Origin of the sequence: Clostridium thermopalmarium DSM 5974 (assembly GCF_002995795.1) — a bacterium.
Lineage (GTDB): Bacteria > Bacillota > Clostridia > Clostridiales > Clostridiaceae > Clostridium_H > Clostridium_H thermopalmarium.
The window spans coordinates 115,343-171,519 of the sequence record NZ_PVXN01000053.1; the positions used below are offsets into that span (position 1 = coordinate 115,343).

66 protein-coding genes, 5 tRNA genes and 2 riboswitches (2 of these 73 running past the window's edge) are annotated in these 56,177 nt (G+C 31.7%); of the genes, 61 read left to right on the top strand and 10 right to left on the bottom strand.

Annotated elements, in window-relative coordinates; all coding sequences use genetic code 11:
* The 18 genes from CPAL_RS09605 to mreB form a co-directional block, all read left to right on the top strand.
* Positions 1 to 584, top strand: partial view of an MraY family glycosyltransferase gene (locus tag CPAL_RS09605; protein ID WP_106024595.1) — the 3' portion only. It extends 445 nt beyond the left edge of the window; 584 of the gene's 1,029 nt are visible here — the last part of the coding sequence; the start codon falls outside the window, past its left edge; the stop codon is at positions 582 to 584.
* A 69-nt stretch (positions 585 to 653) separates the two neighbouring features.
* A complete protein-coding gene (gene wecB, locus CPAL_RS09610) occupies positions 654 to 1,775 on the top strand; it encodes a non-hydrolyzing UDP-N-acetylglucosamine 2-epimerase (protein ID WP_165815314.1) in 1,122 nt (373 codons plus the stop codon).
* Between the two features lie 483 nt (positions 1,776 to 2,258).
* Positions 2,259 to 3,434 carry an acetyl-CoA C-acetyltransferase gene (locus CPAL_RS09615; protein ID WP_061858001.1) on the top strand — a complete coding sequence of 392 codons (1,176 nt, stop codon included), beginning with the start codon at positions 2,259 to 2,261 and terminating at the stop codon, positions 3,432 to 3,434.
* 546 nt (positions 3,435 to 3,980) lie between these two features.
* Entirely contained in the window at positions 3,981 to 4,355 is a 375-nt protein-coding gene (locus tag CPAL_RS09620; protein WP_061858000.1) for an ATP synthase subunit I, read from the top strand.
* Positions 4,356 to 4,368: 13 nt separating this feature from the next.
* The gene (locus tag CPAL_RS09625; protein ID WP_061857999.1) at positions 4,369 to 5,052 is read left to right on the top strand and encodes a F0F1 ATP synthase subunit A; all 684 of its coding nucleotides are present in this window, start codon (positions 4,369 to 4,371) and stop codon (positions 5,050 to 5,052) included.
* Positions 5,053 to 5,150: 98 nt separating this feature from the next.
* Entirely contained in the window at positions 5,151 to 5,408 is a 258-nt protein-coding gene (gene atpE, locus CPAL_RS09630) for an ATP synthase F0 subunit C (RefSeq protein WP_061857998.1), read from the top strand.
* A 51-nt stretch (positions 5,409 to 5,459) separates the two neighbouring features.
* Positions 5,460 to 5,939, top strand: coding sequence for a F0F1 ATP synthase subunit B (locus CPAL_RS09635; protein ID WP_106024597.1), 480 nt, complete (start codon positions 5,460 to 5,462; stop codon positions 5,937 to 5,939).
* A 2-nt stretch (positions 5,940 to 5,941) separates the two neighbouring features.
* Positions 5,942 to 6,478 (top strand): F0F1 ATP synthase subunit delta, encoded by a 537-nt coding sequence (locus CPAL_RS09640; protein WP_106024498.1) that lies wholly within the window; start codon positions 5,942 to 5,944, stop codon positions 6,476 to 6,478.
* Positions 6,479 to 6,501: 23 nt separating this feature from the next.
* Positions 6,502 to 8,010: a F0F1 ATP synthase subunit alpha gene (gene atpA, locus CPAL_RS09645; protein ID WP_061857996.1), complete on the top strand. Its 1,509-nt coding sequence runs from the start codon at positions 6,502 to 6,504 to the stop codon at positions 8,008 to 8,010.
* Between the two features lie 28 nt (positions 8,011 to 8,038).
* A complete protein-coding gene (gene atpG / locus CPAL_RS09650; protein ID WP_061857995.1) occupies positions 8,039 to 8,920 on the top strand; it encodes an ATP synthase F1 subunit gamma in 882 nt (293 codons plus the stop codon).
* Positions 8,921 to 8,933: 13 nt separating this feature from the next.
* Complete coding sequence (atpD, locus tag CPAL_RS09655; RefSeq protein ID WP_106024499.1) at positions 8,934 to 10,331, top strand: F0F1 ATP synthase subunit beta; 1,398 nt, start codon at positions 8,934 to 8,936, stop codon at positions 10,329 to 10,331.
* Positions 10,332 to 10,346: 15 nt separating this feature from the next.
* Positions 10,347 to 10,748, top strand: coding sequence for a F0F1 ATP synthase subunit epsilon (locus CPAL_RS09660; protein ID WP_061857993.1), 402 nt, complete (start codon positions 10,347 to 10,349; stop codon positions 10,746 to 10,748).
* Between the two features lie 211 nt (positions 10,749 to 10,959).
* Entirely contained in the window at positions 10,960 to 11,655 is a 696-nt protein-coding gene (locus tag CPAL_RS09665; RefSeq protein WP_061857992.1) for a hypothetical protein, read from the top strand.
* A 30-nt stretch (positions 11,656 to 11,685) separates the two neighbouring features.
* Positions 11,686 to 12,945 carry a UDP-N-acetylglucosamine 1-carboxyvinyltransferase gene (gene murA / locus CPAL_RS09670; protein ID WP_061857991.1) on the top strand — a complete coding sequence of 420 codons (1,260 nt, stop codon included), beginning with the start codon at positions 11,686 to 11,688 and terminating at the stop codon, positions 12,943 to 12,945.
* Between the two features lie 180 nt (positions 12,946 to 13,125).
* The gene (gene spoIID, locus CPAL_RS09675; RefSeq protein ID WP_106024500.1) at positions 13,126 to 14,154 is read left to right on the top strand and encodes a stage II sporulation protein D; all 1,029 of its coding nucleotides are present in this window, start codon (positions 13,126 to 13,128) and stop codon (positions 14,152 to 14,154) included.
* Positions 14,155 to 14,410: 256 nt separating this feature from the next.
* A complete protein-coding gene (locus tag CPAL_RS09680) occupies positions 14,411 to 15,169 on the top strand; it encodes a M23 family metallopeptidase (protein ID WP_061857989.1) in 759 nt (252 codons plus the stop codon).
* A gap of 122 nt (positions 15,170 to 15,291) precedes the next feature.
* Entirely contained in the window at positions 15,292 to 15,546 is a 255-nt protein-coding gene (spoIIID, locus tag CPAL_RS09685; protein WP_061857988.1) for a sporulation transcriptional regulator SpoIIID, read from the top strand.
* Between the two features lie 129 nt (positions 15,547 to 15,675).
* Positions 15,676 to 16,707, top strand: coding sequence for a rod shape-determining protein (gene mreB, locus CPAL_RS09690; protein WP_061857987.1), 1,032 nt, complete (start codon positions 15,676 to 15,678; stop codon positions 16,705 to 16,707).
* Positions 16,708 to 16,770: 63 nt separating this feature from the next.
* Here the strand turns inward: mreB and yyaC are convergent, their stop codons facing one another.
* Positions 16,771 to 17,322: a spore protease YyaC gene (gene yyaC, locus CPAL_RS09695; protein ID WP_061857986.1), complete on the bottom strand. Its 552-nt coding sequence runs from the start codon at positions 17,320 to 17,322 to the stop codon at positions 16,771 to 16,773.
* 109 nt (positions 17,323 to 17,431) lie between these two features.
* Between yyaC and CPAL_RS09700 the strand changes: the two genes are divergently transcribed.
* The 12 genes from CPAL_RS09700 to prfB all read left to right on the top strand — a co-directional run bounded on the left by CPAL_RS09700 (position 17,432) and on the right by prfB (position 29,015).
* A complete protein-coding gene (locus CPAL_RS09700) occupies positions 17,432 to 18,025 on the top strand; it encodes a hypothetical protein (protein WP_061857985.1) in 594 nt (197 codons plus the stop codon).
* A 233-nt stretch (positions 18,026 to 18,258) separates the two neighbouring features.
* A tRNA-Thr gene (locus tag CPAL_RS09705) sits at positions 18,259 to 18,334 on the top strand.
* Positions 18,335 to 18,339: 5 nt separating this feature from the next.
* Positions 18,340 to 18,424 (top strand) — tRNA-Tyr (locus CPAL_RS09710).
* 5 nt (positions 18,425 to 18,429) lie between these two features.
* Positions 18,430 to 18,505, top strand: a tRNA-Val gene (locus CPAL_RS09715).
* A 59-nt stretch (positions 18,506 to 18,564) separates the two neighbouring features.
* Positions 18,565 to 18,649: transfer RNA gene (locus tag CPAL_RS09720), tRNA-Tyr, on the top strand.
* 166 nt (positions 18,650 to 18,815) lie between these two features.
* A riboswitch (SAM riboswitch) is annotated at positions 18,816 to 18,917 on the top strand.
* Between the two features lie 68 nt (positions 18,918 to 18,985).
* Positions 18,986 to 20,161 carry a methionine adenosyltransferase gene (gene metK / locus CPAL_RS09725; protein WP_106024501.1) on the top strand — a complete coding sequence of 392 codons (1,176 nt, stop codon included), beginning with the start codon at positions 18,986 to 18,988 and terminating at the stop codon, positions 20,159 to 20,161.
* 232 nt (positions 20,162 to 20,393) lie between these two features.
* A complete protein-coding gene (gene recD2, locus CPAL_RS09730; protein WP_061857983.1) occupies positions 20,394 to 22,643 on the top strand; it encodes an SF1B family DNA helicase RecD2 in 2,250 nt (749 codons plus the stop codon).
* A 2-nt stretch (positions 22,644 to 22,645) separates the two neighbouring features.
* Positions 22,646 to 23,671 (top strand): hypothetical protein, encoded by a 1,026-nt coding sequence (locus CPAL_RS09735; protein WP_061857982.1) that lies wholly within the window; start codon positions 22,646 to 22,648, stop codon positions 23,669 to 23,671.
* Between the two features lie 20 nt (positions 23,672 to 23,691).
* Positions 23,692 to 24,321 carry a ComF family protein gene (locus CPAL_RS09740; RefSeq protein ID WP_242862617.1) on the top strand — a complete coding sequence of 210 codons (630 nt, stop codon included), beginning with the start codon at positions 23,692 to 23,694 and terminating at the stop codon, positions 24,319 to 24,321.
* Between the two features lie 257 nt (positions 24,322 to 24,578).
* A complete protein-coding gene (hpf, locus tag CPAL_RS09745) occupies positions 24,579 to 25,112 on the top strand; it encodes a ribosome hibernation-promoting factor, HPF/YfiA family (protein WP_061857980.1) in 534 nt (177 codons plus the stop codon).
* A gap of 211 nt (positions 25,113 to 25,323) precedes the next feature.
* Entirely contained in the window at positions 25,324 to 27,828 is a 2,505-nt protein-coding gene (gene secA / locus CPAL_RS09750) for a preprotein translocase subunit SecA (protein WP_061857979.1), read from the top strand.
* Between the two features lie 82 nt (positions 27,829 to 27,910).
* Positions 27,911 to 29,015 (top strand): peptide chain release factor 2 gene (prfB, locus tag CPAL_RS09755; protein ID WP_106024502.1). Its coding sequence is split into 2 segments (ribosomal slippage): positions 27,911 to 27,988 and positions 27,990 to 29,015, totalling 1,104 coding nucleotides; the frame shifts between segments, so codons are not numbered across the junction.
* A 57-nt stretch (positions 29,016 to 29,072) separates the two neighbouring features.
* On the opposite strand, the gene CPAL_RS09760 is transcribed toward prfB, so the two are convergent.
* On the bottom strand, positions 29,073 to 29,453 hold the full coding sequence (locus CPAL_RS09760) for a hypothetical protein (protein WP_061857978.1): 381 nt from the start codon (positions 29,451 to 29,453) through the stop codon (positions 29,073 to 29,075).
* A gap of 240 nt (positions 29,454 to 29,693) precedes the next feature.
* Here CPAL_RS09760 and CPAL_RS09765 point away from each other — a divergent pair, with 240 nt between their 5' ends.
* From CPAL_RS09765 to CPAL_RS09795, 7 genes are all read left to right on the top strand, one after another.
* The gene (locus CPAL_RS09765) at positions 29,694 to 29,897 is read left to right on the top strand and encodes a DUF1657 domain-containing protein (RefSeq protein WP_061857977.1); all 204 of its coding nucleotides are present in this window, start codon (positions 29,694 to 29,696) and stop codon (positions 29,895 to 29,897) included.
* 140 nt (positions 29,898 to 30,037) lie between these two features.
* The gene (locus tag CPAL_RS09770; RefSeq protein WP_061857976.1) at positions 30,038 to 30,724 is read left to right on the top strand and encodes a Crp/Fnr family transcriptional regulator; all 687 of its coding nucleotides are present in this window, start codon (positions 30,038 to 30,040) and stop codon (positions 30,722 to 30,724) included.
* Between the two features lie 115 nt (positions 30,725 to 30,839).
* On the top strand, positions 30,840 to 31,607 hold the full coding sequence (locus CPAL_RS09775; RefSeq protein ID WP_106024503.1) for a formate/nitrite transporter family protein: 768 nt from the start codon (positions 30,840 to 30,842) through the stop codon (positions 31,605 to 31,607).
* Positions 31,608 to 31,622: 15 nt separating this feature from the next.
* A complete protein-coding gene (gene asrA / locus CPAL_RS09780; RefSeq protein ID WP_106024504.1) occupies positions 31,623 to 32,621 on the top strand; it encodes an anaerobic sulfite reductase subunit AsrA in 999 nt (332 codons plus the stop codon).
* On the top strand, positions 32,622 to 33,413 hold the full coding sequence (gene asrB / locus CPAL_RS09785) for an anaerobic sulfite reductase subunit AsrB (protein WP_061857973.1): 792 nt from the start codon (positions 32,622 to 32,624) through the stop codon (positions 33,411 to 33,413). It abuts the gene before it with no gap.
* A gap of 11 nt (positions 33,414 to 33,424) precedes the next feature.
* Complete coding sequence (gene asrC, locus CPAL_RS09790) at positions 33,425 to 34,387, top strand: sulfite reductase subunit C (RefSeq protein ID WP_106024505.1); 963 nt, start codon at positions 33,425 to 33,427, stop codon at positions 34,385 to 34,387.
* Between the two features lie 344 nt (positions 34,388 to 34,731).
* Complete coding sequence (locus CPAL_RS09795; RefSeq protein ID WP_061857971.1) at positions 34,732 to 35,931, top strand: anaerobic nitric oxide reductase flavorubredoxin; 1,200 nt, start codon at positions 34,732 to 34,734, stop codon at positions 35,929 to 35,931.
* Between the two features lie 106 nt (positions 35,932 to 36,037).
* Here CPAL_RS09795 and CPAL_RS09800 read toward each other — a convergent pair whose 3' ends face one another.
* Positions 36,038 to 36,736 carry a nitrite/sulfite reductase domain-containing protein gene (locus CPAL_RS09800; protein WP_106024506.1) on the bottom strand — a complete coding sequence of 233 codons (699 nt, stop codon included), beginning with the start codon at positions 36,734 to 36,736 and terminating at the stop codon, positions 36,038 to 36,040.
* 208 nt (positions 36,737 to 36,944) lie between these two features.
* Here CPAL_RS09800 and CPAL_RS09805 point away from each other — a divergent pair, with 208 nt between their 5' ends.
* The gene (locus CPAL_RS09805) at positions 36,945 to 37,634 is read left to right on the top strand and encodes a YjjG family noncanonical pyrimidine nucleotidase (protein ID WP_106024507.1); all 690 of its coding nucleotides are present in this window, start codon (positions 36,945 to 36,947) and stop codon (positions 37,632 to 37,634) included.
* 94 nt (positions 37,635 to 37,728) lie between these two features.
* Here the strand turns inward: CPAL_RS09805 and CPAL_RS09810 are convergent, their stop codons facing one another.
* On the bottom strand, positions 37,729 to 39,093 hold the full coding sequence (locus tag CPAL_RS09810) for a M28 family metallopeptidase (RefSeq protein WP_061857968.1): 1,365 nt from the start codon (positions 39,091 to 39,093) through the stop codon (positions 37,729 to 37,731).
* A gap of 179 nt (positions 39,094 to 39,272) precedes the next feature.
* Here CPAL_RS09810 and CPAL_RS09815 point away from each other — a divergent pair, with 179 nt between their 5' ends.
* Positions 39,273 to 41,429 carry a Tex family protein gene (locus CPAL_RS09815; RefSeq protein WP_106024508.1) on the top strand — a complete coding sequence of 719 codons (2,157 nt, stop codon included), beginning with the start codon at positions 39,273 to 39,275 and terminating at the stop codon, positions 41,427 to 41,429.
* A gap of 103 nt (positions 41,430 to 41,532) precedes the next feature.
* A riboswitch (FMN riboswitch) is annotated at positions 41,533 to 41,656 on the top strand.
* A 109-nt stretch (positions 41,657 to 41,765) separates the two neighbouring features.
* On the top strand, positions 41,766 to 42,386 hold the full coding sequence (locus CPAL_RS09820) for an ECF transporter S component (RefSeq protein ID WP_061857966.1): 621 nt from the start codon (positions 41,766 to 41,768) through the stop codon (positions 42,384 to 42,386).
* Positions 42,387 to 42,430: 44 nt separating this feature from the next.
* Here CPAL_RS09820 and rimI read toward each other — a convergent pair whose 3' ends face one another.
* The 4 genes from rimI to CPAL_RS09840 form a co-directional block, all read right to left on the bottom strand.
* On the bottom strand, positions 42,431 to 42,877 hold the full coding sequence (gene rimI / locus CPAL_RS09825; RefSeq protein WP_061857965.1) for a ribosomal protein S18-alanine N-acetyltransferase: 447 nt from the start codon (positions 42,875 to 42,877) through the stop codon (positions 42,431 to 42,433).
* Positions 42,870 to 43,586 (bottom strand): tRNA (adenosine(37)-N6)-threonylcarbamoyltransferase complex dimerization subunit type 1 TsaB, encoded by a 717-nt coding sequence (tsaB, locus tag CPAL_RS09830; RefSeq protein WP_061857964.1) that lies wholly within the window; start codon positions 43,584 to 43,586, stop codon positions 42,870 to 42,872. Before tsaB ends, rimI begins: the two co-directional genes overlap by 8 nt.
* Positions 43,583 to 44,041 carry a tRNA (adenosine(37)-N6)-threonylcarbamoyltransferase complex ATPase subunit type 1 TsaE gene (tsaE, locus tag CPAL_RS09835; RefSeq protein ID WP_061857963.1) on the bottom strand — a complete coding sequence of 153 codons (459 nt, stop codon included), beginning with the start codon at positions 44,039 to 44,041 and terminating at the stop codon, positions 43,583 to 43,585. Before tsaE ends, tsaB begins: the two co-directional genes overlap by 4 nt.
* A 121-nt stretch (positions 44,042 to 44,162) precedes the next feature.
* Positions 44,163 to 45,392 (bottom strand): HD-GYP domain-containing protein, encoded by a 1,230-nt coding sequence (locus CPAL_RS09840; protein WP_061857962.1) that lies wholly within the window; start codon positions 45,390 to 45,392, stop codon positions 44,163 to 44,165.
* A 210-nt stretch (positions 45,393 to 45,602) separates the two neighbouring features.
* Here CPAL_RS09840 and CPAL_RS09845 point away from each other — a divergent pair.
* Positions 45,603 to 45,678, top strand: a tRNA-Trp gene (locus CPAL_RS09845).
* A gap of 188 nt (positions 45,679 to 45,866) precedes the next feature.
* On the opposite strand, the gene CPAL_RS09850 is transcribed toward CPAL_RS09845, so the two are convergent.
* Both CPAL_RS09850 and CPAL_RS09855 read right to left on the bottom strand, forming a co-directional pair.
* Positions 45,867 to 46,985, bottom strand: coding sequence for a tyrosine-type recombinase/integrase (locus CPAL_RS09850; RefSeq protein ID WP_106024509.1), 1,119 nt, complete (start codon positions 46,983 to 46,985; stop codon positions 45,867 to 45,869).
* 59 nt (positions 46,986 to 47,044) lie between these two features.
* Complete coding sequence (locus tag CPAL_RS09855) at positions 47,045 to 47,395, bottom strand: helix-turn-helix domain-containing protein (RefSeq protein ID WP_106024510.1); 351 nt, start codon at positions 47,393 to 47,395, stop codon at positions 47,045 to 47,047.
* A gap of 231 nt (positions 47,396 to 47,626) precedes the next feature.
* On the opposite strand from CPAL_RS09855, the gene CPAL_RS09860 reads away from it, so the two are divergent.
* The 20 genes from CPAL_RS09860 to CPAL_RS09945 form a co-directional block, all read left to right on the top strand.
* Positions 47,627 to 47,848, top strand: a complete 222-nt coding sequence (locus tag CPAL_RS09860; RefSeq protein ID WP_106024511.1) for a helix-turn-helix domain-containing protein — start codon at positions 47,627 to 47,629, stop codon at positions 47,846 to 47,848.
* Positions 47,849 to 47,850: 2 nt separating this feature from the next.
* On the top strand, positions 47,851 to 48,108 hold the full coding sequence (locus CPAL_RS09865; RefSeq protein ID WP_106024512.1) for a DNA-binding protein: 258 nt from the start codon (positions 47,851 to 47,853) through the stop codon (positions 48,106 to 48,108).
* Between the two features lie 75 nt (positions 48,109 to 48,183).
* Positions 48,184 to 48,909, top strand: a complete 726-nt coding sequence (locus CPAL_RS09870; protein ID WP_106024513.1) for an ORF6C domain-containing protein — start codon at positions 48,184 to 48,186, stop codon at positions 48,907 to 48,909.
* Positions 48,910 to 48,923: 14 nt separating this feature from the next.
* Positions 48,924 to 49,220, top strand: a complete 297-nt coding sequence (locus CPAL_RS09875) for a hypothetical protein (protein ID WP_106024514.1) — start codon at positions 48,924 to 48,926, stop codon at positions 49,218 to 49,220.
* Positions 49,198 to 49,353: a DUF6906 family protein gene (locus CPAL_RS13905; RefSeq protein ID WP_165815315.1), complete on the top strand. Its 156-nt coding sequence runs from the start codon at positions 49,198 to 49,200 to the stop codon at positions 49,351 to 49,353. Before CPAL_RS09875 ends, CPAL_RS13905 begins: the two co-directional genes overlap by 23 nt.
* Positions 49,354 to 49,355: 2 nt before the next feature.
* Positions 49,356 to 49,538 (top strand): hypothetical protein, encoded by a 183-nt coding sequence (locus tag CPAL_RS09880; protein WP_106024515.1) that lies wholly within the window; start codon positions 49,356 to 49,358, stop codon positions 49,536 to 49,538.
* 12 nt (positions 49,539 to 49,550) lie between these two features.
* Positions 49,551 to 49,829: a hypothetical protein gene (locus CPAL_RS09885; RefSeq protein WP_106024516.1), complete on the top strand. Its 279-nt coding sequence runs from the start codon at positions 49,551 to 49,553 to the stop codon at positions 49,827 to 49,829.
* A gap of 57 nt (positions 49,830 to 49,886) precedes the next feature.
* Entirely contained in the window at positions 49,887 to 50,111 is a 225-nt protein-coding gene (locus tag CPAL_RS09890; protein WP_106024517.1) for a hypothetical protein, read from the top strand.
* Positions 50,104 to 51,045 carry a YqaJ viral recombinase family nuclease gene (locus CPAL_RS09895; protein WP_165815317.1) on the top strand — a complete coding sequence of 314 codons (942 nt, stop codon included), beginning with the start codon at positions 50,104 to 50,106 and terminating at the stop codon, positions 51,043 to 51,045. The genes CPAL_RS09890 and CPAL_RS09895 overlap by 8 nt, the downstream gene beginning before the upstream one ends.
* A 2-nt stretch (positions 51,046 to 51,047) precedes the next feature.
* Positions 51,048 to 51,866, top strand: coding sequence for a recombinase RecT (locus tag CPAL_RS09900; RefSeq protein WP_106024518.1), 819 nt, complete (start codon positions 51,048 to 51,050; stop codon positions 51,864 to 51,866).
* On the top strand, positions 51,859 to 52,041 hold the full coding sequence (locus CPAL_RS09905; protein ID WP_106024519.1) for a hypothetical protein: 183 nt from the start codon (positions 51,859 to 51,861) through the stop codon (positions 52,039 to 52,041). Before CPAL_RS09900 ends, CPAL_RS09905 begins: the two co-directional genes overlap by 8 nt.
* A 10-nt stretch (positions 52,042 to 52,051) precedes the next feature.
* Positions 52,052 to 52,846 carry a DNA replication protein DnaD gene (locus CPAL_RS09910; RefSeq protein ID WP_106024520.1) on the top strand — a complete coding sequence of 265 codons (795 nt, stop codon included), beginning with the start codon at positions 52,052 to 52,054 and terminating at the stop codon, positions 52,844 to 52,846.
* The gene (locus CPAL_RS09915; protein WP_106024521.1) at positions 52,785 to 53,654 is read left to right on the top strand and encodes an ATP-binding protein; all 870 of its coding nucleotides are present in this window, start codon (positions 52,785 to 52,787) and stop codon (positions 53,652 to 53,654) included. The genes CPAL_RS09910 and CPAL_RS09915 overlap by 62 nt, the downstream gene beginning before the upstream one ends.
* A gap of 2 nt (positions 53,655 to 53,656) precedes the next feature.
* Entirely contained in the window at positions 53,657 to 53,878 is a 222-nt protein-coding gene (locus tag CPAL_RS09920) for a hypothetical protein (protein WP_106024522.1), read from the top strand.
* Between the two features lie 219 nt (positions 53,879 to 54,097).
* A complete protein-coding gene (locus tag CPAL_RS09925) occupies positions 54,098 to 54,427 on the top strand; it encodes a hypothetical protein (protein ID WP_106024523.1) in 330 nt (109 codons plus the stop codon).
* A gap of 19 nt (positions 54,428 to 54,446) precedes the next feature.
* Positions 54,447 to 54,593, top strand: a complete 147-nt coding sequence (locus tag CPAL_RS13910) for a hypothetical protein (RefSeq protein WP_165815319.1) — start codon at positions 54,447 to 54,449, stop codon at positions 54,591 to 54,593.
* 100 nt (positions 54,594 to 54,693) lie between these two features.
* On the top strand, positions 54,694 to 55,152 hold the full coding sequence (locus CPAL_RS09930) for a single-stranded DNA-binding protein (RefSeq protein WP_106024524.1): 459 nt from the start codon (positions 54,694 to 54,696) through the stop codon (positions 55,150 to 55,152).
* A 12-nt stretch (positions 55,153 to 55,164) separates the two neighbouring features.
* Positions 55,165 to 55,620, top strand: coding sequence for a hypothetical protein (locus tag CPAL_RS14105; RefSeq protein ID WP_242976305.1), 456 nt, complete (start codon positions 55,165 to 55,167; stop codon positions 55,618 to 55,620).
* Positions 55,621 to 55,777: 157 nt separating this feature from the next.
* Positions 55,778 to 56,149: an HNH endonuclease gene (locus tag CPAL_RS09940; RefSeq protein WP_242976306.1), complete on the top strand. Its 372-nt coding sequence runs from the start codon at positions 55,778 to 55,780 to the stop codon at positions 56,147 to 56,149.
* Positions 56,139 to 56,177, top strand: the start of a protein-coding gene (locus CPAL_RS09945; protein WP_207654930.1) for a RusA family crossover junction endodeoxyribonuclease. The gene runs 357 nt beyond the window's last position; the window shows 39 of its 396 coding nt (coding positions 1–39); its start codon is at positions 56,139 to 56,141; its stop codon lies off the right edge, out of view. The genes CPAL_RS09940 and CPAL_RS09945 overlap by 11 nt, the downstream gene beginning before the upstream one ends.

Below are 56,177 nucleotides of genomic sequence, written 5' to 3' on the forward strand. Positions count from 1 at the left end.
TTACAAATGCTTTAAATTTAATAGATGGCGTAGATGGACTTGCAGCAGGAGTAGCGTTTATATGTTCCTTTACAATTTTTATTATAGCGGTTATAAATAGTAGAAGGGAAGCGGCACTTTTGACAGCAATCTTGAGTGGAGCTATATTTGGTTTTTTACCATATAACTTCAATCCAGCATCAATATTTATGGGAGATACAGGAGCACAGTTATTAGGGTTTTTATTAGCAGCTATATCCTTAGAAGGAACTATAAAGTCAGCTACTACCTTTGCAATAGCTGTACCAATTTTAGCTTTTGGCTTGCCTATATATGACACTTTATTTGCCATGATTAGAAGAAAGGTAAATGGGAAACCTATAATGCAGGCAGATAGAGGACATTTGCATCATAGGCTTTTAGACATGGGATTAAGTCAAAAGCAAGTAGTAATAATAATGTATCTAATTAGTGCAATATTAGGTGGGATTTCAATAATTGCAATGCAGATTAGTACACCAAGATCTTATTTTTTACTCACAGCAGTGGTGATAGTTATTGCATTAATTGCTTGGAAATTAGGATTTTTTAAACATAATGAATAGGATATGTTTAAAAATTCGAGAGCTGATATTTATTTTAAGCATAATCAAAAGTAAATAGGGAGTGAAAACGTGAGAAAAATAAAGGTAATGAGCGTTTTTGGAACTCGTCCAGAGGCAATAAAAATGGCTCCATTGGTTAAAGAATTAGAAAAGAGCAATCAAATTGAATCAGTAGTATGTGTTACAGCACAACACAGAGAGATGTTAGACCAGGTTCTAACTCTTTTTGATATAAAACCCAACTATGACTTAAATATAATGAAGGAAAAGCAGAGTTTAAGTGGCATTACAACAAATGTGCTTCGAAACTTAGAATGCATATTAAGTAAGGAACAGCCAGATATAGTTCTGGTTCATGGAGATACCACAACCACATTTGCAGCTTCACTTGCAGCCTTTTACAATAAAATAAAAGTTGGACATATAGAAGCTGGGCTTAGAACATATAATAAATATTTTCCTTTTCCAGAGGAAATGAATAGAAAACTTACAGGGGCTATAGCTGACTTTCATTTTGCGCCAACAGCTAGGAATAAGAATAATTTAATTAAAGAAGGAGTATCAGAAGATAAAATATTTATAACTGGAAACACAGTTATAGATGCTATGAACTATACCATAAAAGAAAATTACACTTTTGATAATCAACAATTAAATGAAATTGATTTTAACAAAAGAATTATAATGGTCACTGCTCATAGAAGGGAAAATTGGGGAAGCGGAATAGAAAATATATGTAAGGCTTTGCTAAAATTGAAAAAAAGCAATGAAGATATAGAAATCATATATTTAGTACATTTGAATCCTGTTGTAAAGGAAACAGTATATAAGTATTTAGAAGGAGTAGAAGGAATACATCTTTTATCACCCTTGGATACTAGAGATACTCATAATCTAATGAAAAAATGCTATTTCATAATGACGGATTCTGGAGGAATACAAGAAGAAGCTCCTCATCTTGGAAAACCTGTTTTAGTTTTAAGGGATGTAACTGAAAGAATAGAAGCCGTAGAGGCAGGTACTGTAAAAGTGGTAGGAACTAATGTTGAAAATATAGTAGACTGCGCTAATATTTTATTAAATAATGAAGAAGAATATTATAGGATGAGCAAAGCAGTAAATCCATATGGTGACGGAAAAGCTTCAAATCGAATAGTAGAAGCTATATTGAAGCATATGAATAATATGTAAAAAATAATCAAAAATGTTTGTATATGGCCGAATTAATTGAGAAGTTTTTAACAAGGTTAGATACGAATTTTTTATACGGCAAAGCTGAGAGGAAAGTTAGATATGGTTTTATGAGCAAAAATATTAGTTACTTTATTATATGAAACAAAAAAGAAAAATTGTAAAAGAGGATTAGCAACTCTATGTATAGGTGGAAGTATGGGAAACACGACTTATTGTTGAGATGATATAAAAATCCGTGTTATGCGGATTTTTTTGAGTTTAATAAATAAAAAAACTGGTCATACCACGTAAATCATAGAAAATGTACAAAAAACTTAAAATAACCATATATATTTTAAATATTGTCAAAATATTAACAAATACGAGGGAATTAAGAGTTGCTTATGAAAAAAAATATAAGTATAATAGAAAATGATGATAAAATAACAATCTTTAGAAAAATCTAAAAACATAAGGATTAAAAATTAGGAGGGTTTTAGCATGAGGGAAGTAGTTATTGCAAGTGCAGTAAGAACAGCTATAGGAAGCTATGGCGGAGCTTTTAAAGATGTACCAGCAGTTGAATTGGGTGGAGTAGTTATAAAAGAAGCCTTAAAAAGAGCTGGAGTTGACGGAAGTCAAGTTGATGAAATTATAATGGGAAATGTTTTACAAGCAGGACTAGGTCAAAACCCAGCTAGACAAGCTATGATAAATGCAGGAATACCAGTTGAAAAACCATGCTTTACAATAAATAAGGTTTGCGGTTCTGGTTTAAGAGCAGTATCATTAGCAGCACAATTAATAAAAGCAGGAGATGCAGATATTATTGTGGCTGGTGGAATGGAAAACATGTCACAAGCTCCTTATTTAGTTCCAAATGCAAGATGGGGACAAAGAATGGGAGATGGAAAATTCATTGATGAAATGATAAAAGACGGTTTATGGGATGCATTTAACCAATATCATATGGGAATAACTGCTGAAAACGTTGCAGAACAATGGAACATTACAAGAGAAGAACAAGATGCTATTGGTTTAAGATCTCAAAACTTAGCAGAACAAGCAGTTAAATCAGGAAGATTTAAAGATGAAATTGTTCCAGTAGTAGTTAAAACTAAAAAAGGTGAAGTAGTTGTTGATACTGATGAATTCCCAAGATTCGGAACAACTGAAGAAAAATTAGCTAAGTTAAAGCCAGCATTTAAGAAAGACGGAACTGTTACAGCAGGAAACGCTTCAGGAATAAATGACGGAGCAGCTGCATTAGTTGTTATGAGTGCTGAAAAAGCAGAAGAATTAGGAATTAAACCATTAGCTAAGATAGTATCTTATGGTTCAAAAGGTGTTGACCCATCAATAATGGGAGTTGGACCAGTAGGAGCAACTAAAGCAGCTCTTGCACAAGCTGGACTTACAATAGAAGATATTGATTTAATAGAAGCTAACGAAGCATTTGCAGCTCAATTCATAGCTGTTGGAAAAGAACTAGGATTTGATATGAATAAGGTAAATGTAAATGGAGGAGCTATAGCACTTGGACACCCAATTGGAGCATCTGGTGCTAGAATACTTGTAACATTACTTCACGAAATGCAAAAGAGAGATGCTAAGAAAGGTTTAGCTACACTTTGCATAGGTGGAGGAATGGGAACAACACTTATAGTTGAAAGATAATATTATAAAGACTATTATTTAATAACATAAAAAAGAGTGATTACATATTTAAAATGTAGTCACTCTTTTTTTATGTAGCAGAATAAAATAATTATTCAGCTTCTACTCTATTGCATATTTTAATTCATATTTATTTATGAATTTATTTACATAATATGAAATTATTATAAATTTAATACATGATTTTACTATTACAAATATTGCATTAAAACTGATAAGTTTATTCAAACTATATTAAAAGAAAATTATTAATATATAACAAAATAGTATGTTAAAAAGTCAATACTAATACAAAAAAAATAAAATAAATTAAAAAAATAATTGTTTGCAAATTGTGAAAATTATAAATACGGGATAAATAAATAAAAAATTATTAAAAAAGACTGGAAAAATTAAAATTCAATACAAAGCGAAGAAAATCAATGAATATAGCCGGTGAAAACGCTATTTTAAATGAATTACAACAAATTATTAGAAATTTTAATATTTGAATATACTGACAGCGATAATATAATAAAGTTTATTAATTAAATTTTAGGAGGAAAAATGAAAAAAAACAAGGAAGTTCAACAACTGTTAAGAAGTATAATCCGCTTAGATTTAATTGTTGGACTTGTTCTAGGAATAGTTGTTTACTTTGTAAAATCTGATTATGTGTTTGTATGCTTGTTAGGATTTTTTCTTGCTACTATAAACTTTTTTATAAACAGTTATATAACTGAGTATGCCATTATTGTAAATAGAAATAATGGTAAAGTTTTAATGGTTTTAGGGTATTTTTTTAGAATGTTTTTGGTAGGAATCATAGGAGCAGTACTATTTACACATAATAAATTTAATGTAATAGCTTATATGTTAGGTTATACTTTTCGTTTTTCTTCCTTAATTCTTTATGGCTTATCACTAAAAAATAAAAATTAAGAGGGGTGAGTTGATGGAGGAAGGAAACAAAATAATTCTTAGTTTGTTGGGATATAAATTCAGTATATCGGAGGCAGTTATTATTGAATGGGCTATATTATTAATCTGTTTAATCTTCTGTATTATAGTGAAAAATATATTAAAAAAAGGGATACCAGATAAAAAACAAAGCATAGTAGAAATGATCGTTGAAGGTATCAACAATTTGGTAACAAGCACTATGGGAGAAGGAGCAGCTGTGTTCGTACCGTATATAGGAACTCTAGTAATTTTTCTTTTATTGATGAATATTTCAGGTTTATTTGGCGTTGAACCTCCAACAAAGGATTTTAGTGTTACCTCAGGAGTAGCAGCTATAAGCTTTGTTGTTATTCAAGCGTATGCTATAAAAAAACATGGGCTAAAAAGTTATTTTATTGGGTATGCAAGACCTACATGGGTTTTACTTCCTATAAACATAATGGAAAGAATAATGCTTCCAGTGTCTTTAAGCCTGAGATTATTTGGAAATATCACAGCGGCATCAATAATTATAGAATTAGTATATAGTGGACTTGCTAAAACTCCATTAGGAATAGGGCAGTTAGCAATACCCACACCACTTCATTTTTATTTTGATATTTTTGATGGTGGACTTCAGATGCTTATTTTTGCAATGCTTACTATGATAAACATCAAAACAGTATCAGAACACTAAGAATGTTAAAATTTATAGGTTAAAAATTGAAGTAGCATAAAATAACATATTTGTTAATTATTATAAAAAATTAAGATGATGATTAGGAGGAATGAAATATGAATATTAGTTCAGAAGCATTTGTAGCAGGAATGTGTGCTATAGGAGCAGGTATAGCATCCCTTGCATGTATAGGTGGAGGAATTGGAACAGGAAATGCTACAGCTAAAGCTGTAGAAGGTGTAGCAAGACAGCCAGAAGCAAGTGGTAAAATAATGTCAACTATGATAGTTGGTAGTGCTTTATCAGAAGCTACAGCAATTTATGGTTTCTTAATAGGAATATTATTGGTATTAAGAATTGGAAATCTTATATAATAAATAGGTTTGGCAAAGATAAGCCTGAAGGGAGGCTTTAATCACAAAATGATGGAATTTACTATACCAACATTTGTATGGACAATTATAAATTTTTTATTGCTTTTAGGAATTCTCTCATTTTTTCTATTTAAGCCTGTTAATGAAATTATTAACAAAAGAAATGAGTCTATTACAAATAATATAAAAAAAGCTGAAGAAGATAGACAAGTAGCTGAAAAACTTAAAATAGAAAATGAGAAGGAATATAAATTAGCAAAGCAACAAGGCAAAAATATAGTAGAAGAATATAAACAAAAAGCAGAAAAAGTTTCTCAAGAGATAATCTCTGATGCTCACAAGGAAGCCGAACTCATTCTTGAAAGAGCAAAAAAAGAAATAGAAAGAGAAAGAGAAAAGGCAGAATACGAAATGAAGATAAAAACAGTAGACTTAGCTATAGAGTTATCTAAGAAAGCTTTAGAAGAATCTATAGATGAAGCTAAGCATAGAGAATTAATTAGAGATTTTATTGCTAAGGTAGGTAACTAATTATGTATGAATATCTAGATAGAAGATATGCTCTAGCTTTATATGAAATAGCTGAGAAAAATGGAAAAGTAGAGGAGTATATAAAAGAGTTAAAAGAGATACTTGAGCTAATTAAAACCAATGAGGAACTCTTAAGCGTAGTAAAGCATCCAGAGATAACTACTTCTCAAAAGAAAAGAGTATTTAAATCTATATTTAAAGGAAAAGTTGATGATTATATACTAGGCTTTCTTTTAATCCTTATAGAAAAAGATAGGATTCTTTATTTAGAGGAAAAAATTAATGAAATGGAAAAGATCCATTTAGAAAGACAAAACATTTTAGTTGCTAATGTTAAAAGTGTAATACCTTTAAATGAAGATGAAAAGAGTACCTTGATAGGAAAACTGAAAAAAATGTATGGTAAAAATATCATTTTAAAAGAGAAGATAGATAAAAGTATAATTGGTGGTCTTTATATAAGGGTAGGAGATGATGTTATAGATGGCACTATAAAGACTAAATTTGAAGAGATTAGAAGAAGAGTAATCCATAGCTAAGATAATAGAAAAGAGGTGGATGTATGAACGTAAAACCTGAAGAAATTACTTCAATCATAAGAAAAGAAATAGAGAGATATGAGCATAAAGTTCAAACCATAGATTCAGGTACTATAATACAAATAGGAGATGGTATTGCAAGGGTTTATGGACTTGATGACTGCATGGAAGGAGAACTCCTTGAGTTTCCTAAGGATGTATATGGAATGGCACTTAACCTAGAGCAAGATAATGTAGGATGTGTTTTACTAGGTAAGGAAGAGGGCATAAAAGAAGGAGACGTTGTAAAAAGAACAGGAAGAGTAGTTGAAGTTCCTGTTGGAGAAGCTTTAATAGGAAGAGTTGTAAATGCATTAGGTCAGCCTCTTGATGGAAAAGGACCTATAAGGACTTTGGAAACCCGACCAATAGAGGTTGAAGCTCCTGGAGTTATTGAAAGACAATCTGTTAAGGAACCTCTTCAAACAGGTATAAAGGCTATAGATTCCATGGTGCCAATTGGCAAGGGTCAAAGAGAGCTCATAATTGGTGATAGGCAAGTAGGAAAGACTGCTCTTGCAATAGATGCAATATTAAATCAAAAAGGAAAGAATGTTAAGTGCATTTATGTTGCTATAGGACAAAAACAATCTACTGTAGCTCATATAGTAAATACACTAACCGAAATGGGAGCTATGGATTATACTATAGTTGTTTCATCGACAGCTTCTGATTCAGCACCACTTCAATTTATAGCACCTTATGCTGGATGTAGTATGGGAGAATACTTTATGCATAAAGGAGAAGATGTGCTTATAGTTTATGATGATTTATCAAAACATGCGGTAGCATATAGAACTATGTCACTATTGCTTAGAAGACCACCAGGAAGAGAAGCCTATCCTGGAGATGTATTCTATATACATTCAAGATTGCTAGAAAGAGCTGCAAGGCTTTCAGATAAACTAGGTGGGGGGTCACTCACAGCTCTTCCTATAATAGAGACACTTGCAGGAGATGTTACAGCATATATACCTACAAATGTAATTTCTATTACTGATGGCCAAATATTTTTGGAAGCTGAACTTTTCTATGCAGGGCAAAAACCAGCAGTTAATGCAGGTATTTCAGTATCACGTGTTGGCGGAAATGCTCAAATTAAAGCAATGAAACAGGTTTCGGGAACTTTAAGACTTGAACTTGCACAATATAGAGAATTAGCAGCATTTGCTCAATTTGGTTCTGATTTAGATAAAGAAGCAAAGGCAAGACTTGAAAAAGGTAAAAGATTAGTTGAAATATTAAATCAAGACCAATATAATCCTATGCCGGTAGAAAAACAAATTATGATTTTATATGCTGCTGTTAACAATTATTTGTCAGATATCAAGGTATCAGATATCAAGAGTTTTGAAGAAGAATTCTTAGAATATATTGATACTCATCATAGAAATTTAGGCAAACAAATACTTGAAAAACAGGAGTTAACAGATGAGATAAAGTCAGAGCTAAACGCTTCTATAGAAGAGTTTAAAAAGATTTTTCTAGCATAGTGTATATATAGGCCTTAGGAGGTAGGATATGGCAGGTGCAGGGTTAATTGCTATAAAACGAAGAATAAAATCTATAAATAATACAAAAAAAATAACGAAAGCTATAGGACTTGTTGCCACCTCTAAACTAAGGAAAAATAGGGGGAGCTTAGCTCTAAATAATGATTATTACAATTCCTTTAGAGAAATTATGAATGAAGTTTTAGTAGATAATGAAATTGATACAAATAATATATATTTTAAATCCAATGGCAGCAAAAAAAAATTATATATAACTCTTACATCAGACACAGGTCTGTGTGGAGGATTTAATGCTAATGTGGTCAGTAAGACTTTAGAATACTTGTTAAAGGATAAGGAAAATTCTCTGTTGATAATTGTAGGACAAAAGGGAAGGACATATTTTAAAAAATTTAATATAGAATCTGTTGCGGAATATGTAGAAGTTCCAGATATGCCTACTATAAAAGAAGCAAAAACCATATTAGATAAAGCTTTAACATTATATTCTAAAGGAGAAGTTGGAGAAGTAAATGTAATATATACAGAGTTTATTTCTGCTGTTAAGCAGGAAGTTAAATTAAAAAAGTTACTTCCTATAGAGAGAGAGAGCATAGGAGTAAGTAATGAAAATAATAAAGATGATAAGAATTCCATAGTAGAATTTGAGCCAGAGAAAGAAAAGATTTTAGAAACTATTTCTGAGCTTTATCTAAAGCAAACCCTACTTAATTTAATGCTGAACTCCAAGACAAGTGAGCAGTCAGCCAGAATGAATGCTATGGATGGTGCCACAAAGAATGCAAATGATTTATTAGATAAACTTAATCTACAATATAATAGAATAAGGCAAAGTACCATAACACAAGAAATATCAGAAATAGTAGGAGGAGCAGAAGCTCAGAGATAAGGGAGGTATATTCATGGCGCATAATGTAGGTAAGGTTGTACAGGTAATAGGTCCTGTAATAGATATAAAGTTTGATTCTGATTTCCTTCCTAATATTTATAATGCTATAGAAGTAGATATGGGAGATGGTAAAGTACTCATAACTGAAGTTGAACAGCATATAGGAGACGATATAGTAAGAACTATAGCTATGGAAGCTACAGAGGGCTTGAAAAGAGGCATGAAGGCAGTTGACACTGGAAAGCCAATATCAGTTCCTGTAGGAAACGAAGTATTAGGAAGATTATTCAATATATTAGGAAAAACTATAGATACTGATGAAGATTTTCAGCCTAAAGAATTTTATCCTATTTATAGACCGGCTCCAAGCTTTGAGGAGCAATCAGTTGAGCCGGAGATGTTTGAAACTGGTATTAAGGTTATAGATTTAATAGCTCCTTATCAAAAAGGTGGAAAAATAGGATTATTTGGTGGAGCCGGAGTTGGAAAAACAGTCTTAATTCAAGAACTTATAAACAATATAGCAAAAGAACACGGCGGACTTTCTGTATTTACAGGAGTTGGAGAAAGAACCAGAGAAGGTAATGATCTTTATTATGAAATGAAAGAATCTGGGGTTATTAATAAAACGGCATTAGTATTTGGGCAAATGAATGAACCGCCTGGAGCAAGAATGAGAGTAGCTTTAACAGGACTTACTATGGCAGAATATTTTAGAGATCAAGGACAGGATGTGCTTTTGTTTATAGATAATATATTTAGATTTACTCAAGCAGGTTCTGAAGTATCAGCTTTGCTTGGAAGAATACCAAGTGCCGTAGGATATCAGCCAACTCTTGCTACGGAGATGGGAGCGTTGCAGGAAAGAATAACATCCACAAAACATGGCTCTATAACATCAGTTCAAGCTGTTTACGTTCCAGCAGATGACTTAACTGACCCAGCTCCAGCTACAACTTTTGCTCACCTTGATGCTACTACAGTTTTATCAAGAAGTATAGCTGAACTAGGCATATATCCAGCAGTGGATCCTCTAGAGTCTACATCTAGAATATTGGATCCAAGGGTTGTAGGACAGGAACACTATGAAACAGCAATAAAGGTTAAGCATATTCTTGAAAGATATAAAGAGTTACAAGATATAATAGCTATTTTAGGTTTAGATGAGCTTTCAGAGGAAGATAAACTATTAGTAGCAAGGGCTAGAAAAGTTCAGAGATTTTTATCTCAACCATTTACTGTAGCAGAACAATTTACAGGAATGCAAGGTAAATTTGTACCTGTTAAAGAAACAGTAAGAGGATTTAAAGAGATAATAGAAGGAAAGTACGATGATATACCTGAATCTGCTTTCTTGTTCGTTGGAACAATTGAAGAGGCTGTGGAAAAAGCAAAGGCTATGTCAGTATAGTGGGAGAGAAATAAAATGCTAAAGTTGTTTAAATTAAAGATAGTCACTCCGGTAAAGATTTTCTTTGAAGGGCAAGTAAAAGAACTAGATACAGAAACTCTGGGAGGGAAAAGAGGAATTTTACCTATGCATTCTCCACTGATAGCTATGTTAAAGCCTACTGTGTCAAAAGTTATACTAGAAAACGGAGAAGAGAAAAAATTCTTTTCTTCCACAGGAATCTTAAAAGTAAGTGATGGTGAAGTACTTATGCTTTGCGATGCTGCAGAATGGCCAGAGGATATAGATAGAAAAAGGGCAGAAGAAGCAAAAGCTAGAGCAGAAGGACGTTTAAAAGATAGGGATAATGTAGATATAGAGAGAGCAAGAATGGCATTACTTAGAGCCATAAAAAGACTTGAAGTATCAAATATATAAAAGTTATTAATACTTTATATTAAGAAGGTTATTGTGTTTAAAAAGGTACTCAGTATATGTTTTGGTAAAATGTGCGCGAGTACTTGTGAAAAAAACAATAGCCTTCTTTTTTTTGCACACTTTTATTAAAGAAATTATATATTAATAATATATTTGAAGTATATATTATTAATTCTTTGTCCATAATCTAAAGAGGAAGGCAGGGATATACATGGATAATAAGAAAAAAATACTAACTTTAATTTTAGTTACTATAGCTATAGTGTTGAATCAAAAAATATGTTATGCGTATAAAAATGTAAATTTATTTGAAAAAATGATTGAAGCATCTCAAGGTGAAATTATAGAAAATGGAGTAAGAACCAGTTTTAAATCAAATAGAAATGGACAAGAATTAGCTAAATACTTCATAAATAAAATCAATTCTAGCTATCGCACTGAAGCAAAATCCCATATAAATAAAGAAAATTACTATATTGATTTTGAAGAAGATAGCATAAAAGGAACAATAACTATAACAAGTTATAAAACAAAAAACATAGTAACCATAGATATTATCCAAAAATGTAATAATAATGAGCTAGACAGAATTAAAAACAATATAAAACTTATTACTGCTCCTGTATCTCGGGGTGATGAATCATATTATGAGTATTTAAAGGCAAAGCTGCCTAATAGGAATTTAAAAAGCTTAAATAAGCAATTAATCTCTATATTAAAGAAAAACGGAGCAGTCAACATTAGTTCAATAGAATTAAATAATGGATTTAGTAACTGCGCATATACCCGCAAATATACACCCAAAGTTAATAATGGTAAACTAATGGATTTAAATTTTGCATTGAGCAGTTATGCTTCGGGAAAATATTTAATTATTGGGACTCCTGAGATAATTATAGCTTACTAGTTAAGGAACGATGGAATGGAGAGGATATAAATGAAAAAGATAATAGTAGAAGGTGGAAAAAGACTGAGTGGTGAAGTGGATATAAGTTCAGCTAAAAATGCTGTACTTCCTATAATTGCAGCTAGCATATTGAGTGGAAAAAAAAGTAGAATAATAGATGCACCTTTGCTTCAGGATGTATATGTAATAACCGAGGTTTTAAAATCCATTAATGCTAATGTTAATATAGACAAAAGTAAGAAAGAAATAATTATAGATACTTCTTCAGTTAAAAGTGTAGAGCCAGATAGTGAGTTAGTGAGAAAGATGAGAGCCTCTTTTCTGATCATGGGACCTATGGTTGCAAGGTTTGGAAGATTTAAAATATCCTTGCCTGGTGGATGTAATATTGGCAGCAGACCTATAGATCTTCATTTAAAAGGTTTTACAGCATTAGGAGCTAAAGTTAGTTTTGGTCATGGACACGTAGAAGCTTATGCTCCGAGATTAATAGGAAATAAGATATATTTAGACTTTCCTTCTGTTGGAGCTACAGAAAATATAATGATGGCAGCAGTATTATCAGAAGGGGAGACTATTATAGAAAATGCTGCAAGTGAACCAGAAGTACAAGATCTAGCAGAGTTCTTAAATTCTATGGGAGCACGAATAAGCGGAGCAGGGACTGATACTATCAGAATTGTAGGGGTAAGAGAACTAGAAGAGTCCACATACAAACCTATACCAGATAGAATTGAAGCAGGAACCTTTATGGTTGCAGCAGCAATTACAAAAAGTAAGTTGAAAATAAACGGAGTGAGGGAGGAACACTTAAAACCAATTATAGCCAAATTAAGGGAAATAGGAGTTTGTATGGAAAAAGAAGGGGATAGCATTATAGTAGATGGAAATAATGAATTTAAACCCGTAGATATAAAAACAATGCCTTATCCAGGATTTCCAACGGATATGCAGGCTCAAATGATGAGCTTACTGTCAATTGTAAAAGGAACTAGTATTGTAACTGAAACCATTTTTGAAAATAGATTTATGCATGCTGCTGAACTTAAAAGAATGGGTGCAAACATAAAAATAGATGGAAGATCTGCAATAATAGAGGGAGTTGAAAGACTTACTGGAAGCGATGTTAAAGCTACAGATTTAAGAGCTGGAGCTGCACTTATACTTGCAGGATTGGCTGCTGATGGATATACGAAAATAGGAGATATATATCATATAGATAGGGGATATGTTGATATAGAGGAAAAGCTTGTTAAGTTAGGAGCAGAAATCAGAAGAATTGATGAATAAAGTTACACTATAATGGTGTAACTTTTTTTAATGGAGGAATATAGAGAGTTTAGAGCTACTCTATATTAATCTGGAAAGAATAGCTATTAAGGGTAGCTTGTATAAAATGAGGTAATATTTTCAGAAAGTAGATAATAGTATAGTATTGATTTTAAATTTAGAGAGTAGGGAGAAAAACATATGCAGAAAATTATTATTGGGATACTTTCTGGTATATTGTTCATTATATTGCTTTCTATTATAGTTGTGGGAGTAGATACAAAGTCATATAAAGAAGTACCAAATAACAATACAAGCCAGATAGTCGATAATATAAAAATAAAATCAATGTACAATAAGGAAGACTTAAATATAGATGTCTATATCACTAAGGAAAATAAAATAGATAGAATGAGTATAGAAGATTATGTTCTAGGTGTAGTTGCAGCAGAGATGCCAGCAGAGTTTGAAATTGAGGCTTTAAAGGCACAAGCTGTAGCGGCTAGAACCTATGGACTTGCTCATAAGGAGAATTTTGGAGCTCAAAAAAGTCCAAAAGCATGTGGAGCTGATGTAAATGATACTGTAGAGTTTCAGGTGTTTATGAATAAAGAAGAAAGGATGGAATTGTGGCCTAAAGATAAGAGAGAAGAGTATTGGGATAAGCTTAATAAAGCTGTAAAAGAGACAGAAAATGAGGTCTTATCTTATGATGGGAAACTTGTTATGGCTCCTTATTATTTTTCTACCAGTAGTGGAAGAACAGAGGATGCGAAAGATGTATTTAATAGGAGCATTCCATATCTAAAAAGTGTAGAAAGTCCTGGAGAAGAAAGATCACGTAAGTATGTAAGTGAAGTTAAGTATACTTATGGCCAACTTGCAGATATATTAAATAGATATAATTATAATTTTAATATGAAATCTTCTACATTAAAAAATCAGATAGCAATATTGGAAAGAACTCAGGGTGGAAGTGTATCTAAAATGAAAATCGGAAATCAATACATATCAGGACAAAATTTTAGAAATATACTAAATCTAAATTCTGCTAACTTTGATATAAAATTTAATTCTAATGATGTAGTTATTGTATGTAAAGGATATGGACATGGGGTTGGAATGAGTCAGTGGGGAGCAGATGCTATGGCAAAAGAAGGATATAATTATAAGGAGATACTATCCCATTATTATCAAGGAACAGATGTAATAAAGCTAAATGTTAAATAGATACAGGATAAAAAAGTGGAGAGTGGAGAAGTGAAGAGTTTAGAAATGTAGAAATTTAGAAAGTTTATATATGCAATTTAAAGATTAAAGATGAGAGGACAAATGTTGAATTGAGCAGAGCTTAATTCGGCATTTGTTTTTTTGTTTTATAAAGTAGGATAATGTCTAAAATCAAGGAAAAATGAGGAAAAGTTTTTTCATAAAATAGGTATTTTTTATTTCTAACAGGACAAACTACAAAACGGAGGTGTTTTTTATGGAAAACAAAGACAATAACAAAAGTGTTTTAAATTTCTTAAAAAAGGAGGGCTTCTATGTAATTTTATTTGTTTGTTTATGCATAATAGCAACAGTTACTGCAATAACAACAAAAAATAACAAAAAGGTAGATAATAGTCCTAAAACTACACAAAATCAAAAGGCTGATTCTAATAAGCCTGATGGCAGTGTTTCTCTATCTCAAAAAGATAAAGAAATCAATAATGCAGTTCAAGTAAAGCAGAACGAAGATGTAAAAAAAGCTGATACAGGAATGCAAGTGTCTACAGAAAAAGAAGTATCAGTATCAAACTCATCACAGCCAGAGTTTATAAAACCTGTAGAAGGCGAAATAGTGATGAAATATTCACAAACACCTGTATGGTGGGAAACTTCAAAATCATACAGACCTAACTTTGGTATAAACATAAAAGCAAATGTAGGTACACCTGTAAAAGCTGTTGCTAGTGGTGAAGTTAAATCAATAAATGAAAACGGATCTTTTGGAACAACTGTTACAATTTATCATCCTGAAAGTGGAAAGGCTACTGTTTATGGGAACTTAGATAAAGAAGTAAAAGTAAAGAAGGGTGATAAGGTAACTCAAGGACAGGAAATAGGAAAAATAGGAAAGACCTCCTTGAGAGGAATGTCAGAAGAAATAGGAAACAATTTCTTACACTTTGAGGTACTTAAAAATTTAAAGGAGGATGCACAATATTCAAGTGAAAATCCAGAAAAATATATAAAATACTAATTTAACAGTAAAAGCCATTTTCCGATTTTATTCGGAAAATGGCTAAATAATAAGGATGACATAGTAATTTAAAAGACTATAAGTGCATATTTATAAATATATAAGGTTAAGGAGGTAGCACTTTGAAAGATTACATTGAAGAAAGAGTTCTAGAAGTTGCAAGGTATATAATAGAATCAAAAGCTACTATAAGAAAAACAGCTAAGGTTTTCGGTGTAAGTAAAAGTACAATACACAAAGATATGACAGAGAGGTTACCTAAAATAAATCCACAAGTTGCTAAACAGGCAAAGGATGTTTTAGACTTAAATAAGTCTGAAAGGCATATAAGAGGCGGTAAAGCAACAAAAATGAAGTACAAGACTTTGGAAGGATAAAGTTTCTATTTCTGCTCAAAAAAAAAGGATTTTTTTGTAATCCTATAGAATAATTTGATATAAGCGTATATAATTAATATAGATAATTAATTAAGTAGAATCTACAAAAGAGCAGGAGTGAAAATAGAGATGTTTTTTAGAATGAGCACAGATATGGGAATAGATTTAGGAACAGCTACAGTACTGGTTTATATTAAAGGTAAAGGTATTGTTTTAAAAGAACCTTCAGTAGTTGCAATTGATAAGAACGCTAATAGAGTGCTGGCTGTAGGAGAAGAAGCTAGGCAAATGATAGGAAGGACTCCAGGCAATATAGTTGCTATTCGTCCGTTGAAGGATGGAGTAATATCAGATTATGATATTACTGAAAAAATGCTAAAACATTTTATAAGAAAAGCATGTGGAAAGAAAAAGGTAGGGGCACCAAGGGTAGTAATTTGCGTTCCATGTGAAGCTACGGAGGTAGAAAAGAGAGCTGTCAAAGATGCAGCAGTTAATGCTGGAGCTAAAAAAGTGTTCCTAATAGAAGAACCTTTAGCAGCAGCTATTGGCTCAGGATTAGATATAACAAAAGCAAGTGGAAATATGGTTATAGATATTGGTGGAGGTACCACTGATATTGCAGTTATCTCATTAGGAGGAATGGTTGTAAGAAGTTCTATTAAAGTAGCTGGAGATAATTTTGATGATGATATAATAAAGTACATAAGAAAAAAGCATAAACTTATGATAGGCGAGAGAACAGCAGAAGAGCTAAAAATAAATATAGGGACAGCCTATAAGAGAGAAGATAATATTACTATGGAAATAAGAGGAAGAGATTTAATAACAGGCCTTCCTAAGAATATAAGTGTGTCCTCAGAAGAAGTGAGGGAAGCGTTAAGCGAATCTGTTAATGCTATCGCAGAGTGCACTCATTCAGTGCTAGAAAGAACACCACCTGAGCTTGCAGCTGATATTGCTGATAAAGGTATTATGATGACAGGTGGAGGATCATTATTGCATGGATTGGATAAGCTAATAGCTGATGTTACAAAGGTCCCTGTATATGTTGCTCAAGATTCTGTTTCATCAGTTGCTCTTGGCACAGGAGAAGTCTTAAATTTTCTAGATAAAATAGATGCATCTTATAAGGGCCAAGATATCAATTTAATAGATTAAAGTTATACTTGCTATAAAAAGCTCTATGACTAATGTTTAGTTATAGAGCTTTTTATAAATTCGCTATATAAAATTATTATTCTTTTTCGAATGTAGTTGATAAAGATAATAGGAATGTATAAGAGAATGAGTAATAACTTTAGCCATGCCTATAATCAAATCTAAACGTATATTTCTATTTGTAAATAGTTCATTATTGTCACTAGAGTCCACAATACCTATTATAGAGCTTTCACCCACCTCAGGAAGGAACTTGCCTACGCCTTTTCCAGGGTGTATGGGATAATCTCTAGCCTGTATTTCGCCTATGTTTTTACTATCTCCTAAACAAGCATCTATACCTATTATATTAGATGATGGGTGTATTTTTTTTATTTCTTGTAGTTTCTTATCTATATTTAGAGCATGTATAGGTTCGGAAATGGTTCCATATACCTTGAGGGGAAATTTTTGTGTTTTTAAAAGGGTTCCCACCAAGGGGCCCAGACAATCACCTATACATCTATCTGTACCTATGCATACAATTATAGAGCTATCGTCTATATAATCCTTTAAAAAGTATGCAATTTCATAGTATGATAAGTTGTCTTTATAGTGGACTCTAACTTTATTCAAAATTGACACCTCCTTGTTAATTTATATGAAAAATAGTTATGTAATATGATGAAATAAAAGAATAAAAAAAGTAAATTATGAAATAATTAACATATGGAGGCGATTTGATATGAATAATAGATGGTTGTCTTTTATAGTGATTTTATGTACTTTAGTAAGCAGTTGTATTATGATAGGATTTAGTTTTGAAGAAAATGATATCAAAAATTCACTAACTATTACTGATTCTTATAAACAAGCAGAAAAAGAGATTGAAAAACCTAAAAAAATTCAAAATGAATCTATTAAAATAGAAGAAAAAAAAGAGAGTGTAGAAGAAAAGTATACTCATAATATGGATGAACATAACGATGAGAAAAAAGAAAACAAATATGAAATATCAGCAGATAAATATATAAGCAAACCTGAATATATGCACGAGTGTTATAAAGATGATTATTCATATGAGAAACAAGAAGAGGTACCTGTATTTAAAGTATCTACAGACGTTATAAGAAAAGAGGTAACCTTAAGAGATAAACAAAAGTTATTTATGATAGCAACAAAGTTATCGCCAAAGGATTTTATTAAGATAAAAGAATATCTTTATTGGAAAGATGAAGAAGAAGGAACAAGAAGGATTATAGAGTTAATAAAAAATAAATTGAACAAAGAAGACTATGAAAAAGTAAAAAGCATATTGGGTAAATATATTTATATGTAGTTAAGGAGCTAAAGATTTAGTGGAGCAGTGGAAAAGGTGAGGATTAAAACAAATTTAAAATCATAAAAGTTTTAAATGAATATATGTTTAAAATTAAGATATTTAAAGAAAAACTTAGAAAAATCAACTAGAATTGATATAATGTGTGTTTATTTGTGTTGAAATAAAATTAATATCAGGTTATACTAATATTCGTTGAGCGGCGATTCCGCAAAACAAAAACAAATAAATACGCTGGCATAGCTCAATTGGTAGAGCAACTGACTTGTAATCAGTAGGTTTCGGGTTCGATTCCTGATGCCAGCACCAATAACGGAGGAGTTCCCGAGTGGCCAAAGGGGGCAGACTGTAAATCTGTTGCGTTTCGCTTCAATGGTTCGAATCCATTCTCCTCCACCATAAATGGGCGCATAGCTCAGCTGGGAGAGCATCTGCCTTACAAGCAGAGGGTCACAGGTTCGAGCCCTGTTGTGCCCACCACTTATTGGATAAGTTATTGGTAGTAAATTTGATTTTTAGCTTATGTAAAAAATTAATATGGAGGAGTTCCCGAGTGGCCAAAGGGGGCAGACTGTAAATCTGTTGCGTTTCGCTTCAATGGTTCGAATCCATTCTCCTCCACCATATGAAGACATCTTGAATAAGGTGTCTTTTGCTTTACATAAAAATTTTGTATAAAATTTTAGTTTGCGATATAAAATATACAATAATTCTATCGAAATTATTGACACTGTAGTTTTGCTATGATAATATTATTTTACTTAAAATTAAATAAGAGATAAGAAAAAAGAACTTATCAAGAGAGGTGGAGGGAATGGCCCTGTGAAACCCGGCAACCGGTACAATTTGTACTAAGGTGCTAATTCCTGCAGTTGAATCTGCGAGATAAGGAATATTAATTATTAGTAAAGACCTCTTCGAATAAGAAGGGTTTTATTTTTTGTGAAAGGAGAAAATAAAATGAGAAGACTATTTACTTCAGAGTCAGTTACAGAAGGACATCCAGATAAGATGTGTGACCAAATTTCTGATGCTATATTAGATGCTATTTTAGAGCAAGATCCTAATGGAAGAGTAGCCTGTGAAACAGCAGTTACTACAGGAATGGTTATGGTTATGGGAGAAATATCCACAAATTGTTATATTGATATCCCTAAATTAGTAAGAGATGTAGTTACAGATATTGGATATACGAGAGCTAAATATGGATTTGACGCAGAAACTTGTTCTGTCCTAACATCAATAGACGAACAATCAGCAGATATAGCTATGGGCGTAGATGAGGCTTTAGAAGCTAGACTAGGACAAAAAGATGATGTTGAAGCTGTAGGAGCTGGGGATCAGGGAATTATGTTTGGATTTGCAACTAATGAAACTCCAGAGTATATGCCTCTTCCAATAAATATGGCACATAAACTTGCTAGAAGACTAGCTGAGGTTAGAAAAAATGGTACATTACCATATCTAAGACCAGATGGAAAAACTCAGGTTACAGTTGAGTATGAAGATGATAAGCCGGTTAGAATAGATGCGATAGTTTTATCTACTCAACATGATCCTGAAGTTACTCAAGAACAAATACGTAAAGATGTTATGGAGCATATAATAAAACCTATAATTCCACAAGAATGGTTAGATGAAAAAACAAAATATTACATAAACCCAACTGGAAGATTTGTAATCGGTGGACCTCATGGAGATACAGGGCTTACAGGAAGAAAGATTATAGTTGATACATACGGTGGCTATGGAAGACACGGTGGCGGAGCTTTCTCAGGAAAAGACCCAACAAAAGTGGATAGATCAGCAGCATATGCAGCTAGATGGGTTGCAAAAAATTTAGTTGCAGCAGGAGTTGCAGATAAGCTAGAAATAGGATTAGCTTATGCAATAGGAGTGGCTCATCCAGTATCACTTTTAGTTAATACTTTTGGAACTGGTAAAATTGAAGATGATAAAATAGTTGAAATAGTAAATAAAGTATTCGATTTACGACCAGGTGCTATAATTAGAGATTTAGGATTAAGAAGACCAATCTACAGACAAACAGCAGCTTATGGACATTTCGGAAGAACAGATGTAGAACTTCCATGGGAACAATTAAATAAGGTTGATGAAATCAAAAAATACATTTAAATTTTAAAAGTATACTTAATAAAAAGCTAATGCTAATTACGGCATTAGCTTTTAAGTTTTTTGGTAATATTAGATGTAGTAGCTAATTAGGGTTTATTGATATAAATTTGTGGAAAAAATAATAAATATGTTAGAATAATTGTAAATAATGCGATTTATATTCTATAATTGTATTAAGAAAATATACGGAAGTTGAGCTTTATTTGATAAGAGAAGTTTTAGGAGAGATTTTATGACTGAAATACAAGGAAAGGTAGAAGATATAGTATTTAAAAATGAAGATAATGGATATGTTGTAGCTCATATAAAAGATAAAAAACGAAAAATTACTATAACTGGATGTATGCCTTTTATACTAGAAGGGCAGAATTTAAAAGTACAGGGAGAATGGGTTAAACATCCTCATTTTGGACAACAGTTCAAGGTGACATCTTGTGAGGAAATAGTACCCAATTCTTTAGAAGGAATAGAAAAATATCTATCCTCTGGAATCATTTCTGGTATAGGACCTGTAACCGCAAAAAAAATTGTAGAGCATTTTGGAGAAAAGACCTTAGAAATATTAGATGAAGATATTGAAAGATTAAAAGAAATAGAAGGAATAGGAAATAAAAAAGTAGAAACTATTGCTAAGTCTTATTCTAAGCAAAGAGAAATAAGAAATATAATGGTATTTCTTCAGACATATGGAGTTACTGTAAAGCAATGTGTAAAGATTCATAAAAAATATGGAGTTAATTCAATTAAAGTAGTAAAAGAAAATCCCTATACTCTTACGGATGATATATCGGGAATTGGATTTAAAACAGCAGATAAAATAGCCAGAAGCTTAGGAATAGAAAGTAATTCGCCATTTAGAATTCAGTGTGGAATAAGATATATAGTAAATCAATTTTGTAGTATGGGAAATACTTATATGCCGCTAGAAAAGTTATTAAAGGAATGTAAGGATATGCTTATGGTATCAGAAGATGAAATATTAAGCAGTATACAAGAATCTGTGCTTAATGGAAAGTTAAAAGTAGAAAAAATAGAAAATGAAGAGGCTGTTTTTACAATGCCTTATTATTATTGTGAGTTATCTGTTACAAGTAAAATTTTAACCCTTAGCATTAGCAACTATGATAATATCAAAATAGATGTTGAAAGTGAGATTGAAAAGTTTGAAAAAGATAATAATATAAAATTTGCTCCAACTCAGATAGAAGCTATAAAAGGTGCTTTTACAAATGGAATAGAAATAATAACAGGGGGACCAGGTACAGGAAAGACCACTATAATAAAATGTATAACAGAAATATTTGAAAATGCCTCTATGACTGTATTTATGGCAGCACCTACGGGAAGGGCAGCAAAACGAATGAGTGAAGCCACAGGAAGAGAGGCTAAGACTATTCATAGACTACTAGAAATGGGTTTTAGCGATGATGAAGATACAGAATTTTTAAGAAGCGAGGAGTCTCCGCTCCAATGTGATGTACTTATCATAGATGAAGCATCTATGATAGATATTTTACTTATGAATAATCTACTAAAAGCAATATCTGTGGGAACAAGGCTTATAATAGTAGGGGATGCAGACCAACTTCCTTCTGTAGGACCAGGAAATGTATTAAGGGATTTAATTGAGAGTAAGTGTGTAAAGGTGGTAAGATTAAAGGATATATTTAGACAGGCAGAAGAAAGTATGATTGTAGTAAATGCTCATAAGATAAATAATGGAGAAATGCCAATTCTAAATAAAAAGAATAAGGATTTCTACTTCTTAAATTGTGAAGAACAGGAAAAGATATTAGATACTTTAGTAGAACTTATAAATGAGAGACTTCCAAAGTTTAATAAAAATTGGAACAGTTTTAAGGATATTCAGATATTATCTCCTATGAGAAAAGGAATTCTTGGTATAGAGAACTTAAATAAAAGACTTCAACATATATTAAATCCAAATGACAAAAATAAAAGTGAGAAAGAGTTTAAAGATACCATCTTTAGGCTTGGAGATAAAGTTATGCAGACTAAAAATAATTATAATCTAAAATGGACCAGAATAGATGGTGATGGAGAACCGGAAGGACTTGGAGTGTTTAATGGAGATATAGGATATATATGTGAAGTAGATGAAGATAAGGTATCCGTTATTTTTGATGAGGAAAGAAAGGTTGTTTATGATAACATATATTTAGATGAACTTGAACTTGCTTATGCCATGACAGTACATAAAAGCCAAGGTAGTGAATTTCCTGTAGTTATCATGCCTATGTTCATGGGACCACCTCTTTTGATGAATAGAAACTTATTTTACACTGGTATTACAAGAGCAAAACAAATGGTAGTTTTGGTTGGATTGCGTAAAGCCATTAGCTTTATGATTAGTAACAATAGAAGTTTTGAAAGATATTCGGCATTAAAGTGGAGAATATTGAATATATTAGAGGGTGATGTTGTTAATCATGAGGACTTATTTCAAGGGGATGAGGGATAGATATGTATTCGAAAAATATAAATCCTGCCTTGGTAGAAAAGAAAGTAAGAAGAGAAATTGCTCAATGGTGTTTAGGAAGAGAGAAAATCTTGAATATAGTATCTCCGCCCTATAATTTAATGAAGATTTTTTCTTACGCTATAATAAATAGTGTAAATCTAAATAAAAAGATCCTTTATATTACAAATGAAGATGCAAGTAATGTCCATATAATAAATGATATGAAAAAAGAATATGGGTTTAAAAAGTATACTTATTATAAAGAGAATAGTAAATATAATGACAGCCTTCTTGTTATTTCAAAACACGATATGCTTCAGAACATCAAAGATAAATTCGATTTAGTTATCTACGATGACATAAAAAGCTTTTCTTTTCATAGTAAGAAAGAAATTGCTGAAGCTTCGAAAAACATGTGTAAGAAAGATGGAAAGATAATAGGTTATTCCGTAGAAAGAATTTTTGATAGGAATAGTAGAGAAATAATTTTGCCTGTAAGAGGAAATGCTATCCCTTTAGTAGAGCCTAAATTTATATCAACTAGGATAGATATTAACAAAGATATACCTTATGTAGTCTATGAATATATAGAGTGGTCTATAAATTCAAATCGTAAAGTTATTGTGTATGTTCCAGATGAAGTCAAGGTAGAAAACGTTCATGAATACTTATCTAAGTATTGCAAAAAGTTCAGCAAAGGAACTTTCCCATTTATCAGGAACAAAAGTGAAAAAAGAGTATTATATAATTTTGTAAAAATGAAAAAAGGTATAGTAATTACAAATCATTTCAATGATGTGCATTTTGATTTGAGGAATATTAATGTTATGGTGTTTTTTGCAGATAACAAATATTTTGATTATAAAAAGTTAGTATATCTTTGTGGAAAGGTGGGCAGAAGCGAAAGCAGCCATAATGGCGAGGTTATATTTTTAGGAAATTATGAAACGGAAGATATGGATAAGGCTAAAAGTATAACCAGGCGTTTTAATAAAGAAGCATGGGACATGAACTTATTAAGGATATAAAATATTTCTTTGGGTGTTTTTTGGATTTGATATATAATCCTGAAGAATGTATGGTATGTGGGGAATATGTAAAAAATGGAGGTTTACTATGCGCAAAATGTAGTTCGGAAATAAGAATATGTAATAAATTTTTTAAAATTACAAGGCAGAATTATAGTATACCTTGTTACAGTTCTTTTTATTATTCTGGACTTGGAAAAGAATTAATAGCAAGGCTAAAGTATAGAAGTGATTTTAGGGCTGGAGATGTAATAACAGAATATATGTTAAATACAATTAAAATCCATAAGGTGAATTTTGATATAGTCACTTATGTTCCTTGTAGTAAATCTGCCTTGAAAAAAAGAGGATATAATCAAAGTCAATATTTAGCTAAAAAAATTGCCCATAAGACAAACAGTAGAGTAGTTGAATTCTTGAAGAAATTTAAAGATACTAAGGATCAAATAGGATTAAACGGAGAAGAAAGGTGGAAAAATTTAGAGGGGGCCTTTGAAGTTACAAATGAAAATAAAATAAATAATAAAAATATATTATTAGTAGATGATGTTATAACTACAGGTGCTACAGCCTTTTATTGTTCAACACTTATGATTGAGAAAGGGGCATCTAATGTATACATATTAACAGGTGCAAAGAGCAGTATATAAATATCTTTCAAGTGGGATAATAAATAATTTCCCTAAATTTTATTATATCACAAATAAAATAAATTATCCTCATTAAACTAAATGGCTAAATAAGAAGTATATAAAGAAAGGATGTATATAAATAGCGTAAATTGATTTAATTTTCTGTAAATTACTTAATATAATGCTTGTTATAACTAAGAATAAGTAATACAATATAATAAAAAAATAATACTAAACAAATTTTCATAAGCATATACAAGAAAGGGGCTGACTTTATGAACATAACAGTAAGCGGCAAAAATATTGTGGTAACAGATGGATTGAGGGAGGCAGTAGAACGAAAAATATCTAAATTAGAAAAATATTTTAGTCCCAATATAGAAGCACATGTAACTTTAAGTGTTCAAAAAAATAGACAAATAGTTGAAGTTACAATACCAGTTAATGGAGTTATATTAAGAGCAGAAGAGGCTAATGAAGATATGTATGCAGCTATAGATTTAGTGTTAGAAAAACTAGAAAGACAAATAAGAAAACAAAAAACTAAATTACAAAGAAGAAAGTATGGAGATAGCTTAAGATTCCAGTTTATACCTGAGTATGTTCCTGATGATGAGGATGATATAGAATCTAAAATAGTAAGAACAAAAAGATTTGCAATAAAGCCAATGAGTCATGAAGAGGCGGTTCTTCAAATGGAGCTTTTAGGACATAGCTTCTTTGTATATAAAAATGCAAATACAGATGAAGTTAATGTGTTATATAAAAGAAAAGATGGCCAATATGGACTTATAGAACCAGAATTTTAAGAAAAGGAGGATTTTCCTCCTTTTTCATTTGTTAATAAATATTAATATGTTTCTAAATAAAATTATCTATAGCATAGTATGAGTCATGAGAAGAATTTATATAGACATTATATGTGAAAAATTATTTACATAGCATAATGTTGAACCAGGTTAAATTAGGTGTTATAATCAATAAGTATAGTAAAAATACGATTAGTGAGGATGAAGATAAATGGGATTATTTGATAAAATATTCGGTACATATAGTGATAGGGAGCTAAAAAAGATTATTCCGATAGTTAATAAAGTTATGTCTTATGAAAAAGACTTTGAAAAGTTAAGTGATGAGGAATTAAGAAATAAAACTTTTGAGTTTAAGGAAATGCTAAAGAATGGCAAGACCTTAGATGATATACTTCCTGAAGCTTTTGCAGTTGTAAGAGAGGCTTCTTCTAGGGTGCTTGGAATGAAGCATTTTAGAGAACAGATTATGGGAGGAATAGTTCTTCACCAAGGAAGAATTGCAGAAATGAAAACTGGAGAAGGTAAAACTTTAGTTGCTACTCTTCCAGCTTATCTAAATGCTTTACCTGGCGAAGGAGTTCATGTAGTTACTGTAAATGATTATCTTGCAAAAAGAGACAGAGATCAAATGGGTCAATTATATGGATTTTTAGGCCTTACTACTGGAGTTATAATTCACGATTTAGATAATAATCAAAGACGTGAAGCATATAATGCAGATATAACATATGGAACAAATAATGAATTTGGATTCGATTATTTAAGAGACAATATGGTTATATATAAAGAAGAAAGAGTTCAGAGAAAGTTGAATTTCTGTATAGTCGACGAAGTTGACTCTATATTAATTGATGAGGCTAGAACTCCTCTTATAATCTCTGGTGAAGGAGAAAAATCTACAGACTTTTATAGAGTAGCAGATTTTTTTGCTAAGTCTTTAAAAGAAGAAGATTATACAGTAGATGAGAAGACTAATTCTGTTATTCTAACTCAATCTGGTATAGAAAAGGCAGAAAAGTTCTTTCATATAGAAAACTATGCTGATGCAGAAAATATGAATATTCAACACCATGTAGTTCAAGCGTTGAAGGCTAATTACAGTATGAAACGTGATAGAGATTATATGGTTAAAGATGACGAAGTCATAATTGTTGATGAGTTTACAGGAAGACTTATGGAGGGTAGAAGATATAGTGATGGTCTTCACCAGGCTATAGAAGCTAAAGAAGGAGTTAAGATTCAAAAAGAATCAAAAACTCTTGCAACTATAACATTCCAAAATTATTTTAGAATGTATTCTAAACTTTCAGGTATGACAGGTACGGCTCAAACAGAAGAAAATGAATTTAGAGAGATTTATGGATTAGATGTAATAGTTATACCTACACATAAACCTATAGCAAGAATAGATGCTCCAGATGTGGTATATAAATCTGAAAAAGCTAAATTTAAAGCTATAGTTAAGGAAATAGAGGAAACTTACAAGACAGGACAGCCAGTTCTTGTAGGTACAGTAAGTATAGAAAAGTCTGAGCTTCTTTCAGATATGTTAAAGAGAAGAGGAATTCCACATAGAGTTCTTAATGCTAAATATCATGAGCAGGAGGCTGAAATAGTATCTCATGCTGGTGAAAGAGGCATGGTAACTATAGCTACAAACATGGCAGGCCGTGGTACTGATATTAAGCTTGGAGAAGGAGTAGCAGAGTTAGGTGGACTTAAAGTAATAGGTACTGAAAGACATGAATCAAGACGTATAGACAATCAGCTAAGAGGACGTTCTGGTCGTCAAGGAGACCCTGGTTTTTCAAGATTCTATGTATCATTGGAAGATGATTTAATGAGAATATTTGGGTCAGAAAGACTTCAAGGGATTGTTGAAAAGTTAGGGCTAAGCGATGAAGATGCTATAGAAAGTAAGATGGTTTCCAGTGCAATAGAAAATGCTCAAAAGAAAGTTGAAGGAAATAACTTTGATATAAGAAAGAATGTACTACAATATGATGACGTTATGAATCAACAAAGAGAGGTTATTTACAAGCAAAGAGCACAAGTTCTAGAGGGAGAATCTCTAAAGGAAGATATTCAAGAAATGATAAAAAGTGTTATATTTAGTGCTGTAGATTCTCATATGACAGGACTTGATGAAAATCTTGAAGATGACATCGCAAAGCTTATTGCATATTTAGAAGATATATATCTACCAAAGGGAAAAGTAACTGTAGATGAACTTAAAGTAATGTCTGATGATGAGATAAAGGAAAAACTTTTATCTATAGCTCAACAAATGTATGACGAAAAAGAAGAAGCTATTGGTTCAGAGCAGATGAGAGAGATAGAAAGAGTTATTCTTTTAAGAGTTGTTGATACTAAGTGGATGGATCATATTGATAATATGGATCACTTAAGACAAGGTATGGGACTTAGAGCTTATAGACAACAAGACCCTGTTCAGGCATATCAATTTGAAGGTAGTGAAATGTTTGATGAGATGATTAACAGTATAAAGGTTGATACTGTTAAATACCTATTCCATGTCCAAGTTGAAAAAGCTCCGGAAAGAGAAAGAGTAGCTAAAGAAACTTCAACAAATATGAGCGGAGATGATTCACTTAAAAAGAAGCCAGTAAAGAGAGCAGAAGAAAAGATAGGAAGAAATGACCCTTGCCCATGTGGAAGTGGGAAAAAATATAAAAATTGCTGTGGAAGATAAATCAAACTAAAAAATCCAGCTTTGCTGGATTTTTTATAAATAGAGAACATAAACTATATTTAAGTTAAGAGAGGGTGATTTTATGATAATTCAGCTAGAAGAACTTAAGGCAAAAGTTGCTGAATTAAAGATAAGCTTAGATGAAGTGGGGGCTTCTCTTTGACATAGCTTTAATAGAAAAAAGAGTTTCAGAACTTGAAAATCAAATGCAAGAGCCTAATTTTTGGGGCGATATAAATAGAGCTCAAGAGGTAACTCAAGAGGCTAAAGGATTGAAAGATAAGTTAGATAAGTATGTTAATACTAAATCAAGGTTAGAGGATTTAGAACTTTTTATAGAAATGAGCATTGATGAAGAAGATGAATCATCCATAGATGAGATTAAAAAAGAAGTAAGAGAAATACAGGACATAATAGAAAACTTTAAGATTCAGGTCCTTCTTTCTGGAGAATATGATAGAAATAATGCTATACTAAGTTTACACTCAGGAGCAGGTGGAACTGATGCACAAGACTGGACTCAAATGCTGCTTAGGATGTATACAAGATGGGCTGAGAAAAAGGGATTTAAAGTTGAAACCCTAGACCTAATTCCTGGAGATGAAGCTGGAATTAAAAGTGTAAGTTTAAAAGTAACTGGAGAATTTGCATATGGATATTTAAAGTCAGAAAAAGGAATACATCGATTGGTTAGAATTTCTCCATTTAATGCTAATGGTAAAAGGCAGACATCTTTTGCTTCTGTAGAAGTTCTTCCGGAGCTCACAGAAAGCCAGGACATAGAAATAAGACCTGAAGATTTAAGGATAGATACTTATCGTTCAGGTGGAGCTGGAGGACAACATGTTAATAAAACTGATTCTGCTGTAAGAATAACTCACCTTCCAACAGGAATAGTTGTTCAAAGCCAAGGAGAAAGAAGCCAGTTTCAAAATAAGGATACCGCTATGAATATGCTAAAATCAAAGTTAGTAGAACTTAAAGAAAGAATGCATAAGGAAAAAATAGAAGATCTTGCAGGGGACTTAAAAGATATAGGATGGGGAAGTCAAATAAGATCCTATGTATTTCAACCTTATACCATGGTAAAAGATCATAGGACTAATGCAGAAATTGGAAATATAAATTCTGTAATGGATGGAGAGATTGATTTATTTATAATAGAATTTCTGAAGTGGGATAATTAATGAGGGAGTTTTAGATGAATGATAAATTTTACATTCATTTAAAACTCTCTTTTTAGTTTAGCAATTTCCAGAGCATGTGTTTGTTTCAGATTCTTCTTGTGAGCAATTGTCGTATTCAGGCTGTTGTGAATTACATTCATCTCTATTGTAAGAGTATCTAGCAAAAGTGTACACAATTTGTCCACAACAATCACTATCTAAAGTTACTGTATTAATTAATTTGTATCCAAGGTTAAGAAGTCTTTCTATGGCTTGTGTACAACTAGATCCTCTCTGTATTCTTCTATCAGAACAACATTCTACTATAACACAGTCATTATCGAAGTCAGAGTTATTATAATCACAGTTACAGTCATTCCAGCTGCTTAAAGGTTCATATCCCCAAGAGCCTGTATTAACTCTGCAAACTAAAGTTATAACATCCACGTTTTTTCTCATTTTTTAGTAACCCTCCTTCTAATCTGTAGATAAAATGAGAGATTAGTAAAAATAGCTTGTCTCAATACCATATTATGCTTTGGAAAATAAGACGTTACAAATATAATAAAATACTTATTATTTATAAAATAATTTTCCTTATAAGGGGGTTATTACATAAATGAGCTACTTATATTATGATTCAAATAGGACAAACTAGTTATTGTTGAATCAATTAAAATATTAAAGGAGGAATTTTAAATGCCTACAGGAAATAAGTTAGAGCAAGCATTAGCTAGTGCCAAGGGACTAGCAGCGCAATTAAAAACATTTGAATTAGATACCGATAACCAAGAGGCCAAGCAAATGTTTAAGCAATTAGCTACAGATGTTGATAATGTAGCACAAGCAATTCAAGGAAGATTAGATTTTGTAAAACAAGAAGAACCTCAATATAGGGGATAAGATTAAATAATTAAACTCCTCTGTTTATTAAACTTAATAAACAGAGGAGTTAATTTATTTAATATTGAAATGTGAAATATAGTTCAGTTATAATAATTACATAAAATTTATTATAAGGTACCAAAGAAAGGAATTAAGGGATGATTAAAGTAACGGGGAAAGATTTATTAGGTATCCCAATGTTTTCGAAGTTACAAAAGTCAACTCTACAAGAGTTAGAGAGGATTGGATATAAACTGAACTTAAAGAAAGGTGAAAAGCTTTTTTTAGAGAGAGATAATGTAGATAACATATATGTAGTTTTAAAAGGAAAAGTGACTATGTATAGAAGCAATCAAGAAGGTCAAAAAAAAGTAATATATATTTTGGACGAAGGTCAGTTTATAAATGAAGTAATTCTTGATAGAAAATCAGCTTCTATAAGTTGTGAGGCTTTTGAGCCTTCAGAAATAATATCTTTTCAAAGGGAAGAGCTTTTAAATGTAATGGAAAAGGATTTCGATTTAACAAAGCAAATGTTGGATATGATGGCTAAAAAAATAAGAAGATTATATAGGCAATTAAAAAATACAGTCCCTATAAAAATGGATAGAAAGGTAGCAGCTAAGTTGTGGAAACTTTCACGAGATTATGGGGTGGAAGTAGAAGATGGAACTTTAATAAACTTAAAGATAACTATAACCTATTTAGCAGATATGCTAGGCTCTCCAAGGGAAACTATATCAAGGGCGGTAAAGGTTTTAGAAGAAAAGGGCATGGTAAAATATAGAGATAGAAAAATGATAGTGAACACAGAAAAGTTAGCTAAATATTACAGAGAACTATAGTTTTACAAAAAAAGTATGTGATTTTTATAACAAGTATGTGATAAAAATCACATACCTTTTTTTTGTTATAATTTATCATTAAATTATAACAATTATCTGAAAGGAGAACCATGAAATGTTTAGTGAAACAATTAACAAAATTTCAGATGCTGCGCAGGGTAAAAGAAATTTATTAGAAAAGGGGAAAAGCAAATACCTGTTTTCATCAGCTTTAGCAGGTATGTACGTTGGATTTGGAATATTACTTATATTTACTATTGGAGGATTATTATCAAAAGCTCAATCCCCTTCAACAAAAATAGTAATGGGGCTTTCTTTTGCTATAGCTTTAAGTCTTGTGCTTATGGCTGGGGCTGAGCTGTTTACAGGAAATAATATGATAATGTCTATAGGAGCTCTTCAAAAAAGGACTTCATGGAAAGATGCATGGAAGATTTGGACTTACAGTTATATAGGAAACTTAATTGGTTCTGTGATATTAGCTGGAATATTCGTTCTAAGTGGACTTGCATCTGACTCTACAGCAGAGTTTATACTAAAAACCTCAGCTGCAAAAATGTCAGCACCATTTATTCAGCTTTTTATGAGAGGAATCTTATGTAATATACTTGTTTGTCTTGCAGTATGGTGTTCTTTTAAGTTAAAAGAAGAAACAGCAAAGATTATTATGATTTTCTTATGCTTATTTGCTTTTATAACTTCAGGTTTTGAACACAGCATAGCAAATATGACATTGCTATCAGTAGGCTTAATGATACCTCACACTGCGGCAGTAAGCTTAGGAGGATTTGTATATAATTTAGTTGCAGTAACTTTGGGAAATATGCTTGGAGGAATTTTTTTCGTTGGGTTTGCTTATTGGTTTATATCAAAGGATAAATAGAAAGGTGGTAGAGCTATGGGTATAAAATTAAGTGTTGAAAAATTTGATAAATGTATAAAAGAACTGCAAAAAAATTATAAAATATATGCTCCAGTTTTAATGGAAGGAAAGGGAACTTTCTCGGATACAGATACAGTTAGATACGCGGAAATAAACAGCATTACAGATATAGAATTTCAAAAAAAGGCTAACTTCTCAGCTAAAGAAGTCTTACTTCCAATAACTGAAACTTTATTTTATTTTACAGAAGATGAATATATTGAGCCTAAAAAAGAAGAAAAAGGTGTTTTAATATTCTTAAGAAGCTGTGACATTCATGCAGTAAAAAGAATAGATGAGATTTATTTAAGAAATGGTTTTGAGGACCCATATTACAAAGCTAGACGTGAAAAGGTTAAATTTGTTCTTATGGGATGTGAAAATAGCTTTGAAAACTGCTTTTGTGTAAGTATGGGAAGCAATACAACAGATGAGTATGATATGTATGTAAAACTTCAAGATGAAAATGTATTTATGGACATAAAAAGTGATGAATTTCAAGTTATATTTGAAGGAGAAACCTCAGATGTAACTCCAGACTTTGTAGAGTCAAATGAAGTGAAAGTAAATGTACCAGAAAATATAGATATAAGAATTTTTAAATCAAAAATGTGGAAAGAGTATTCCGAGAGGTGCATAGCTTGCGGAAGATGTAATTTCGTCTGTCCAACGTGTACATGCTTTACTATGCAGGATATATTCTATAAGGATAATCCAAAGAACGGTGAGAGAAGAAGAGTATGGGCCTCATGTCAAGTAGATGGATACACAACTATGGCTGGTGGACACGGTTTCCGTCAAGATAAAGGTGACAGAATGAGATTTAAAGTAATGCATAAGGTTTATGACTTTAAAAAGAGAAACGGATATCATATGTGTGTAGGATGTGGAAGATGTGATGATGCTTGTCCAGAATATATTTCTTTTTCAAATTGTGTGAACAAATTAAATGATGCTATGAAAGAGGTGGAATAAATGAATAATATATACATGCCTATAAAATCTAAAATATTGAGCATAACTCCTCATACAGATATTGAATATACTTTTAGAATGGAATACAAGGGGGAGGCAAAGCCAGGTCAATTCTTTGAGGTTTCTATACCAAAGTATGGTGAAGCTCCTATTTCAATATGCGGAATTGGTGATGGATATATTGATTTAACTATAAGAAGAGTAGGTAAGGTAACAGATGTTATTCATACATTCTTTGAAGGAGATACTTTATTCTTAAGAGGACCTTATGGAAACGGATTTGATGTTACTTCATATGAAGGTAAGGAAATAATAGTTGCAGCTGGTGGAACAGGACTTGCTCCCGTTAAGGGAATAGTAGATTATTTTGTAGAGAATCCAGAAAAAGCGAAAAGTTTTAAGCTGCTTACAGGATTTAAATCTCCAAAGGATGTATTATTTAAAGAAGATATAAAAAAATGGGAAAAGACTATTGATGTTACTTTAACAGTAGATAAGGCTGATGAAGGTTATGAAGGCAATGTAGGCTTAATAACTAAGTATGTTGATAGCTTGCCAATAGAAAATCCTGATGAAGCACAATTAGTGATAGTAGGACCTCCTATAATGATGAAGTTCACTATACCAGAGTTTATAAAAAGAGGAATCAAAGAAGAAAATATTACTGTTTCATATGAAAGAAAGATGTGCTGCGGAGTAGGCAAGTGTGGGCATTGTAAGGTAGATGACACATATATTTGTTTAGACGGACCTGTATTCAACTATACTAAGGCTAAGAATTTAATAGATTAGGGGGGAGCAGCATGAGTTTAGATATAAATACTAAAGCTTTAAAGAAAAATGCTTTTAGAGTCACAAAACACAGAGGAATAACTGCTCTAAGAGTTAGAGTTCCAGGTGGACACCTTCCAGTTAAGCATTTTGCGACAATACAAGAAATTGCTGATAAATACGGAAATGGAACTGTTCATATAACAACAAGACAGGGATTTGAGATTCCTGGAATAGATATGAAGTATATGAAGGAAGTTAATGAATTAATTCAACCCGTTATAGAAGGTTTAGAGATAAATCAGGAAGATCCTAATACAGGATATGCTGCATCAGGTACAAGAAATGTTGCAGCTTGTATAGGTAATAATGTATGTCCGTTTGCAAACTATAACACAACAGCCCTTGCAAGAAGAATAGAAAAAGCAATATTTCCTAATGATTATCATGTTAAGGTTGCAGTAACAGGTTGCCCTAATGACTGTATTAAAGCTAGAATGCACGATTTTGGAGTACTTGGAATGACACAACCTCAATATGATTCTTATAGATGTATAGGTTGTCAAGCTTGTGTAAATAACTGTAAAAAGAGAGCCACAGGAGCTTTAAGATTTGAAAACTACAAAGTAGTTAAAGATCATGAGAAGTGTATAGGCTGTGGTGAATGTGTAGGAAAATGCCCAACTGGAGCTTGGACAAGAAGTAAAGAAAAATACTATAAACTTGTTATAATGGGTAGAACAGGTAAGAAAAATCCGAGAATAGCTAAAGATTTTATAAAATGGATAGATGAAGATAGCATAATTAAAATAATATTAAACACTTATGACTATATCCATGAATATATAGACAAGGATGCTCCAGGCGGAAAAGAGCATATAGGATATATAGTTGATAGAACTGGTTTCCAGGAATTTAAGAAATGGGCTTTAAAGGATGTTAAGCTTCCAGAAATAGCAGAAGTTGCAGATAATATTTATTGGCATGAAAAATAGAAGGGACTAAGGGGGCAGGACACAACTTTTCTAAAAGTTGTGTCCTGCTCCCTTATTTTTTAAAACACCTCGATATATATTTTATAAAGATAGAATTCGTTTTATATGTTTGAGGTGGTAAAAAATTTGTATATAGATACACAGAAAAGGGAACAATAGACGAGGCAAGATTATTTCTTTAAAATAGAAAAATTTTTTCGCTTAGGATTATTTTATAGATATCACCATAATTTTATTTATAACCTAAGCTGCAGAAAATAAATTTTTAAATGCATAATAAAATATAAAAATTCAGCAAAAGTTAAAGAAAGGTGGAATATTTCATTTAAAAGGAGAGAATAGAGATGAGTTTCAAAATTAATGATAAAGTTACATGGGTAGGAAAAATAGATTGGGAACTTAGAAGATTCCATGGAGAGGAATATTCAACTCATAAAGGATCTTCCTATAATTCTTATTTAATACATGATGAAAAAACAGTGTTAATAGATACAGTATGGGCACCTTTTTCTAAGGAGTTTATTAAAAATTTAAAATCAGAAATTGATTTAAATAAAATCCATTATATAATTATGAATCATTCAGAGCCAGATCACAGCGGAGCCCTTCCAGAGTTAATGAAAGAGATACCAGATGTTCCAATCTACTGTACAAAGAATGGTGCTAAATTATTAAAAGGGCATTATCATGAAGATTGGAATTTTGTTGAAGTAAAAACTGGAGATACTCTAAACATTGGAAAAAATAAATTAGTATTTATAGAAGCTAAAATGCTTCATTGGCCAGATACAATGTTTACATACTTAACTGGAGAAAACATACTATTTAGTAATGATGCTTTCGGACAGCACTATGCTTCAGAGCTTATGTATAATGATCGTGTTGATAATTGTGAATTGTATTATGAAGCAATAAAGTATTATGCCAATATATTAACTCCATTTAGCCCTCTTGTTGAAAGAAAAATTAATGAAATACTTAAATTGAATTTACCAGTAGATATGATATGCCCTAGTCATGGAGTAATATGGAGGGATAATCCACTACAAATTGTTAATAAGTATTTAGAATGGGCAAAGGGCTATCAAGAAAATCAGATTACTATTATATACGATACTATGTGGAATGCTACAAGAAGAATGGCTGAAATGATTGGAGAAGGGATAAAGTCAGCTGATAATGATGTAAATATTAAAATATTTAACTCTTCAAAATCAGATAAAAATGATATCATAACTGAGGTGTTCAAGTCAAAAGCTATACTTGTTGGTTCATCTGTAATAAATAAAGGAATTCTATCATCTGTAGCAGGAATTTTAGAAATGATAAAAGGTCTTGGATTTAAGAATAAAAAGGCAGCTTCTTTTGGAAGTTATGGCTGGAGTGGAGAATGCACCAGAATAATCAATGAAGAGCTTCAAAAAGGTGGTTTTGAGATATTGAATGAAGGTATAAAAGAATTATGGTATCCCGGTGAAGAAGAAGAAAAGAGATGCAAAGCATTTGGAGAGGAATTTGCTAAAAGATTACAAGATATTAAGTAAAATTTAAAACAGATACAAATCGTTAATCACTAACCTCTAATCGCTAAAATATATTATAAATAGAATCACTGGCGACTAGAGATTAGAGATTAACGACTTCTAGAAGCTAGTCATTAGTTACTGGCTTTTGGTCAGTGATTGCTTTAAAACGGCTGAGAACGTCTTCTTTAAATTTTTTAAATCCTATTCTGTCAATAAACAATCCTAGCTTTTCTCCAAACTCCGCAGTTTCGTTGTAGTAATCCATTATAACTTTTACCATAGCAAAAGCTTCATCTTCATTTAACCCTTCAGCTACTATGTCAGGAAGTCTTGGATTAAAGCCAGCACTTCCACCAACAACTACAATGTATCCAGGTTTGTCTGCTATAATACCAATATCTTTGGCATTTATGCTTCCGCAGGCATTTTTACATCCAGCTACACCTATCTTAGTTCTATTGGGAGCTTTAGCACCATAATATTCTTTTTCAATCATCATACCTAATTTAAGAGAGTTTTGTTTAGCTCTTTTACAAAAGGCCGCAGGGCATATTTCTACATTTTTTACGGAATAAGTTGAAAGAACAGCAGGCTCCATTCCTAAGTCTTCCCAGGCTTTATTGACGTTTTCAGCTTTTAAACCAAGAATAGCAATTCTCTGACCTGATGTTATTTTTAGTGTACCCCCATATTTTTGTGCTACTTCTGCAATTTTTGTTAAGGTTTCCGGTGAAACAAATCCACCTGGTATTCTAGGGGTTATAGCATAGGTTCTTTCTTCACTTCTTACTTTTTGTAATGTTGCATATTTTGGTGAATCCATACATCAATTCTCCTTTGGAATATAAAATACTATTGCGTATCATAATTATACAATATGGTGAAGAAAAAATAAGTAACTTATGTTACAATCTGTGATAATAATCACAGAAAATTTTAAATAAGTTTTAACTAGTAGAAGAAATATAGTTATTGTCTTATAATTATATTTAATGTGAAAAATTGGAGTTTATATATTAAGGAGGTAATTGATGAAAAAGTATGAACTTATTATTTTTGATGCGGATGAAACTTTGTTAGACTTTGAAAGTGCAGAAAAATATGCTTTTGAAAAGGCGATGGAAGAGTTAGGCATAAATTATGATAAGGAATACCACCTAAAGGAGTATAGGAAGTTTAATAGACAAGTTTGGCATGAGCTTGAGGAAGGATTAATATCTCCTAATGAATTAAAATTAGAAAGGTTTAATAGATTGTTTAAGAAACTAGACCTTAAATTAGATCCAAAAGAGGCAAATGAGAAATATACAAATGCCTTATGTGAGGCATCTTTTTTATTGGATGGTGCTGAAGAGATATTACAAGCGCTTTCAGGAAAATACAAATTAGCTCTAATAACTAATGGATTATTAAAGGTTCAAAATGCTAGGATAAGGCAATCTAATATAGCAAAGTATTTTCACGTTATTGTTATATCAGAGGAAGCTGGGGTGGCTAAACCCAACCCTGGAATATTTAAGTATACCCTTGAAAAAATAGGACATAAAAATAAAGATACTGTTTTAATGGTAGGCGACAGTTTAAATTCTGATATTAAGGGTGGAGCTAATTTTGGTATAGATACCTGCTGGTTTAATCCAAAAGGTCTTAATGGAAAGTCTGGACTTCATCCAACCTATGAAATAAAAACTTTAGGAGAGCTTAAGAAGATATTACAATAAGCTCTTAACTTATAAAATAAATTGATAATTGACAATGAATTTAAAATTTTGGGAGAGATTAAATATATCATTGTCAATTATCAATTGTGCATTATCAATTAGAAAGATTATAATTCTTTTTTCTTTTTGAATAAATAAATGCTATAACAGTGGTTAGTATTACTAAGGATGATCCTATTAGAGTTTCTTTATAATATAGAATAAGAAGATTATTTCCAAAAGCATACTTTATTACTTCTCTTGATACCACATTAAAACACCTATCTATGGCAGTAGTGCTTATAAATTCTGGTTTATCCATAGGGGTGTGAATTCTGGATGTGTCATTGTCGCAAAAGGTTACAGCATCTATTTTATTTTCCCTAAAGGCTTTATGATCGCTATCACTTCCAAATTTATAATTAAAATAGATTTTTTCATCAGAGCAAGTATCTGATACTGACCTTAAAAATGCAGTTTTAGTAGTATCTTGAGGACCGCCTACTATACAAAGTGGAACTCCATTATCGCTTCCTATCATATCAAAATTAAAAACCTTGCTATTTTGAATATAATTTTTGTACTTCTTAACAAATTCTGTTGAACCGATACAACCAAATTCCTCGGCGTTGAATCCTACAAAAAGTATACTCCTTTTTGGCTGTCCTAAAGAACTTATATATTTTGCCATTTCAAGCATAAAAGAAGTACCTGAAGCATTATCTAGAGCACCCCTATATATGGTATTGTTAAGATCTGAGCCTAAATGATCAAAATGTGCTGAAAGTATAATAGGATCAGCAGCTTTATCTTTACCTTCTATATACCCCATAACATTATTAGCTAAAGCTTCTTTTGCAGTAAATGGAATAAAGCAATTAATGGTATATCCATCATCAATATACTTTTTTATATATTTAAGTGTAGGCTCTGTTACCATGATACACATGCTCCAGTGAGATGAATTTATAAAAGAACTTCTAAAATTTAATCCTTCTTTAGAAGGTATGTAGATTAAAAAATAGTCTAGGTTATCTTTAATTTGTATGACATTATCCTTGGAGTTTATTTGAGGATTATTTTTATTAAAACTAAATTTATTGCTTTTAAAATTTAACATATCCTCTTTATAGTCTTTACCATATTCAAATTTCCTTATAATATTTCCATCATCATCAGATACAGTTAAATATGGATTACCTTCTATCCTCTTTGGATACTGAACTTTAAAGGTTTGAGTATATTCTCCCATAAATGGCTTTAAGTTATTTTCTATGAACTTAAGCTTTATGTATTCCTCAACTTCCCTATTTTCCAGAGTACCAGTAAGTCTACCCTTGAAGTTATCAGAACATAAAAAATTTATTGTATTAAAAACCTCTTGAGAATTAAAGGGATGCACTGTGATATAAAATTTTAAGCTGATAAAAAAGACTATTAAAGAAATAGAGAAAAGAAAACTCACTATAATTTTTTTCATATTTAAACTCCTTATAAATTAATATATATATAGTTATGAATAGAAAAAATAATATATGATGAAAGATTGGACTTTTTAACATCATTAATGTAAAATTTGAAATGTGAAAATTACATATTTTTAAAGATATAAGTATTAACTTTTTAAAATACAGTTGGAAAATTTAGATGGAGGATACTATGAATAATATTAATGACAGATTAGCTAAAGAGTTTAACATAGGATTAAACCAAGTAAACAGTGTAGTACAACTTTTAGATGACGGTAATACTGTTCCTTTTATAGCAAGATATAGAAAGGAAAAAACAGGAGGCCTTGATGACATAGTTTTAAGAAGTCTTGCTGAAAGACTTGCCTATTTAAGAAATTTAGAAGAGAGAAAAGAAGATATAATAAGAATAATAACAGAACAGGGTAAAATTACAGAAGAATTAAAACTTCAGATAGAAAAAGCGGAAACTTTAACTGAAGTAGAGGATATATATAGACCTTTCAAGCCAAAGAAAAGAACAAGGGCTACTATTGCAGTAGATAAGGGCCTACAGCCTCTTGCAGATGCTATTTTAAGTGGAGAATTTAAAAGGGATATTGAGGAATATGCAAAAGAGTTTATAAATGAGGAAAAAGAAGTAATATCTGTGGAAGAAGTCTTAAGTGGAGCTAAGGATATAATTGCTGAAGTTATATCAGATGATGCTGAATACAGAAAGTGGATAAGAGAATTTGTTAGAAAGAATGGATTGATTGAATGCAGCGGAAGCAGCGAAGAGCCAACGCCTTATGAGATGTATTATAATTACTCAGAGGCTGTTTCAAAAATACCTTCACATAGAATACTTGCCATAAATAGAGGAGAAAAAGAAAAGATATTATCGGTTAAAGTTACAAGCGATATGGATAAAATAATAGAATATATAAATAAAAAAGTTGTTAAAGGTAATGAAATTACAGATAAATACATATTAGAAGCAGCAGAGGATTCTCTAAAGAGATTAATTTATCCTTCAATAGAAAGAGAGATAAGGTCAGAACTTACAGAAAAAGGAGAAGAAGGAGCAATAGAAGTATTTAAAGCTAATTTAAAAGCGCTTTTACTTCAAGCTCCTATAAAAGGAAAGGTCGTTCTTGGATATGACCCAGGATTTAGAACCGGATGTAAAATAGCCGTTTTAGATGATACAGGAAAGCTTTTAGATACAGCAACAGTTTATGCTACAGCACCACAGAATGATATAGAAGGTTCAATAAAAATATTAAAAGAATTAGTATATAAATATAATGTGGATGTAATATCCTTAGGAAATGGTACAGCAAGTAGGGAGTCAGAAGAAGTTTTAGCAAGACTCATTGATGAAGTAAAGAAGGAAAGTGGAAAGGAATTATTCTATGTGGTTGTATCTGAAGCAGGAGCATCAGTTTATTCAGCTTCAGAGCTTGCATCTAAGGAATATCCTGATATAAATGTATCTTTAAGGGGAGCAATATCTATAGGGCGCAGACTGCAAGATCCTATGGCAGAGCTTGTAAAGATTGATCCTAAATCTATAGGAGTAGGACAATATCAGCATGATGTAACTCCAAAAAGATTGGATGAATCTCTAAGAGGAGTAGTAGAAGATGCAGTAAATAGCGTTGGAGTTGATCTTAATATAGCAACCCCATCTTTGCTATCATATATATCTGGTATAAATTCAACTATTGCAAAAAACATTGTAGAATATAGAGAAGAAAATGGAAAGTTCAAAAATAGAAAGGAGCTCTTAAAGGTAAAGAGACTTGGACCCAAGGCTTATGAGCAATGTGCAGGATTTTTGAGAGTTCCTGAAAGTGAAGAAGTTTTAGACAATACTGCTGTTCATCCGGAATCTTATAAGGCGGCAAAGGAACTTTTAAAACTATTGAACTATTCAGAGGAAGATGTAAGAAAAGGTAGACTTTTAGATATAGATGATAAGGTTAAGGAAGTAGGAATAGAAACTTTAGCTGGAAAGTTAGAAATAGGAGTTCCTACTCTTCAAGATATAATAAAAGAGATTAAAAAGCCTGGACGTGACCCAAGAGAAGAGCTTCCAAAGCCAATATTTAAAAAAGGAATAGTTGATATAAATCAATTAGAACCGGGAATGCTATTAACAGGTACCGTAAGAAATGTGGCTGATTTTGGAGCATTTGTAGATATAGGAGTTCATCAAGATGGTCTTGTTCATATAAGCCAATTATCAGATAAATTTGTAAAGCATCCTCTTGATGTGGTTAAAGTAGGAGACATTGTAGAAGTACGAGTGCTAGAAGTTGATGAGAAGAGAGGGAGAATTTCTCTTACCATGAAGAAGTAAGGAATATACGAATCTTTTTTAGAAGTTTAAACGCTAAGTTAAAAACTTAACTTGATTTTTATAAGCGATATAGGTATAATGTAATCGTAACAATAAAATAATAAAATATCTTCAGGGCAGGGTGAAATTCCCGACCGGCGGTATAGTCCGCGACCCGTATAGTTTTATACGGCTGACTTGGTGGAATTCCAAGACCGACAGTAAAGTCTGGATGGAAGAAGGTAAAGGTAGAGTATGAATAAGTTTTTTTGCCCTGACGATTTTTAAAATTGTCAGGGATTTTTAATTTAACTTCTGCCAATACCCTTGAAGATACAAAAATAGGGGGGTATTTACATGAGACAAAAAGGATTAAACACAATCATTAAAATTTCATTATTATCAGTAATGGCATTTATACTTATGTTCTTTGAAATACCACTACCAATCTTTCCTAGTTTTTTAAAGATTGATTTGAGTGACTTGCCAGCTCTATTTGGTGCTTTTGCTTTAGGACCAGCAGCAGGAATTGGTATTGAATTACTAAAAAATATATTACACATAGTTTTTAAAGGTACTCAAACAGGATTTGTTGGTGAACTTGCTAACTTTGCTGTAGGCGCAACTTTAGCAGTAACAGCAGGAACTATATATAGAGCTAACAAATCAAAGAAAACTGCGATTCTAGGATTGGTGGTTGGTTCAATTGTAATGTCAGTAGTAGCAGCAGTATTAAACTATACAGTATTATTGCCTTTATATGCTAAGGTTTATAAGGCTCCAATAGATGCTTTTGTAGCTATGGGTGCAACTGTTAATCCTAATATAAAAACTGTAAAGGACTTAGTTATGTGGTCTATATTCCCATTTAACTTGTTAAAAGGAGTAGTAGTATCTGCAGTAACTGTGCCTTTATATAAGAGAGTATCGCCTATACTTCATAGTGAGGTTATAGAAGATAAAAGAAGAACAGCATAATATAAAAAGGAAGTTGTCATGACAACTTCCTTTTTATATATAATTTATAGTATGTTTCTCTTCCACATGATTATTGCATGAAGTCCTTCTCCGTAGTAATTTTTACGAAGTCCTTCTTCTGTGAAACCGTATTTTTTATAGAGATTTTGAGCAACTATATTATTTGATCTAACCTCAAGAGTAATAGAAGGAATTTTATGTTCTTTACAAATATCTATTATGGCATCCATTAATAGATTACTTGCACCTATTCCTCTATAATTAGGGTGAATAGCTATGTTTATTATATTAATCTCATCTAATATAATCCATAGGGCAGCAAAACCTATAACTTTGTTTTCTTTTTTTACCACAATATATTTCGAAAATTTATTTTTTATCTCATTTTTTAAGGAGTCCAAGCTCCAGAATGGAGTGAAACTTAAATTATATATATCTAAAACATCCTCTAAATCACATTCTTCTATTTCATGAACTACTAAATTATCCATCTACGCTAACCCCTGTTTTTTCTTCATATTCTCTTTCTGCTTGAGATTTTCTTATATAAATTGGAGAAAAGGTTAATAAATCATCTTCATGACCTTCTCTCAATTTAATAAGGCCTAATTCTCCTAAAGATGAGGCTCTAGCTAAATTAAGATGAGCGGGAGCGAAGATAACATTGTGGAAGTTTTCTTCTAATTTATCTTTAAATTTAGGTACAGCGTCTCCTATAAATGTTATGCTGCTAGGAGAGTTTTCTTTTATAATAGATATAAGCTCATCTATGTGAATAGCCATATAATCGGATACTCTCTTTAAATTGCCATCACTAAATGAGTACAGTGCAGTATATACGTTATCTCTTAGAGCATCTAAAATAGGACATATTAATCCAGAGGTATAAGCCAAATTAAAAGCAAGGGCATCTAATGAAGAAACTCCTATAAAAGGTTTATTATTGGCCTGAGCAAGACCTTTTGCTGTTGCCATACCTATTCTAAGGCCTGTAAAAGAACCAGGACCGCTGGACACTACAAAACCGTCTATATCATTAATATTTAGTTTTAGATTGTTTAATAAAGAATCGATTATGGGCATTAAAATAACAGAATGCTGTTTTTTATCATTTAATACAATCTCTCCAAGTAATTTTCCATCTTCAACAACAGCGCAGGTAGCACTGGCTGTAGAAGAATCTATACTGAGTACTTTCATATTTTAATCTCCTTTGCATATTCATATCTATTTCCGTAACATTTAATAGTTATTTTTCTATAGTTATCACCCATTTCAGGCATTTTTTCGATTATTATTGTTAAATGTTCTTGAGGAATCAACTCTTCAATATAATTTGCCCACTCAATGATGCTTACAGCATCGGAAAATATGTATTCATCAAAACCTATAGCTTCTATTTCATCAGGATCATTAACTCTATATACATCAAAATGATATAATTTATGCCTACCCTCATATTCATTTACTATACCAAAGGTAGGACTTGTTATATGGTCGTCTATTCCGAGACCCTTAGCAATCCCTTTTGTGATGTGGGTTTTCCCTGTTCCTAAATCTCCAATAAGACAAATGATATCTCCACTATTTGCTAACTTTCCTATTTGCATACCTATATCAATAGTTTTATCTACATTATCAACTATAAATTCCACAGTTATTCACTCCTAAATCGAAACTTTTTATATCATTAGTTATTGTATACTAAAACCTAGAAAAATAAAAGCATACAGAAACTCTATCTAATTGATTAAGATAGAGTTTTATAAATAACTGTTATAAAGCTTCTTTTAAATAAGATAAGGATTTATTACATATAAGATTAGATGAAGCCATATCATCCATTATAGCAAAGGCTTTATCTTTGCTTAGTCCTTTTCTATAAGGCCTGTCTTCAGTTAAAGCTTGATATATATCACAGACTGCCATAATTCTAGATTCTTCACTCAAATCTTTTGAGGATAATTTTCTAGGGTATCCTGTTCCATTTAATTTTTCGTGATGACTTGAAGCCCATTCGGTTATATCGTTTATTCCATCTATTTTACTCAATATCATTGAAGTGTAGTATACATGAGATTTTATTATAGAGAATTCTTCTTTAGTAAGGGGGCCATTTTTGTCTAGTATTTTAGATGGAATAGCTACCTTGCCTATATCATGGAGAAGACCTGCAATTCTCATTTTTTTGCACTTTTCATCAGAATATCCTAAGTGTTTTGATACATTAAAAGCTAAATCTGCAATTTCCTTAGAGTGAAGAGCTGTGAATTTGCTCTTTGAGTCAATTATATTTGAAAAAATAGATGCTATAGTTTCAAAGTGATCTAATCTCAAAGTTATATCTAAGCTAGGAGAAATTTCATCTAATATGGAATTCATAAAGCCTATGTTTTCAAGGTCAAACCAAAAAGTATCTGTAGAGGAAACTTTTAAAAAACAATCTACTATTTCTTTGGAAAATATAGTATCAGAATGAGAAATCACCCAATTAGTTATATGATTTTGCTGCTTATATGGTGGTATTTTCTCGTCGTATAATAATTCTACTAAGTCAGCAATTCGTATTATCTGACTTTCTACTGGAATTTCATCTTCCTTTATATTCATGGGGCCAGTCCCATTATAATTTTCATGATGATACAAAATTATTTCGGAAATTCCGTTTAAAATTGGAAAAGGCTTAATTATTTCACAACCTTTAATACAATGGTTTTTTATAAAATCACTGTGAGAATGGCTTGACTTTAAGCTATTAGCAGCTCCTATATCATGTAAAAGAGCACATAAGTATAAACGCATCATATTTTCTTTACTTAAATTGAGAGAACTTCCTATCTTTAAAGATATATAAGCAGTTCTATTAGAATGGTGAGTAAATTCATGGTTGGAGTAATTTACATTTGATACACTTTCTATTATATTTTTATCCTCTAAGGAACTTATCTCTATTAAATCAAGTGCTATAGACATAGCTCTTACAGTTTTGTCCAAACTTATTTCCATTATCATACCTCTTTCCTGTGCAATATAATATATCAGAATAATTTTAGCATGATATACCATAATTTTAAACGGATAATAAGCTTATGTTATAATGAATTATTGATTTTTTGTAGTTTTTAAATAATATAAGATAGATTTAAAGAACAATAAAAAATTGATAAAAAGGTATTGCATATTTAAAAAATACATGATACAATAGACTTCGTACGAAGGGGTATAGCTCAATTGGTAGAGTAGTGGTCTCCAAAACCATTGGTTGTGGGTTCGAGTCCTACTGCCCCTGCCAGATGTAAAGCCTGTGAATTAGTGGTTCACAGGCTTTTATTAAACAAATTTTTTATTTAGTGATTTTAGTGTTTTGGTTGTCTTTTGGTTGTCTAATCAAAACCATAATAAAATCACTATTTTTTATTCTTTTCTAAAATATCTAATTTTTTATTCGTATCTTTGTCTCCTAATAGAGCTCAGTTTTTTCTATAAAAAGTTTTCAGCTTTTGATACTTCATCTCTTTGCATATCTACATTAACATGACTATAAATGTCTAAAGTAAAACTAACAGTGCTATGCCCTAATCTTTCAGATATTATTTTGGGGCTAGTTCCTAACTTCAATAATAAGGTTGCATGAGTATGTCTTAAATCATGAAATCGTATTTTAGGTAAATTATACTTTTCTAATAGCTTAGGAAACTTTTGACTCACATAATGAGGATCCATAGGGCGACCATCTTCCCAACATAATACATAACCTAATTCCACTCCATATTTCAATCTACGTTCCATTGCCTCTTTTTTTAATTCTTTTAGAAATTTTATAGTGCTACTTAAAAGTGTTACTATGCGGCTTGAATTTTTAGTTTTTGGTTGTTTTAATATTAATTTACCGTTTACTCTTTGCAATGTTTTATTCACTTTAATAGTTCCATTTATTAAATCAACATCTTCCCATTGTAAAGCACATAATTCTCCTACTCTTAACCCAGTATGAACAGCTAAATAAGTAGGTTTATAAAGTATTTCGTCCTTATTTATGGTGTCTAGATAGAAGTTTATTTCATCGGGCTGCCAATATTTCATTTCAGTTTTTATAGCCTTAGGTGGACTAACTAAATCACAAGGGTTTACATTTATCAACTGCCATTGCTGTGCGTGTTTTAATGCTAAATGGAACATTCTATGAGTTTTTAAGACTGTATTACTTGAAATTTTCTTGTCATTCATCAAATCTTCATAAAATTTCTGGATTAACATAGGGTTTAACTTAGACAACTTGTATTGACCTAAATAACTATTTATGTCATTTACAAAAAATTCATATCTTTTATAGGTGCTTGGTTGGCAATGGTTTTTAGGATAGGTCTCCATCCAATAATTTAAATACTCATTAACTGTCATTTTATCATTTGATACTAATGTACCTTTTTCTAGTTGTGTAATCAATTCGGCTAGTGCAGCTTCGCAGTCCTTTTTCTTTTTAAAACCTCTCTTCCTTTTATACTTCTTCTTTCCATTTTCATCTACACCAACATATACTAAATAACTATATGTTGCCTTCCCATCTTTACCAACGTGTTTTTGTATGGTTCCTTTCATAAAAATCCCTTCTTTATAATTTATTTAAAACAGTATATTTCTTATACTGTTTTTATCATTTACAGCCCAGCTTTTTTTATTATGTCTAATATTTTTTGCAGTTCTTCTTTAGGTAATTTTTTTATCTTTGGATATAATTCTTTTAATTCTTTGTCTAATTCTTCAAGCTCTCCCGGGTGTTTTTCTACTGTACCACTTAATAAATATTCTGGTGATACCTCCATAGCTTTAGCTATCTTCTTTATAGTTTCTTCGTTCGGTATGGTACGACCGCTCTCTATATCTCCCAAAAATGAGCGAGATATTCCGATTTTATCAGCTAAGTTCTTTTGGGTGAACTTTTTGCCTATCTTTAAACTATATTCACTTCTTAGCTGTTTGATTTTTAAACCTAATAATGAATTATCCATTTCTAAACCTCTTTCAAATTACTATTATTGATAACATACGTCTATTATACGTATTTTACGTCTTTTTGTCAATAAACTGAGTAATTGATAAATAAAACTAGGATAGAAGAGTTGTTTTAATTATTTACGTCAATATGACGCAAAATACGACAAAATGACGTTTGTGTATTACGTCATACTGACGTAATATATATTCATAAACAGCAACAAAGTAAAAAGGAGGTCGGGGAAATGAATAGTTTATTGGATAACATTTCTTGGAATAAAAAAATCCAAGTTCTAAGGACCATTAAAGGATGGACTCAAAACGAAGCTGCTAAACAATGCAATACTACTCAAAAGGTTTATTGGAATTGGGAGAGTGGGAGTGTGTATCCAAGGAAAAACAGCAGAGTGGCAATAGCTAATGCTTTTGATGTTAATGAAGATATTATATTTAAAAAGGAGGGGTAGAATTGTTAACACCAAGAGAATTTGCGAAAAGAACAGGATTATCATACAACCAAGTTCTTAACATGTGTAAAGCAAATGAATTAAAAATAGTTAAGACATGCAAAGGACATTTTAAGATAGCTGATATTGAGCTTAACCAATTTATACAATCAGATGAAAGTGTTACTAAAGAGCAGTATTTAGAAGTTATTAAAGAAAATGAGAGGTTAAAGAATACTATAACACAATTAAAAAATTTTATCGCTAGCTTAAAATTATAGAAAAATAGAAAGTCTAGAAAGATAATAATCAAATTGTTTGAGGGGGCAAAATGAAATGGACGAGGAGGGATGTTAATGAGCCAACTAGTTAAAATTAATGACCATGATTTGCAAATCAAAGTATTTAATAACCAAAGAGTAGTAACTTTTAAAGACATTGATAAAGTACATGAAAGATCAGAAGGAACTGCTGGGAGAAACTTTAGAGAAAATAAGGAACATTTTATTGAAGGTACTGATTATTTTTTTGTAAAGCCTGCGGATATTCAGACCGACGAAATTCGTCGCTCCGAAATTAATAACTCGGGAACATATTTAATTACCGAGTCAGGTTACCTAATGTTAGTAAAATCCTTCACTGATGATTTAGCTTGGAAAGTTCAGAGACAGTTAGTCAATACATACTTCAGAGCTAAGGACCTGAATCCATACAAGGGATTATCTAAGGAGCTACAGGCTATCTTCTTAATTGATAAGAAAACACAAGAGATTGAAGAGAGAGTGGACAAGTTAGAGAACAAAATGACTATTGATTATTCGCAGCAGGAAGAAATAAGAACTAAAGCTACACAAAGAGTTATACAAGTTTTAGGTGGAAAGGATGTACCAGCTTACAAGGAATTAAATAAGAAAGCATTTGCAGCATTATGGAGAGATTATAAGAGAGCTTTAGATGTTAACTCTTATAGAAATACAGCAGTAAAGGACTTTGATAAGGCTCTTAATTATGTAGCAACTTGGAAGCCTGCTCGGGAATTAGAGTTAATGATTAAAGGTGCAAACAGTCAAATGAGGATATAGAGGAGGACAAGCGTATGAATAAAAATGAAGTAAAAAAGTTATTTTGGAATCTGGTAAATGGGATTGAGTTTTGTTGTGACACAATAACGGAAAATAGTGCTGGAGTGGTGGTTGAAAGAGGAATGGCTTTAGAAAATGATTATAGCGCAATGTATGTACTAGATGAAGGTTCTATAAGGATATATGACAATCATCATAATGTTATTGCAGAATTCACAGAAGATAGTGAATTGCTCTATATTCTAAAAGACTTATTTGAGAACTTGGAGATTTTAGGAGTGAGAAACAATGCAAAAACCAAGAAGGCTTAAGCCAGAAGAAAGAGCATTTCTACGGTCACAAGGCTACACACCGAGATACTTTCTATTATTAAAAAAAACAGCAGAAGGGTATGAGTTTCTAGAGAAACACACTGGAAAAATACTTGCGATATGGAGGGATTAGAAATGTTAAGACAATCATTAGAAAAGAGAGGGATATATCTAACTGATGAAGAGTTTGCAATAGTAATGGAAATCACTACGGATGATATTAAATTTAACAGGGTTAGTTTCGGGAAGAGGACAAGTCTAGATTATGTATTGGACATTGCAGAAAGAAGTGCAAATGTATTTAAAAAATGTGCATAGGAGGGAGGAAAAGTGGAATTACCAATAGTTGAGTATGACAGATTTGGAAGGATTAAGTATAACCCGGCATTTCATACTAAACACAAAACACCATGGAGCATGGAAGATTTGCAGTATTTGGTTAACTGGTATGACATTATAGGGCCAGAAGAAATGAGTTTCGCATTGGAACGACCTGTAACGGCCATACAACAAAAAGTTACAGTTCTGAGGAGACAAGGATATATGAAAAAGCCAGATAAGTTTGGGTATCACAGAAGAATAAAAAAAGAGCTGCGCCAACAGCCCTAATAAAATTAAAAAATATTTCAATACTTAAATTTTAAATGAAAGAGAGTGATTTGTAAAGTGAAAGCAGCAATAACAGGCTACATTACAGCAGTAATAAATAACTATACTAGGATAATAGAGAATTTGGAAGAACGAAGAGTAGACAAGCCATGTATAAGAAAGTATGAGGCTATAAGAGAGGAATTTTATGATTTATTAGAGTTCGTAGAGGACCTTCCAGAAGAGACTAAGAGGCCTATAACAGTTATTTTTAATAGCAGCAAGGAGGAAACATATGACTAAGGCATTAGCAGATACAAAAGTTATGTCTGAACTTGAATGGTTAAAGAGTAGACAAGCTGGAATTGGCGGAAGTGATGCTGGAGCTATTTTAGGGGTTAATAAATGGAAGACACCATTCCAGGTATACCTTGATAAAACAGAGCCTATAACTGAGGTTAATGAGCAGAGCGAAGCAGCGTATTGGGGAAATACTTTAGAAGATATGGTTGCAAAAGAATTTGCAAAGAGGGCAGGGAAGAAAGTTAGAAGAAGAAATCAGCTACTACAGCATGAACAGTATCCATTTATGACAGCAAATTTAGACAGAGAAATAGTTGGGGAGAAAGCGTTTCTTGAATGCAAGACAGTTAATGCATTTGGCGCAAAGGAATGGGAAGGCGACGATATTCCAGCAAGCTACTTAGTACAAGTTATGCATTATATGGCGGTGACAGGTGATAGTCATTGCTACATAGCATGCTTGATAGGAGGTCAGAGATTTATTTGGAAGGAAGTACAGAGGGATGAAGAACTGATTTCAATGATTATACAAGCTGAGAAGGACTTTTGGGAAAATCATGTACTTAAAAAAATCCCTCCTGTTTTAGATGGATCTAGTGCAGCTGAAAAATATCTTAATGAAAGATATTCTAATCCAACACCATATTCGGAGATAAATCTTAAATCAGAATATAAAGATATGATAAATGAATACTTACAGCTTAAAGAAAATATGAAAGCTCTTGAAACTAGATTGAAAGAGATTGAGAACAACATTAAGAATGAGCTTGCAGATAATGAGAAGGGGTATGCAGGGAATTATGAAGTAAACTGGATGCCTGTGACATCATCAAGAGTGGATAGCAAGCTCTTAAAAAGTAAATATCCAGACATATATAAAGATGTTTGTAAGGAATCGACCTATAGAAAATTTAGAATAAAGGAGTGTAATTAACAATGGCAACAGTAAATGAATTAAAAAATGAAATAGCAACTAAAAAGGAAACAGGAGTAGGTAGTGCAGGAAATACGATAAAAGGATTAATAAACAGCCCTGCTATTAAGAAAAGATTCGAGGATGTATTAAATAAAAAGGCACCGCAATATATGAGTTCAATAGTTAATCTAGTGAACGGTGATACAAACCTTAAAAAATGCGACCAAATGAGTGTAATTGCAAGTTGTATGGTTGCAGCAACGTTGGACTTACCGATTGATAAAAATCTTGGATATGCATGGATAGTGCCATATGGAAATAGGGCTCAATTTCAATTAGGCTATAAAGGCTATGTTCAGTTAGCACTTAGAACAGGGCAGTACAAAGCAATAAATGTTATAGAGGTACATGAGGGAGAACTTATAGAGTGGAACCCACTAACTGAAGAATTAAAGATAGATTTTAGCCAAAAGAAATCTGACGCAATAATTGGATATGCAGGGTACTTTGAATTATTAAATGGTTTCAAGAAGTCAACATATTGGACTAAGGAGCAAATAATTAGACATAAGAATAAATTCAGCAAGTCTGATTTTGGATGGAAAAAAGACTTTGACGCTATGGCTAAAAAAACGGTACTTAGAAATATGCTATCAAAGTGGGGTATTTTAAGCATAGAAATGCAAAATGCTTATACAGCGGACCAAGCTACAATAAGACCTGAAGCAGTTGAAACCGGAGATATAAAGGGCAATGTTGATTATGTAGAGGCAGATTTTGAAGAAAATTACGAAGGTACACCTTTTGAAGAAGTTGAGGAAGGTGGAGTAAATGAATAATATTCCTGATTGCTGCTATGAGTATAGGTATGAAAGTGAGATGGCAAAGGTTGTTGATACATGTTCAGAATGTGGTTGTAATATTTACGAGGGTGACGAGTACTACGATATAAACGGCTTGATATTATGCCAGAATTGTTTGAGTGACTATAAAAGAGAAGCACAAGCAGAATAGGAGGCTATAAATGACAGGAGAAGGGAAAGGGTGGATAAGTCTATATAGGAGCATACAAGACCACTGGTTATGGCAAGAGAAGCCTTTTAGTAAAGGACAAGCTTGGCTGGATCTTCTCTTGTCAGCTAATCACCAGGATAAAAAAATAGTATTTGACAGTAACTTAATAGAAGTAAAAAGAGGAGAGTTTATAACATCTATAAGGAAGTTATGTGAGCGTTGGGGTTGGAGTAACAGCAAGGTAAAAAAGTTTTTAGATTTATTACAAGATGATGGAATGATTTACTATAAAAGCGACACTAAAAAAACTGCGATAAACATAGTAAAATACAAGACTTATCAAATATTGAGCGACACTAAAAACGTCACAGAAACTGCACAGACCAATCACAGAAACATCACAGAAACGCCACAGAAACATACAAACAATAATGATAATAATGTTAATAACTATAATAATGATAATAACTATAGTAGTTGTAGTACTGGGTCAATAGAAGAAATAACTCAATATTATTGCGGTAAAGCTGGCATAGTAGAATTTAATATTAATCCTACTGAAACGCAAACCATAATTCAGCTTATTAATGAGGTGCCTTTAGAAATAATTAAACAGGGTATAGACGAAGCATTTAATAATTACAAACCTAAATTCCAAGGAGATAAAATAAAGTCATTTAAGTACTGTGAGCCAGTAATAAAATCCCTATACGCAAAATTAAATTCAAAGGAGGGAGCTAAGAATGGAAACTGTAAACAATATATTGAATCAGCAGATAGAGAAGGAATTGGACTTGAACTCTAAACTAGAAGAAAAGTGCCAGATATGCGGCAAACACATGTATAAACAATATGAACTCTTCGGCAAAAATAAAATTGTTAGAGTAATGTGTGACTGTGAAGCCAAAAAACTAGAAGAAGAGAAGTCTAGACAAGAGGCACAAGAAAAACAGTTAAGGTTAGAAAGGCTTATTACAAATAGTCTTATGGATAAAAGTTTTAGAAAGAAGACATTTGAGAATTGGGACTTTAGTAAAGGGGCTAAGCAGATGTATGAACTTGGATTGAGGTATACTAAAAATTTTAAAAAGTGCAAAGAAGAAGGAATAGGACTACTGATATATGGAGAGCCCGGCAATGGTAAAACTTATCTTAGTAGTGCAATTGCAAATGAGCTTTTAAAACAGTTTGTGCCAGTAATATGTGTAAGCATAAATGGATTACTTTCAAGGATTCAAGAAACTTATAGCAGATGGGGGAAAGAAGCTGAAGCTGATGTAATTAGAGGGTTATGCAATGCAGATTTACTAATAATAGATGATTTGGGGGCAGAGAGAAAAGTTGGTAATAGTGATTGGACGAAGACTATGATTTATAACATAATCGACAGCAGATATAGGAGTAACCTTCCACTAATAATTACAAGCAATCTAAAAATTAATCTAAAACAGACAAATGGAGTATTGACAGAATTATATGAAAGAAGGACAGAGGATAGAATCTTAGAAATGTGTACTCCGGTTCATAACACTGCCAAGAGTATAAGGGTAGATGAAGCAAAAAAGAAAACTAAGTTGCTCAAAGATATTTTATACGGAGTAAAGGAGGACTAGCTATGCCAGATATAGACCAGGCACTGGAGTACATTTTCGGAGATGTAGCACCAGATGGAACATTTAGAGAAGAAGCTTTTAACACATATAAAGAGTTACAGCATAGGAAGAAGAAAAGGAAGCAACAGTTAGAAGCGGATATTAGTGCAGTTACTAATAGGAGTTATGACAGAGTTTATAAAGAGCAATATAGTCAGTATTACAGCTTTGGGCATAAGAAGTAGGTCGCAAAATGAATATATTTTATTCTTCAGAAAAGGTAAATTTAAAAAGATAAACCATTGTGGTACTGCTGATATATTTAATGTTCCTAATAAAAAAACTAAAGATGAAAACTATTATAGTATAGCTTACAATCGTATTAATGGATTCATATATGATTAAATATAAATTAAAAACTAAATAAAATATCGGTTTTAAAAGGATATAATGGAGGGATAAAAATGAAAAAATTAATATTAACAAGCAGACAATTAGAGGATATATATTTTGGCGAGAGTGAAAGATTTGCAATAATAAAAGAAAGGGAGTGGGAACAAGAACATAAATATCAATTAAAACAAATAATATTTGAGGATACTACAACAGGTATTAAATATTCAGCATATATAGGTAGAAGTGGTTCTCCATTTACGGATTGGACTTATAATAGTGAAATTATGGATAAAAATGAAGAAGTGTGTCCTGTGGAAGAAAAAGAGGTAGTTATAAAGAAGTGGGTTTATGTTGATGATGATAAAATAACTGAAACAGAAAAGGTTAAAAGTATATAGAGTGAGAGCTATTTCAAGCATGGGAAAGATTAAAATAACGAAAAGTCCACAACATAAAACTGTAGTAATTTCTAAAGAAAATCAATACGGTTATGGATATATAATAACGATTAATAAAAGAGAATTGGAAGAATTTTTAAAAGATGAATATGAAGATATAAAATAATTTAAAGATTTGAGGTGATGAATGTAATTGTAAAATTCAGTGTGAAAAATATATTAAATAAGTCGTATTATTAATGAAATATGAAGGAAGGTAAGTAATAATGAACAGAGTTGTTTTAATTGGAAGATTAACTAAGGATCCAGAGCTTAGATTTACACCAGGAAAGGGAACTGCGGTGTGCACATTTACATTAGCGGTAAATAGAAGGTTTAAGAGTGATGGCCAGCCTGAAGCAGATTTTATACCTGTAGTAGTATGGGGAAAACAAGCTGAAAACACAGCTAATTATGTAGGTAAAGGTAGGCTTATTGGAGTAAGTGGCTCAATACAAACTAGAAGTTATGAAGCTAAAGATGGTACTAGAAGATATGTGACAGAAGTTGTTGCTGATGAGGTACAATTCTTAGAGTCTAGAAATGCAGTTGCTAACTATGATAGAAGTGAATCTATTCTTCAAGGAGATAATCATGGTATTCCATCAGATAGTAATGACATATTTAATCAAAACGGGTATGAAGATGAGATTACCCCAATTGATGATGGGGATATACCTTTTTAGGAGCTGAATAAATTGAAAAGAACAACATTTAAAAGGACAATTTGGACTAATGAGCAGATAACTTTTTTAAGAAATAATTATAGGAGCATGACTAATGCAGAAATTGCTGAAAAATTAGGTAAGACAAGACGAGCTGTAACTGAAAAAGCTAGAGTTTTAGGGATAAAGAAAATTAGAAGGATAGTAACGTCAAGCAGAATAGCTTTTTATGAAGATGGTCCAGGGACGAAATTAGAATTAGAAGGAAGATTAAAAATGCAAAATTTTTATGATTTAGACGTAAAAGTAGGGGATAAAGTTAAAATTGAAATATCGGGTTATTGGAGAGAGAAAAAAATAAGAACTGGTAAGGTTGTTTTTAAAAATGATTATCATATTACAATACAAGAAAAAAATTACAAAGAAAGTTTTTTAGGAGCTCAATTTTACACAGGAGATGTTAAGTTAATTAATCATAAAAGGCAATAAACAAGAAAGGAATAGCTTCATTTGAGAGTACAGTTTTATCCTTGTATTCTCAAATGATAGTCAACTGAAAATAATGTATAGGTTAGTAATAGATGAGATAAAGGAAAGTAGAGGATGGATATATCAGCAAGTGAAGATAGAAACGGAGAGTGAAATCATGAGGGAATGTGAGATATGCGGAAGGTTTCCTGCAGAACAACATCATATAGTTAAGAGGAGCCAAAACAGAGCTATGATAAAAGCTCCTGTAAATCATGTATATCTTTGTGAAGAACATCATAGGGGGACAAAGGGTGTGCATGGCCGGGATGGACATAAACTAGATATACAACTAAAACTACAGCTCCAGAAGAAATTATTTGAGTTGTTTGATAGAAAGTATTATACCAAACAGGAAGCAAAAGAACTTCTTGGTATAAGCGCTAAAGATGTAAACATGCTATTAAAAACTAAAAAATGCAAAGATGGGCAGTATGAAAGAGTAGATATAGTGATAGCTTGCATGGGAGGTGCTCTTTATGGAAATTAAATTAGTGATACCTTTGAAACCTGTTACA

What these genes read in the sequence shown, in the direction of transcription:
- CPAL_RS09615 (WP_061858001.1), top strand. Translation starts at nt 2,259, where the DNA reads ATGAGGGAAGTAGTTATTGCAAGTGCAGTAAGAACAGCTATAGGAAGC.
- CPAL_RS09620 (WP_061858000.1), top strand. Translation starts at nt 3,981, where the DNA reads ATGAAAAAAAACAAGGAAGTTCAACAACTGTTAAGAAGTATAATCCGC.
- CPAL_RS09625 (WP_061857999.1), top strand. Translation starts at nt 4,369, where the DNA reads ATGGAGGAAGGAAACAAAATAATTCTTAGTTTGTTGGGATATAAATTC.
- atpE (WP_061857998.1), top strand. Translation starts at nt 5,151, where the DNA reads ATGAATATTAGTTCAGAAGCATTTGTAGCAGGAATGTGTGCTATAGGA.
- CPAL_RS09635 (WP_106024597.1), top strand. Translation starts at nt 5,460, where the DNA reads ATGGAATTTACTATACCAACATTTGTATGGACAATTATAAATTTTTTA.
- CPAL_RS09640 (WP_106024498.1), top strand. Translation starts at nt 5,942, where the DNA reads ATGTATGAATATCTAGATAGAAGATATGCTCTAGCTTTATATGAAATA.
- atpA (WP_061857996.1), top strand. Translation starts at nt 6,502, where the DNA reads ATGAACGTAAAACCTGAAGAAATTACTTCAATCATAAGAAAAGAAATA.
- atpG (WP_061857995.1), top strand. Translation starts at nt 8,039, where the DNA reads ATGGCAGGTGCAGGGTTAATTGCTATAAAACGAAGAATAAAATCTATA.
- atpD (WP_106024499.1), top strand. Translation starts at nt 8,934, where the DNA reads ATGGCGCATAATGTAGGTAAGGTTGTACAGGTAATAGGTCCTGTAATA.
- CPAL_RS09660 (WP_061857993.1), top strand. Translation starts at nt 10,347, where the DNA reads ATGCTAAAGTTGTTTAAATTAAAGATAGTCACTCCGGTAAAGATTTTC.
- CPAL_RS09665 (WP_061857992.1), top strand. Translation starts at nt 10,960, where the DNA reads ATGGATAATAAGAAAAAAATACTAACTTTAATTTTAGTTACTATAGCT.
- murA (WP_061857991.1), top strand. Translation starts at nt 11,686, where the DNA reads ATGAAAAAGATAATAGTAGAAGGTGGAAAAAGACTGAGTGGTGAAGTG.
- spoIID (WP_106024500.1), top strand. Translation starts at nt 13,126, where the DNA reads ATGCAGAAAATTATTATTGGGATACTTTCTGGTATATTGTTCATTATA.
- CPAL_RS09680 (WP_061857989.1), top strand. Translation starts at nt 14,411, where the DNA reads ATGGAAAACAAAGACAATAACAAAAGTGTTTTAAATTTCTTAAAAAAG.
- mreB (WP_061857987.1), top strand. Translation starts at nt 15,676, where the DNA reads ATGTTTTTTAGAATGAGCACAGATATGGGAATAGATTTAGGAACAGCT.
- CPAL_RS09700 (WP_061857985.1), top strand. Translation starts at nt 17,432, where the DNA reads ATGAATAATAGATGGTTGTCTTTTATAGTGATTTTATGTACTTTAGTA.
- metK (WP_106024501.1), top strand. Translation starts at nt 18,986, where the DNA reads ATGAGAAGACTATTTACTTCAGAGTCAGTTACAGAAGGACATCCAGAT.
- recD2 (WP_061857983.1), top strand. Translation starts at nt 20,394, where the DNA reads ATGACTGAAATACAAGGAAAGGTAGAAGATATAGTATTTAAAAATGAA.
- CPAL_RS09735 (WP_061857982.1), top strand. Translation starts at nt 22,646, where the DNA reads ATGTATTCGAAAAATATAAATCCTGCCTTGGTAGAAAAGAAAGTAAGA.
- hpf (WP_061857980.1), top strand. Translation starts at nt 24,579, where the DNA reads ATGAACATAACAGTAAGCGGCAAAAATATTGTGGTAACAGATGGATTG.
- secA (WP_061857979.1), top strand. Translation starts at nt 25,324, where the DNA reads ATGGGATTATTTGATAAAATATTCGGTACATATAGTGATAGGGAGCTA.
- CPAL_RS09760 (WP_061857978.1), bottom strand. Translation starts at nt 29,453, where the DNA reads ATGAGAAAAAACGTGGATGTTATAACTTTAGTTTGCAGAGTTAATACA.
- CPAL_RS09765 (WP_061857977.1), top strand. Translation starts at nt 29,694, where the DNA reads ATGCCTACAGGAAATAAGTTAGAGCAAGCATTAGCTAGTGCCAAGGGA.
- CPAL_RS09770 (WP_061857976.1), top strand. Translation starts at nt 30,038, where the DNA reads ATGATTAAAGTAACGGGGAAAGATTTATTAGGTATCCCAATGTTTTCG.
- CPAL_RS09775 (WP_106024503.1), top strand. Translation starts at nt 30,840, where the DNA reads ATGTTTAGTGAAACAATTAACAAAATTTCAGATGCTGCGCAGGGTAAA.
- asrA (WP_106024504.1), top strand. Translation starts at nt 31,623, where the DNA reads ATGGGTATAAAATTAAGTGTTGAAAAATTTGATAAATGTATAAAAGAA.
- asrB (WP_061857973.1), top strand. Translation starts at nt 32,622, where the DNA reads ATGAATAATATATACATGCCTATAAAATCTAAAATATTGAGCATAACT.
- asrC (WP_106024505.1), top strand. Translation starts at nt 33,425, where the DNA reads ATGAGTTTAGATATAAATACTAAAGCTTTAAAGAAAAATGCTTTTAGA.
- CPAL_RS09795 (WP_061857971.1), top strand. Translation starts at nt 34,732, where the DNA reads ATGAGTTTCAAAATTAATGATAAAGTTACATGGGTAGGAAAAATAGAT.
- CPAL_RS09800 (WP_106024506.1), bottom strand. Translation starts at nt 36,736, where the DNA reads ATGGATTCACCAAAATATGCAACATTACAAAAAGTAAGAAGTGAAGAA.
- CPAL_RS09805 (WP_106024507.1), top strand. Translation starts at nt 36,945, where the DNA reads ATGAAAAAGTATGAACTTATTATTTTTGATGCGGATGAAACTTTGTTA.
- CPAL_RS09810 (WP_061857968.1), bottom strand. Translation starts at nt 39,093, where the DNA reads ATGAAAAAAATTATAGTGAGTTTTCTTTTCTCTATTTCTTTAATAGTC.
- CPAL_RS09815 (WP_106024508.1), top strand. Translation starts at nt 39,273, where the DNA reads ATGAATAATATTAATGACAGATTAGCTAAAGAGTTTAACATAGGATTA.
- CPAL_RS09820 (WP_061857966.1), top strand. Translation starts at nt 41,766, where the DNA reads ATGAGACAAAAAGGATTAAACACAATCATTAAAATTTCATTATTATCA.
- rimI (WP_061857965.1), bottom strand. Translation starts at nt 42,877, where the DNA reads ATGGATAATTTAGTAGTTCATGAAATAGAAGAATGTGATTTAGAGGAT.
- tsaB (WP_061857964.1), bottom strand. Translation starts at nt 43,586, where the DNA reads ATGAAAGTACTCAGTATAGATTCTTCTACAGCCAGTGCTACCTGCGCT.
- CPAL_RS09840 (WP_061857962.1), bottom strand. Translation starts at nt 45,392, where the DNA reads ATGGAAATAAGTTTGGACAAAACTGTAAGAGCTATGTCTATAGCACTT.
- CPAL_RS09850 (WP_106024509.1), bottom strand. Translation starts at nt 46,985, where the DNA reads ATGAAAGGAACCATACAAAAACACGTTGGTAAAGATGGGAAGGCAACA.
- CPAL_RS09855 (WP_106024510.1), bottom strand. Translation starts at nt 47,395, where the DNA reads ATGGATAATTCATTATTAGGTTTAAAAATCAAACAGCTAAGAAGTGAA.
- CPAL_RS09860 (WP_106024511.1), top strand. Translation starts at nt 47,627, where the DNA reads ATGAATAGTTTATTGGATAACATTTCTTGGAATAAAAAAATCCAAGTT.
- CPAL_RS09870 (WP_106024513.1), top strand. Translation starts at nt 48,184, where the DNA reads ATGAGCCAACTAGTTAAAATTAATGACCATGATTTGCAAATCAAAGTA.
- CPAL_RS09875 (WP_106024514.1), top strand. Translation starts at nt 48,924, where the DNA reads ATGAATAAAAATGAAGTAAAAAAGTTATTTTGGAATCTGGTAAATGGG.
- CPAL_RS13905 (WP_165815315.1), top strand. Translation starts at nt 49,198, where the DNA reads ATGCAAAAACCAAGAAGGCTTAAGCCAGAAGAAAGAGCATTTCTACGG.
- CPAL_RS09880 (WP_106024515.1), top strand. Translation starts at nt 49,356, where the DNA reads ATGTTAAGACAATCATTAGAAAAGAGAGGGATATATCTAACTGATGAA.
- CPAL_RS09895 (WP_165815317.1), top strand. Translation starts at nt 50,104, where the DNA reads ATGACTAAGGCATTAGCAGATACAAAAGTTATGTCTGAACTTGAATGG.
- CPAL_RS09900 (WP_106024518.1), top strand. Translation starts at nt 51,048, where the DNA reads ATGGCAACAGTAAATGAATTAAAAAATGAAATAGCAACTAAAAAGGAA.
- CPAL_RS09905 (WP_106024519.1), top strand. Translation starts at nt 51,859, where the DNA reads ATGAATAATATTCCTGATTGCTGCTATGAGTATAGGTATGAAAGTGAG.
- CPAL_RS09910 (WP_106024520.1), top strand. Translation starts at nt 52,052, where the DNA reads ATGACAGGAGAAGGGAAAGGGTGGATAAGTCTATATAGGAGCATACAA.
- CPAL_RS09915 (WP_106024521.1), top strand. Translation starts at nt 52,785, where the DNA reads ATGGAAACTGTAAACAATATATTGAATCAGCAGATAGAGAAGGAATTG.
- CPAL_RS09920 (WP_106024522.1), top strand. Translation starts at nt 53,657, where the DNA reads ATGCCAGATATAGACCAGGCACTGGAGTACATTTTCGGAGATGTAGCA.
- CPAL_RS09925 (WP_106024523.1), top strand. Translation starts at nt 54,098, where the DNA reads ATGAAAAAATTAATATTAACAAGCAGACAATTAGAGGATATATATTTT.
- CPAL_RS13910 (WP_165815319.1), top strand. Translation starts at nt 54,447, where the DNA reads ATGGGAAAGATTAAAATAACGAAAAGTCCACAACATAAAACTGTAGTA.
- CPAL_RS09930 (WP_106024524.1), top strand. Translation starts at nt 54,694, where the DNA reads ATGAACAGAGTTGTTTTAATTGGAAGATTAACTAAGGATCCAGAGCTT.
- CPAL_RS09940 (WP_242976306.1), top strand. Translation starts at nt 55,778, where the DNA reads ATGAGGGAATGTGAGATATGCGGAAGGTTTCCTGCAGAACAACATCAT.